The sequence below is a fragment of the Tamlana crocina genome (genome assembly GCF_012037625.1).
In genome coordinates this window covers 1-45,280 of the sequence record NZ_JAAVJS010000024.1, presented here as the reverse complement: position 1 = coordinate 45,280, position 45,280 = coordinate 1, and the positions used below count along the sequence as shown (strand labels likewise).

Below are 45,280 nucleotides of genomic sequence, written 5' to 3'. Positions count from 1 at the left end.
AAGGTGGAATGGGGTTATGGGCACTACTACAAGCTAAGATCCGAAGCTGAGTTATCAATCTTTACATGGACAGAAACTTGGTACAATAATAAAAGAAGACATTCCTTTTTAGGATGCAAAACTTTAATAGAATTTGAATTAGATATGTATAACCAGAAACTAGCAGCTTAGTCATTCATCTTAAAGTCCATTTTTTTGTTGCAAGTCCATTTTGGGCTTCCCTTTTTTGTTGATCAAGTGGTTGAGCACCCAAACGATTCGGCTACCGGTCAGTGAAAAGTCAACTTCTATATGAAGCGCCTCCCTGTTAAAATCATCGATGACATTAAACGTCCTAAATCGTCTTTTGTTTTCCAATACATCCGTCACAAAATCCATGCTCCATGGTATGGTTAAGTTCATTTGGCACGTCCAAAGGTTCTTTGACCCGCGCCGGCAAGCGTTTCTTTGCTTTTCTTCTCAGGGGGAAGCCCTAGTGACACATAAACCCTGTACACGCGTTTGTGGTTCCATGGCTTGCACTCTTCCCGCAAGTGGTCGTAAGCCTTCCAAAAAACCTTCTTCAGAATGCTCTTTGGCTTTCTTTTCCAAAGCTTGTTCTATCTCGGTATCATCTTTGGGTACCGGGGTGTAATAATAAACGCTCTTGCTCATTCCCAGAACACGGCACGCCCTACTGATACCGTAATGAATGAGCGCTTTGCTGACACTTCGTTTACGGCAGGGCTTTAAAGCTTTTTTTCGATGATTTCCTTGGCCATCTGGTGGTCAAGGGCCAACGTGGCATACATTTGCTTGAGCTTGCGGTTTTCCTCTTCAAACTCCCTTAAGCCTTTTCAGCTCTTTGGGGTTCATACCTGCGTACCTGGAACGCCATTTATAAAAAGTAGCGGGGCTTACGCCGTGCTCCCAGCTTATTTGGTCGACACTTTTACCGTTGTCGAACTCCTTTAAAATCTTTGTAATCTGTTGCGGGGAAAATTTACTTCGCCTCATAATACTGTTCAAATTTAAAATTATTATTCTACTTTTAAACAGTTGGGTTTTAGGGGAAGCTTACACAACTATCTGTCATTCATCGTATTGGCCCTAAATAAAAACAAAAAAGTTTAAATGAGTTCATATTATTCAAAAAAAATTTAAAACATTTGTCTGTTTTATAAATTTTAACTAATATTAACACTATTCTTCTTGGTCTTTTTTATTAATAGCGCTAAATAAAAAAGCACAATATGTTAACAGCACATTATAAGTTTAGCATTCACTTTTCAGCCCACATCGCGTTGTTTAGCAATTTTCCGTTTTATTTTTTTGCACCTCATCTTACCCACCTTAGTATTCCGTCCCTCATTTACATTAATTCGACGTACTTCCCTTTTTACCCCTACCTGCAAGATACTTCACAAAACACAATTCAATCACTAACCTTTTAATTCCAAAAACATGAAAACAGTAAAGCTATTATCCCTCTTAACGCTCATGAGCACATCAATTGTTTTTTCTCAAAAAAAAACCAACGGCACGGTTTATATTGAACATCCGGCCATTGATGTTGTAGAGGAAATGACCCAAGCCTTTGTAAACGGTGATTCTGCCAAAGTAGCCAGCTATCTGGCCGATGATTTTAAGTCCTACAACGGCGTAGGCACCAAAACAAACGATAAAGGCCAAGACAAAGCCTCGTTTACCAGCGGGGTAAGCCGATGGAACGATGCCCTAGATTATTTCAGTATTACCCGTACCAAAGGTGCTTACCCAGATGCCATTCATTACAAAAAAGACAACAAAGACGATATTGTTTGGGTACAAACCTGGGAAGACCTTAAAGGCGTACACAAAAAAACAGGGGTAAAAGTAAATATGCCTATCCACCGGCTTTATGTTGTAAACAAAGACAACAAGATACAAACTGTGATTAGTTACACAAACGAAAGCGTTTTTGACGAAATCGGGAAAAGTTTTGTTAACCGTACCAACGGAAAAATTTACAACCATCACGACAACATCAACACTGTTAGAAAACTAACCTATGCTTACGAAAATGGAGATTTGGAAAAGTGCCTGAGCTATTACGCTGATGATGCCAAATTTTACGACATCAATACCGAATTTGGAAAATCGTACAGCAAAGCTGAAGTAAAAGAATCGTGGAAAAAGTTTTTGGATGAATATGAAATTGTGAGCATAGATATGATTGGCTATCCAGATTATCTGGAATACGAAATGGGTGAAGGCCGCGAAGTGCTGTCATGGTGGAACTTTCATTTGATACGGAAATCAGACAAAAAGAAACTATCGGTACCCTTCCACTTTAGTGATAGTTTTGATGCCGATGGAAAAATAACTTCGGAAGTGGCTTACTACAGCCAAGCCCTTTTTCAAGCAAAATAAAACTTTTAAACTAAGACCAGCCAACAAACAGGCTGGTCTTTTCAATTTGTAAACAACACATCCTAACACCAATTCAAGATGAAAAAACCATTCTTTTTATTGCTAATAGCTACTGCTTGTTTAGCGGTTTCATGTAGCGATGGCCGGACCCAAAAAGACATAAAAATGTACACCCAAGTTTGGGACGAAGTAATCAATAGCGGAAAAACCGATTTAATAAACAGCAGTCATTTTGATGACAACGTTACATTAATTTCCCAACCCGAAAATATTGTGGGCATTGCTGCCCTAAAATCCTATTGGGACACTTTTCTCGCAGGATTTACCGATGTTGAATTCACCGTAAAAGACGTGTTTGGGCAGAGCCCTAATTTGGTAAAGCACTGGCATTTTAAAGGCAAGCATACTGGTAATTTTTTCGGCATCCCTGCCTCTGGCAATACCATCGAGATGGAAGGCACTACCTTAATAAAAATGAAAGATGGCAAAATCGCTCAAGAACAAGATTTCTTTGATGTTACCAGCTTTATGCAACAAATGGGATTTAGTCCCTACCAAGGCAATATTGCCTTAATCGACCAACTATATGCCCATTTTGGAAAAGGCGAAATACCTGCTGTTTTGGAAATGATGGACAGCAATATTGAATGGAACGAATCGAGCTGTAGTTCGTATTCCGACCGCAACCCATACACAAATCCCGATGCGGTTTTGAATGGAGTTTTAGGAAGAATTGGAGAGGATAACGAATATTTCAAATTGGAAAACATAAAACTCTCCCATTTGGGTGACAACAAAGTATTGGCCACTCTTAACTACGACGGAAAGTTAAAGAAAACCGGAAAAACCTATAAAACAAAAGTAGTTCACGAATGGACTTTAGAAAATGAGAAAATAACAGCATTCCAGCAATATATCGGCCAAGGAAAACAGTAAAAAATCAATTATTAAAATGAGTTTCAGACGTATTTCTGTTTTTGAAGCACTTCTTTTGACTTCATTATTTATTTAGGATTAAAAAACGGGATTGACTAATTTAAACATCCCTAAAAACCCTTTCATTTGCAAACAAAAACCCACCGTATTGAATCCATAGACATCCTAAGAGGCGTGGTTATGGTAATCATGGCCCTTGATCATGTTCGCGATTATTTTTATTACGGTTCGTTTTTTAATGACCCTACTAATCTCGCAACCACTACTCCAATTCTGTTTGCCACCCGATTTATTACCCATTATTGTGCGCCGGTTTTTATTTTTTTGGCGGGTACTTCGGCCTTTTTATACGGGCGAAAAAAGAGCAAATCGCAGCTATTTAAATTTTTATTTACTCGTGGATTTTGGCTCATCCTTTTGGCCATTCTCGTCAATAATTTTGTTTGGTGGTTCGACATCACTTACAGCAACATCGCCTTACAGGTTATTTGGGCCATTGGTTTGAGTATGATTGCCCTATCTCTGTTAATTTTTCTGCCCGTAAACCTTTTAATTTTTATTGGAATCACCATCGTTTCAGGGCATAATTTACTTGATGGCATTACCTATACCGGGCAAAGTTTTGAGGCTATTTTATGGTACATTCTCCACCAAGGCGGCATGTTAAGTTTGAATGCCAACACGGCAGTTGTTTTTTACTATCCGGTGCTGCCTTGGATTGGCGTTATGGTTGTGGGCTATTGCTTCGGAACGTTTTACGACAAAGACTTCAACCCTAATACCAGAAAAAAATGGCTACTCATTTTAGGCGTTGGTGCCACTATTCTTTTCTTCATTATCCGCGTAATAAATGTATACGGCGATTTAGTACCATGGGCCATGCAAGAAACTACTGTAAAAACGGTGATGTCTTTTTTCAAATTGACAAAATATCCGCCGTCCTTGGTGTATTTATTGATTACTATAGGCCCTTCACTATTATTCCTGTATGCTATTGAGCGTGTAAAAAATAAGGTAACCGACTTCTTTTTAGTGTTTGGCCGTGTGCCTTTATTTTACTATTTCCTTCATGTTTTTGTTATACACCTTTTAGCTATTGTGGGTATTTTAATTTTAGGCGGAAATTGGCAGGATATGGTTTTAAATGCCGATGTTTTCAGAAATACCAAATTGATTAACTACGGATATTCTTTAGTGGTAGTGTACTTGGTTTGGATGTTTGTTGTGGCGCTGCTCTATTTTCCCAGTAAAAAATACATGCTTTATAAAGCGAATAACCGACATAAATGGTGGTTAAGTTATTTATAACTATTTTATTTTTCCTGAAAACAAGCTCACTTTTGAAGTAAACGGATTGCCCGAAGCACGACGCAACATCACTACTTGACCGCAATGCCAAATAGCATCTGATATGGGACCATTTATAAGGTTCCAAAACGGAAAACGGTCGTTATCAAATTTTGAAAGGTCTTCGGTAGTTTTTAAAATATCTGATGCCGCTTTTAGGTTCTTTAAAGTTAATTCCCGCTTTTCCTCAAACGATAAATCGTCACTAAGGGCTTCTCTTTTTCCTTCGGATAAACTATTCAAAACAAAAGCTGATAGCTCTAAAATATGGTCAATCGTTTCCCCGCAGGTTCGCCCCGATTCACTCGGCTTATAATTTAAGTCGGTTTCCCTCACCCCTTCTGTTGCCCAATAATAACGAAAGCCCAAACCATCAACCATTCTGGCCGCTACGGTTCCAGACGAATAACTTTCAGGAGCATTCGGTATTTCGTAATAAGGCAATGAATTTTCGTTTTGTGCCATACCAATTGTAGAAATTATAAAAAATAGAATGTAAGCGAAGTTTTTCATATTATCTGATTAAAAAGCCAAAGATACCTTTTCTGAAAAACCAAAAAATCGTTCCACTTATAAAGTTATGTTAATTACTGTACCACTAAATTCGCGTTCCGCCGATAAAAACCAGTTCTGCTTGATGCTCACCAAACGAATACGGTATAAAATAATAAGAATTGATTGGCTTTGTTAAAATTAAATTGGCTCTTTTGCCAACAGTGATGCTCCCCACTTCGTTTTGTAAACCCATGGCATAAGCCCCGTTAATGGTGGCAGCGTTAATGGCTTCTTCGGGGGTGATTTTCATTTTGATACAGGCCGCCGAAACCACAAAATTCATATTCCCCGATGGCGATGACCCGGGATTATAATCAGTGGCCAGTGCCAAGGGCAATCCGGCATCAATCATTTTTCGTCCTGGCGTGTACGGAATATCCAAAAAGAACGAGCACCCCGGTAGCGCTACGGGCATGGTTTTGGTGTTTTTTAAGACTGCGATATCATCGGGGTTCATTTCCTCCAAATGATCCACGGAAAGCGCATTGTGCTCCACTCCAACTTTTACCCCACCCAACGAGGTAAACTGGTTTACGTGAATTTTTGCTCTTAATCCAAATGGATTTGCTGCCTGTAAAATACGTTGGGTATCTTCTACCGAAAAATAGCCTGCCTCACAAAATACATCTACAAAATCGGCCAAATGTTCTTTGGCAACCTTCGGAAGCATCTCTTCAATAATGAGCTTTAAATAGCCTTCTTTGTTATTTTTATATTCAGCAGGAACGGCATGCGCTCCCAAAAAAGTAGCTTTTATGGGAATGTTATGATTTTCCTTTAACCGTTTGATAACGCGAAGCATTTTCAACTCAGCTTCCACCGTTAAACCGTAACCCGATTTTATTTCGATGGCACCCGTCCCCAAGGCCATGACCTCTTCCAAACGTGCTTTCGATTGATGGTACAAATCATCTTCCGAAGTATTTTGAAGCATTTTGGCCGAGTTTAAAATACCGCCACCTTTTTCAGCAATTTCCTGATACGACAGCCCTCTTATTTTATCAACTAATTCGCTTTCGCGATTTCCGGCATACACCAAATGGGTGTGCGAATCGCACCAAGCGGGCAACACCATTTTGCCTGTGGCATCAATCGCCTCGTCAACTTCCATTTCGGGGCAATTTTCCATCGTTCCAAAATCGGCAATCACCCCATTTTCTATCAATAAATAAGCGTTTTTAATAGTGGGCAAGTGCGCCATGGCTTTTCCTGCAACAAAATCGATAGGCTCGTCCCGAACTTGCAGAAGTTCTTTTATGTTTTTAAATAGTGTTTGCATTAAAATAGGTTTTCCAATAATTCATCCTCAACCAAATTGGGCAAGGTTACTTTTAAATTTAGTGTGCGTTGCATTTCTCGTTTTATGGCGAAAAGAGCTTCGTCGTTCCGTGCCCAACTTCTTCGGGCTATGCCGTTATTCACATCAAAAAAGAGCATATTTTTCAATCGCTCTTCGGCTTCTTTAGTACCATCCAATAACATTCCGAATCCACCATTAATCACTTCGCCCCAGCCAACGCCGCCTCCGTTGTGTATGGACACCCAAGTGGCGCCCCGAAAGCTATCGCCAATAACGTTGTGCATGGCCATATCGGCGGTAAATTTACTACCATCATAAATGTTCGAGGTTTCCCGATATGGCGAATCGGTACCGCCCACATCGTGGTGATCTCGACCCAAAACTACGGGGCCGATGTCGCCTTTTGAAACCGCATCATTAAACGCTTTAGCTATTTTGGCGCGCCCCTCGGCATCGGCGTATAAAATGCGAGCCTGCGAACCAACCACCAAATTATTTTCCTTGGCGTTTTTTATCCAAGTGACATTGTCCTGCATTTGAAGCTGAATCTCTTCTGGCGAACCTTTCATAATATCCTGCAAAACTTCGGCGGCTATTTTATCCGTTTTCTCCAAGTCTTCAGGTTTTCCCGAAGTGCATACCCACCGAAACGGCCCAAAACCATAGTCGAAACACATGGGACCTAAAATATCTTGCACATAAGAAGGATAAGCCCATCTCCCAGCCTCTTCTCCAAGGGAAGAGGAGCTTACTTTCTCATTTTTATTATTGAGAAACACTTTGGCATCGGCACGGGAGGCTTCCAGTAAAAATGCATTTCCGTAATCGAAAAAATACGTGCCACGTTCAGCATGTTTGTTTATGGCTTCCGCATGTCGGCACAACGATTCTTGAACTTTTTCTTTGAATTGTTCCGGAGCTTCACGAATCATTCGGTTTGATTCTTTATACGACATACCTACCGGATAATAGCCCCCCGTCCATGGAATATGCAACGAGGTTTGATCGGATCCCACATCGATAAAAATATTTTTTTCATAAAAACCTTCCCAAACCTCAACCACATTACCTATGTAGGCAATCGAAACCACTTCTCCATCCTTTTGGGCTTTTTTAACACGGCCAACTAAATCTTCTAAATTATCAATCAGCACATCCACCCAACCTTGTTCATGCCGTTTAGTGGCCGCATTGGGGTTTACCTCTGCACAAACGGTAATGCAACCCGCAATGTTTCCTGCTTTTGGTTGCGCTCCGCTCATGCCGCCCAAACCTGAAGTTACAAAAAGCCTCCCCTTAGTCCCCTCCGAAGGAGGGGAAACAGCGTTCTTTTTATTTTTTGAATTTTGGAGAGAGCTCTCTATTTTCCTAAACGCATTCATCACCGTTATTGTAGTGCCGTGAACAATACCTTGCGGGCCAATGTACATAAACGAACCGGCCGTCATTTGTCCATATTGGGTAACCCCGAGCGCACTGAATTTTTCCCAATCATCGGGTTTGGAATAGTTGGGAATCATCATGCCATTGGTCACCACTACTCTTGGCGCCTCCTTTGACGAGGGAAACAACCCCATGGGATGCCCCGAATACATGTGAAGGGTTTGCTCGTCGGTCATATTCGCCAAATACTGCATGGTCAACAAATATTGCGCCCAGTTTTGAAACACCGCACCGTTGCCCCCGTAAGTAATCAGCTCTTCGGGGTGCTGTGCCACGGCCGGATTCAAGTTATTTTGAATCATCAACATAATGGCAGCTGCTTGTGAAGATTTAGCTGAATATTCTGATATGGAGCGGGCAAACATTTCATATTTTGGTTTGAAACGGTACATGTAAATCCGTCCGAAATCCTTCAATTCCTGGGCAAATTCTACTGCCAATTCACCATGCCACTTTTTAGGGAAATACCTCAGTGCATTTTTTACCGCCAATTGTTTCTCGGCTTTAGAAAGTACATCTTTGCGTTTTGGTGCTCTGTTTACTTCTATTGAGTAATTGTATTTTGGAGGCAACTCATTCGGAATACCCTGTAAAATCTGTTCTTTGAATGTCATTCGCTCATTTATTTTACTACAAATTTTCGGTTTTCAACCAACTCGACCAATGCGTTTATATCGTCTTTCAATATCCTATCGTCCTCCAACTTGGCCACTTTACTTCTTATGATTTTAAAGTTCTGCTCCAATATCCACGAAAAGGTATTCGGCCGCCTAAATTCCATGGCCTGGGCGGCGTACATCAATTCTATCGCCAATATTTTTTCAATATTTCCTAAAACTTGATTGAATTTTCTAGAGGAAATACTCCCCATAGACACGTGGTCTTCCTGCCCTAATGACGTTGGAATGCTATCAGCGGAAGCGGGAAAACACAAGGACTTATTTTCTGAAACCAAAGCGGCTGTGGTGTACTGCGGAATCATAAATCCTGAATTCAACCCGCCACTGGAAGTGAGTAATCGTGGCAATCCGTATTTGCCCTCGAGGAGCAAATAGCAACGTCTGTCTGAAATATTTCCCAATTCGGAAGCTGCCAGAGTTGTATAATCGAGCGCCATGGCCAACGGTTGCCCGTGGAAGTTGCCGCCCGAAATAGCTTCGGTGTCGCTCAACACAATGGGGTTATCGGTTACCGAATTCATTTCAACGGTTGTCAACTCCTTTAAATGATAATAAGCATTTCTGGATGCCCCATGTACTTGCGGTATGCAACGCATGGAATAAGGGTCTTGCACCCGTTCACAATTTTCGTGCGACTTTATATTTTTGGAGTCCTTGAACAACATGCGCATACGCTCGGCAACCTCTGAGCTACCCTTAAACGGACGGAGACTATGCAACAATTCCTTAAACGGCGACTCACTGCCTTGGTAGCCTTCCAAACTCATGGCCCCAGCAACATCGGCCAAATTGAGCAAATATTTCATTTTGTGCAATCCGGTTATGGCATGCGCCAAAATAAACTGGGTGCCATTTATAAGGGCCAATCCCTCTTTGGCGGCCAATTGAAGTGGCTCTAAATCAAAGGTTCTCAAAACCCGACGAGCAGGTACTATTTCACTACCCACCCAAAATTCGCCTTCGCCAATTAAAGGCAAAAATAAATGTGCTAATGGCGCTAAATCGCCCGATGCTCCCACCGAACCTTGCTCGGGCACAACGGGTAACAAATCGTTTTCTATAAAATAAATAATGCGCTCGACAACCTCCAGACGAATGCCTGAAAACCCACGACACAGCGCATGCACTTTGCAAATCATCATGATTTTGCTCAGTTCCTTTGAAATAGGTTTCCCAACCCCAACCGCATGCGTTAGTAATAAATTCTTTTGTAACAGCCCCGTTTCTTCGGGAGAAATCTTAACATCGCATAACGGCCCAAAGCCAGTATTTATGCCATAAATCGCCTTGGGCGAATTGGCCATTTTTTCAACCTTCGCGCGGCTATCGTTTATTTTTGAAATGGCATAATCGCTTAGCTTGGCCTGCATTTTTCCATTGGCTATAGCCATAACTTTACCAACCATCAACTGGTCAACGCCGTAAACAAACGCCTGATTTTTAATTCTTTCGCTCATATTACAAAATTATCAATAAATTTGATAACCAATAATACCATTTTGATTCAGAATTAATAACTATGGATTATCAATTAGAATTAAGGCATATTACCTATTTTTTGGCCGTTGCCAACGAATTGCATTTTAGAAAAGCGGCCGATAAACTATTCATCTCGCAGCCTGGGCTAAGCCGACAGATTAAAGACATGGAAAGCCACTTGGGCATTACGCTATTTAATCGGCACAATAGGCAGGTAAAATTGACACCCGCCGGCGCATACCTTAAAACCGAACTCACTAAAAATTTAAACAACCTAAATACCATTTTAAACCACGCCAAACTGCTCGACACCGGAAAAGACGGCAAGCTTAATTTTGGTTACGTCGGTTCTGCCATGCAACAAATCATTCCCGATTTATTGTTGAAGTTCACCCAAAACCATCCCAATATTTTGTTCAGTTTAAAGGAAATGGAAAACAACAAACAGGTTGAAGGTTTGCTTTCGCAGGATATCGACATTGGTTTTGTGCGTTTGGAACGCGTACCGAGAGGCCTCAAAACAAAAGCCGTTTTAAAAGAGCCTTTTTGTTTGGTGTTGCCAAAAAACCATCCTATTGACCATTCCAATTTTAAAAATATATCGCAATTTAAAACCGAACATTTCATCTTGTTTGATGCCGAATACAGCTCATCTTACTACGAAAAAGTCATGGAAATTTTTGACGATAGCGGTTTCACGCCGTTGATTAGCCACAATACCATTCATGCGGGTTCCATCTATAAATTGGTGGAAAATAATTTTGGGGTGTCCATCGTACCGAAATCGCTTCAAATAGAAAACCACCCAAACATAAAGTTTATTGAACTCCACAAAATCAGGCAACGTACCGTGCTTTCAGCCGTTTGGAACAAAGACAACCAAAACCCCATTTTAAACGAAGTACTTGCCTTGATTCACAAGAAAATCATAAAATAGTGCTATTGCCAAATAAAAGACTATCTTTGCCGACTGAAACTCAAAAAGTTGTGACCTCGAAATAAATTCGAGGTTAGTTCAACTAACAAATTTAATGGTGTATTAAATTTGAGTTTCACTAAATTCCTCAGGGTGAGGATGTGTTACTGGAAGTTTAGGTTTAAGTATGTCGATTCACTTCTTATGTAACACTGCATAACATAATCGAATACTTACTTAAAAATGAGCACATTTCAAGATTTAGGTCTTAGTGACAACCTATTGCAAGCCATAACCGATTTAGGCTTTGAAACCCCCAGCGAAGTACAAGAAAAAGCCATTCCGCTTTTATTGGATTCAGAAGAAGATTTAGTAGCCTTGGCACAAACTGGCACCGGAAAAACCGCAGCATTTGGTTTCCCGATGCTGCAAAAAATAGATGTAAATAGCCGCACTACACAAGGGCTAATTTTATCACCAACCCGCGAGCTATGTTTACAAATCGCCAACGAAATGAAACTTTACGGTAAATACTGTAAAGGATTGAACGTTGTGGCCGTTTACGGTGGTGCCAGCATTACCGAACAAGCCAGAGAAGTAAAACGCGGTGCACAAATAATCGTGGCAACTCCAGGCCGAATGAAAGATATGATCAATCGTCGTTTGGTCGATATTTCCAAAATTGAATACTCAGTTTTAGATGAAGCCGACGAAATGCTGAACATGGGCTTTAAGGAAGATATTACCGATATTTTATCGCACACTCCAGAAGATAAAAACACTTGGCTGTTTTCGGCCACCATGCCAAAAGAAGTGGCGGCCATTGCCAAAAACTTTATGCACCAGCCCAACGAAATTACCGTTGGAAGAAAAAACGAAAGTACCACAAACGTATCGCACGAATATTATTTGGTGAATGCGCGCGACCGCTACCAAGCCTTAAAACGATTGGCCGATGCCAACCCCGATATTTTTTCGGTAGTGTTCTGTAGAACAAAACGCGACACCCAAAAAGTAGCCGAAAAACTAATTGAAGACGGTTACAACGCCGGAGCTTTACACGGTGATTTAAGCCAAAACCAACGCGATTTGGTTATGAACGCCTTCCGTAAAAACCAAATACAAATGTTGGTAGCTACCGATGTAGCCGCCCGTGGTATTGATGTGGACGACGTTACCCACGTAATAAACTACCAATTACCAGACGAGATTGAAACCTACACCCACCGTTCTGGGCGTACCGGTCGTGCCGGAAAAACAGGTGTTTCGATGGTGATTGTATCAAAAAGTGAGGTGCGCAAAATAAAGAGTATCGAGCGCATCATTAAACGTCAGTTCGAGAAAAAGGACATCCCGAATGGTATGGAAATTTGCGAAGTGCAATTGATGTCGCTTGCCAATAAAATCCACAACACCGAAATCAACCACGAAATAGATAAGTATTTGTCGAGCATCAACCAATTGTTTGAAGACACTTCAAAAGATGAATTGATTAAAAAACTGTTTTCGGTTGAATTTACACGCTTCTTCAACTATTATAACAAAGCCCAGGATTTAAATGTTTCGGGCGGTACCAACGATGGTGAACGCCAAGGAAGCTCAAACGGTTCTACCCGTTATTTCATTAACGTGGGCGGAAAAGACGGCTACGATTGGATGAGCTTAAAAGATTTCTTAAGGGAGCAATTGGATTTGGGTCGCGACGATGTCTTTAAAGTAGAAACCAAAGACAGCTTTTCATTTTTTAACACCGAAAACGAATTGCGCGAAAAAGTGTTGGCGCATTTCACCGACTTTAAGCACGATGGACGATTTGTAAACGTTGAAGTTTCTGAAAACCGTGGCGGCGGTGGCGGCAGGAGACGCGATGGCAAAAAGGGCGGCAAACGCCGAAATGGAGAAAAATCATTCGGTAGCAAAAATGGAAAGCGCCGTTCAGAAGGCAAAGCCAAACCAAGACGCTCCGGCAACAGTGAATTCGCGAGCTCAAGGCCAAGACGTTCCAGACGCTAATTTTAAACCCATTTGTTAATTTTTAGTCAAAATAAAAGCATAAAAGTACGGCTAAAATTTTCTTTAGTACTTTTATGCTTAAATTAGCATTTTATCAAATCATGAAGAACTACCTAATACTTTTTGCATTTTTAATGGTTTGCTCGGTGGGTATGGCCCAAGAGCAAGCAGAAAAAGTATTGGGTGTTGTTATCAATGCTTCGGACGACAAACCTTTGGAAAACGTTCATATTGTTAACCTCAATCAAGTTATCGGAACCACAACCAACAGCAAGGGTGAGTTTCAAATTTCCGCGAAAGCGAACGATACGCTACACTTTTCCTTTTTAGGTTTTAAATCGATAAAAGTGCGTGTTACCAACGACTGGCTGAAGTTTGGAAGCTCAAAAATTGAATTGACCGAACTCGCTTTGGCTTTGGAAGAAGTGGTTGTTAACCAATTGAAACTTACGGGCTATTTGGAAGTGGACATCAAACAAGTGCCAGACATCAACAACAATTACCGTTACAGTATTTCTGGTTTGGAAGGTACGGGTTACGAAGCCAGCAAAAAGTCAGGGTTGACCAAAGTGATCGGTTCTATTTTCAACCCGGCCGATTTTCTGCACCGCATGTTCGGAAAAAAACCCAACGAACTGCGTAAGCTGAAAAAAATGAAGGAAGACGACGAAATCCGGAATTTATTGGCGTCGCGTTTTGACAGGGAAATGCTTATGGTATTGCTGAATGTTGACCGTGTTGATTTGGATGAAATTGTGAGCCAGTGCAACTACTCGAAAGGCTTTATACAAACCGCCAACGATTTGCAAATACTTGATGCCATTAGTGGTTGCTACGAAGAATACAAGTTATTGAGCCGTAGCCGTAGATTATAGGTAAATTAAACGGTATTTAATATTGAAAAGGAATCCTATTGAGGATTGCTTTTTTATTTTTTAGAATGCAATGCCACCCTATTCCCTTCGGTATCTATAAACACGGCCATAAAACCGTACTCGGGTGAAATTTCTGTTTTTGGTTGATAAATTTTTCCGCCAGCAGCTTCAATACGGTCCAATTCAATTTGCACATCGTCACTCATAAAATACACCAAAGTTCCCTCTTGGCTTGGAATGTAAGTTTCCTGTTTTATCAAAGTTCCGGCGGCACCTTCCTTGCCTTCACTAAACGGAAACCACCCCATAAGCATACCAGCAAAATCGTGAATTTCTATTTTCACCTTAAAAACCGCTTCGTAAAATGCTTTGGCCCGATCCATATCACTAACCGGAATTTCGAACCAACCTACCATGTTTTTTTTCATTTTTAAATATTTTTTAAAACACCTTTTAAATACGAAATTAACGCCAGCTTCTCCTAAACTTTTTTAAATGAAACGTTAAACTATTATAAAACAAAATTACGGTGTACAAGAAAACCATAAATTAAAGTCGGAATAACGGGTTTACAATTTTGACAAATGCCTAAATCGATACTTTTTCTACTTTTCAGTTTACCGCTTGTAGCCTTTTCGCAAAATGTAAAGGGGAAAATATATGATGCCGAAACCACGGTTAAAGGCGCTAAAGTTTTCAACAAAAACAAAAATGAGACCTCGTACAGCAACGGGTTTGGAGATTTTTCAATAAAAACTAGCGTAAACGATTCGTTAGTATTTTCATCACTTTTTCATGAAGAAAAGCTCGTTGTAGTTACCCAAAACCATTTTAACCACATTGTAGTTTTTGAATTAAAAAAAATAGTAACTAACCTTGACGAGGTACTTCTTTCGGAAAGAATCAAGGAAAAAGCATTCCAATCGGGTCAATATTCGGCCGATCTTGGTTTGCAAATTGCCAACGACATTAAAAACAATCCGCATTTATACAGCCCACAGAGCGGCAACTTAGATTTTATTAAAATAGCTGGCCTGATAAAAAACTTACTGTTTAAAGGTAAAAAGAATAAAGCTCACGAAACAAAACCAATCAATTACAAATCGTTGGATTCGTTATTTTCAAACAGTGATTTCTTTACCGAAAACCTTTTGGTAAACGATTTAAAAGTACCCAAACAATACAGGTTCTTATTTTTTAATTATTGCGACAACAAACAGATTGACAATACGCTTCTTTTGGAAACGAACAGTGTGATTTTACTCGATACGCTTATAAAATGCAGCCATGAATTTGGGAAAATCATTTCGGAATACGAAAAAGAAAAAGATTAACTTTTAAGATACCGCTCCATAATTTCATCATAACTTTTAATTGTTTTTTTACACCAATCCAATCGTTTTTCAAGCAATTCATTTTCCGAAAGCTGCCAATTGATATCGGTTTGTTTTAGTTTTGTGGTAACATGTTGCAAAATAATAGCGGCCGAAACCGAGATATTCAAACTTTCGGTAAATCCTGCCATGGGTATTTTTAAATAACAATCGGCCGCATCCAGAACTTCCTGCGAAAGCCCTTCGGTTTCCCTTCCAAAGAAAAAACAAGATTTTTGGGTTACGTCGAATTCATGCAACACACAATCGTTGGTGTGTGGTGTGGTGGCTACTATCTGGTAACCTTTATTTTTTAAATCGGCGATACAGCTTTTCACAGAATGGTAGCGATTTAAATCTACCCATTTTTGTGCGCCCATGGCTATTTCGCGATCAATCCGTTTGGTGTTTTGTTCTTCTACAATATTCACTTCCTGAATACCAAATACATCGCAACTACGGATAACAGCACTGGTGTTGTGCAGTTGGTAAACATCTTCGGCAGCCACTGTAAAATGCTTGGTACGTTGCGACAGCACTTTCTTAAAACGTTCGCGCCTGTTTTCGGTTAAATAGGATTCTAAATGCTCAATAAGGTTTATGTCTATCATGGCTCAAATATAAAAGAAAACGGTGACTGCTTGCTGGTTCTAATAAAAATGCGATTCGCAATGGTGAAAAGTTTTATATTTGATGAGATTACCACCAAAGTTTATCTTGAGCGATAGCCGAAAGGTGAGAATGATGAAAACAAAATAATGAAACACATAGTTGTACTTACCGGAGCCGGCATGAGTGCCGAAAGCGGTATAAAAACCTTTAGAGATGCGGATGGATTATGGGAAGGCCATGACGTTATGGAAGTAGCCACGCCCGAAGGTTTTGCCGCCAACCCCGAATTGGTTTTAGATTTTTACAACCAACGCCGAAGACAGCTTTTTGAAGTAGAACCAAATCAAGCCCATTTCGATTTGGTAGAACTTGAAAAGCGTTTTAAAGTGAGTATTATCACCCAAAATGTGGACGACTTGCACGAACGCGCCGGAAGCACAAACGTGACGCACTTGCACGGCGAACTTTTAAAAGCACGCAGTACGTTTAACACCGAAAACATTCTAGAATGGAAAACCGACATCCTTTTAGGAGACCTATGCGAAAATGGCCATCAGTTACGTCCGCACATTGTTTGGTTTGGGGAAGAAGTTCCCATGATTGAAAAAGCCATGCAGATTTGTGAAACCGCCGATATTTTGATCATTATTGGCACCTCGATGCAAGTGTACCCTGCTGCTGGATTGATGCACTACGCCCCCCAAGACACTCCAACCTACTTTATCGACCCCAAACCGAATATTGCTAGCCATAAACATTTAACCGTTATTGCTGATACCGCTACGGCAGGAGTGAAAAAGGCGATGGAATTATTATAGATTTCTTAGGATTTTTTATTTTTCTCTTCAATCCATTTACCCATAAACTTAGTGCTTTGCTGGGTATGGTGCTGCAACATCTGCCCTACGAAATTATTTTGGCGTCTTTCTGTGAGTGAATTTAATGTTTTAACAATGACTTCTGAAAGCTGTTTTTGATGCTCGGTTTTATCAAAACGGGCATTTAGAACCTCAAACCCATTTTGCTGTTTGGCCTTCCAAAGCGACTCATTTTTATACAGTTGCACAGCCTTTTCTGCAAATGCTTCAGGTTCATCTTCAATGAAACCATTTTCTGGAAGCCCCCCGAACATACCTTCAGAAGCTATCGTACTCATTATACAAGGCGTTCCATTTTGCATGGCATCAATCAATTTTCCTTTTAACCCGGCACCAAACCTTAGCGGAGCTAAACATACTTTTGCGTTTTGCATCACTTTATTCACTTCTTCAGCAAAACCTTTTATCAAAAAACCTTCTTTTTCATTATGCAATTGGTTGATTTTTTGTGAAGCATAAGCACCGTAAATATGCAATTCGGATTTTGGAAGTTTCTTTCTAATCATTGGCCAAATCGTCTGCTTTAAATATAAAACCGCATTATAATTGGGTTCGTGCAGGAAATTACCAATAGTTATGAAATGTTGGCGTTCTTCAAATTTTGGCAAGGTTTTAATTTTTTCTCCTGAAATGCCTTCCAACATAAAAGGCAAATACACCAACAATTCACTATCAACTTTAAAATCGGCTTTCAGAATTTCCATTTCAGCCTCTGAAATAATCAAACTTAAATCGCACCTGTAAATACTGGCTATTTCACGTTTGGCAAAATCATTAAACAAATAGGTTTTATTGAAATTTCGCCCTTCTTTAAAAGCCTGCTGTCTACCTTTCCGTAGGAAGTGTAAATCTTCGGTATCCAGAATTTTAATGGCATTGGGGCATTGCTCGGTAATGCGCCAACCGTACTGTTCCTCGACCATGAAACGGTCAAAAAGCACTATATCCGGATTTAATGTTTTTATAAAATCATCAAAAGTAGAACTGTTCAATTCTACCGCAACGGCATCGACACCTATAGTTTCCAAAGGAAAAGCCCGCTCGGTTTTGGCACAGGCAGAAGCAAAAGTGATTTGATAATTTTCAGATTTAAAAAAATGAATAAGCTGCATCATCCGGCTACCAGCCGCAGAACTTTTGGGTTCTGGCCAAACAAAGCCGATAATAAGAAGTTTTTTAACCACCAATACAGAAGTTTATCTTATATCTCAATTGAACACATTTGTCAATGGTTGACTATTGTGGCTCTTCAACCATTCTGTATTTAAAGCGAACCATTTTTGCCCAATTAACCACCGATTCGATTTGTGCATCGGTTAAGTTGGCTTCACCATGCGTCCAAGTGTATGATTTTAGCGGCATCTCTTTATCTTCAACCATTTCAATCAGTTCTTCAAATTTATGGTCTTTTCGTTTTAACGAAGTCCCTTCCCAATTGGACACATTAAAATGTTTTTTACCATCTTCAACATGGTGGTTTAACCAATAATTTACGGGGGTGATATTGTTGTACCAAGGGTATCTGGTATAATCGCTATGGCAATCATAACAGGTTTCCTTTAAAATTAATTTAACATCTTCGGGCGGATTGGTTTCGGCCAAAAAAGGCTCGATGGAACTTAAATCGCCTTGGTTTTTATCTGGTCCGAAAAACTGTGCCACCACAAATAAAATCAGTAACGCTAATACTATTTTTTTTATCATTTTCATTTTAATATTTTTAAGAACTGGATAAAAATAATAAATCGCTTTGACTACCGCACAACTTTACGACGAATTAAATTATGTGAACCATTCTCGTGAAAAACGTCTGCATTACGCCAACTTAATGCTTGCCAACCCCGATTTGCTACCAAAACTTTTGGACATTCTTTTTAAGGTAAATGATAAAATTTCTGTACGTGCCGCTTGGGTGTTCGAGTTTATGTGCCAACAAAACATTGAATTAATTATCCCGTATTTGGACACCTTTACCAATAATATAGGTAAAGTTCATTTAGATCCTGCCGTGCGCCCCATTGCCAAAATCTGCGAATTACTCGCCATGGCTTACACATCAAAAGAAAATAATGGCATAAAACACGCCTTGACCGAAAAACATAAGGAACGCATTATCGAAACTTGTTTTGATTTTATGATTAACGACGAAAAAATTGCTCCAAAGGCATACTCTATGAACACCTTATTTCTATTAGGAAAAGATTACGACTGGGTACACCCCGAACTGGCGCTAATTTTAGAGCGCGATTTCCAGATGCAAAGCTCCGGATTTAAAGCTAGAGCCCGCCATATTTTAAGGAAAATCAAGAAAGCGAAAGACAAATGACTACCAACTGTTAATATAAGCTTTCGATTGAAAATTTAGACCTCAAACTTGGCACTTATAGCTTCATACTTCCCACTTTCTTTCCTATCTTTGCAATCTTAAAATTCAAACCAAATATGTCATTATCACCACTCAACGCCATCTCTCCTATCGATGGCCGATATAGAAGCAAAGTGAGCGAACTTGCTCCTTATTTTTCAGAAGAAGCTTTAATAAAATACCGTGTTTTAGTTGAAATTGAATATTTTATCGCACTCTGCGAAGAGCCTTTACCACAACTGGAGCATGTTGACCATACTATTTTTGATAGCTTAAGGGCTATCTACCAAAATTTCTCTGAAGAGGATGCTTTAGCCATCAAAAAAATAGAAAGCGTTACCAACCACGATGTTAAAGCTGTTGAGTACTTTATAAAAGAAAAATTCGACCAATTAAACCTCTCTGAGTTCAAAGAGTTTATCCATTTCGGATTGACCTCGCAGGACATCAACAACACCGCCATTCCGCTTAGTATCAAGGAAGCCATAAACAACGTTTACATTCCTGAATACCAAGAGGTGCTGAAAAAACTAGAAGAACTTACTAGAGAATGGAGTGCCGTTTCCATGTTGGCAAGAACGCACGGGCAACCGGCATCGCCAACCCGATTAGGCAAAGAAATTGAGGTTTTTGTAGTACGACTTAAAGAACAATTCAATTTATTGAACGATATACCTAGCGCAGCTAAATTTGGTGGCGCTACAGGAAATTATAATGCACACCACGTGGCCTACCCTGATATCGACTGGAAAGCCTTCGGTACAAAATTCGTTCAGGAGAAATTAGGGTTGCAGCATTCGTTCCCTACTACGCAAATTGAGCATTACGATCACATGGCCGCATTGTTCGATACGCTAAAGCGCATTAACACCATAATTATTGATTTAGACCGCGATATTTGGACCTACGTGTCGATGGACTATTTTAAACAAAAAATTAAAAAGGGCGAGGTAGGCAGCTCGGCCATGCCGCACAAAGTAAACCCTATTGATTTTGAAAATTCTGAAGGAAACTTAGGTATTGCCAACGCCGTTTTTGAACACCTTTCTGCCAAACTACCTATTTCTCGATTACAGCGCGATTTAACCGACAGCACCGTTTTAAGAAACGTAGGCGTACCGTTTGGGCACACTATTATTGGTTTTAAAGCTACTTTAAAAGGATTGAATAAATTACTGCTTAACGAGGCTAAATTTGCTGAAGATTTAGAAAATAATTGGGCCGTAGTAGCTGAAGCGATTCAAACCATTTTAAGAAGGGAAGGGTATCCTAACCCTTATGAAGCCTTGAAAGGATTAACCAGAACCAATTCTAAAATCAATCAGGAATCAATTTCCAATTTTATTGATACTTTAGAAGTATCTAACACAATAAAAGAAGAATTAAAACGTATTACTCCTAGTAACTACACTGGAATTTAAAACTTTATGTTAAGCGACAAACAATCAATTATTTTAACAGGAATAATGGGCGTAGGCATTTTTGTTTTCGGCATATTAGATCTTTTGGATAATTTTGTCGTTCTTACCGTAATGACTATTTCATTTTTTGCCATTGTTATTAACCTACTATATACCAAGGCAAGAGGAGAGGATATTACACCGCAAGAGCAAGAAGAATTAGGCGAATGATGCTTAAAAGCATATTTTATAAAGCTTCTCTATTTTGGAGAAGCTTTTTTTATGAAAAAAAATCCAGCCCTGCGGCTGGATTTAAACATTAGATTATTTTAGGATTATGCATTTTGTTTTTTAATCAAATTCAAAGCAGAACCTTCTTTGTACCATGCTATTTGCGCAGCATTATAAGTATGGTTCAGCTTAATAGTGTCCTTAGTTCCATCGCTATGCACTACTTCCACAGTCAACTGCTTATCTGGTGCAAACTGATCTAGATCCAAAAAGTTGAACGTATCGTCTTCCTCGATTAGGTCGTAATCATTCTCATTGTCGAAAGTCAATCCTAACATACCTTGTTTTTTAAGATTGGTTTCGTGAATACGGGCAAACGACTTCACGATTACGGCTGCAACGCCCAAGTGTCTCGGCTGCATAGCGGCATGCTCACGAGACGACCCTTCACCATAGTTATGGTCACCCACAACTACCGATTTAATTCCGGCCTCTTTGTATTCGCGTTGTACATCTGGTACACCGCCATACTCACCCGTTAACTGATTTTTCACAAAGTTAGTTTTTTGATTGAAGGCATTTACCGCTCCAATTAAGGTATTATTGGCAATATTATCTAAGTGTCCTCTAAAACGTAACCAAGGTCCAGCCATTGAAATATGGTCTGTTGTACATTTTCCGAAGGCTTTAATCAACAATTTCGCTCCTGTAATGGAATCTCCTAGAGGCTCAAATGGTGTTAGCAATTGTAAGCGTTCCGAATCTGGTTTCACTTCCACTTGAACATGACTTCCATCTTCTTCGGGTGCTAAATAACCGTTATCTTTAACTTCAAAACCTTTTGGAGGTAATTCCCATCCTGTTGGCTCATCCAACATCACTTCTTCGCCATCTTCATTTATTAATTTATCGGTAAGTGGATTAAAATCCAAACGCCCAGCAATGGCTATAGCGGCCGTCAATTCTGGTGAAGCCACGAAGGCGTGGGTATTTGGGTTACCATCGGCGCGTTTAGCAAAGTTCCTGTTAAACGAGTGAACTATACTATTCTTTGGTGCGTTCTTCGGATCCTTATATCTAGCCCACTGCCCTATACATGGTCCACAAGCATTAGTAAATATTTTGGCATCCAGTTTTTCAAAAACCTCTAAAATACCATCACGCTCGGCAGTGTAACGCACTTGCTCTGAACCTGGATTAATACCGAATTCCGCCTTTGTTTTTAGTTTTTTATCTAGTGCCTGTTGTGCAATTGACGATGCCCTTGACAAATCTTCGTAGGACGAATTGGTACACGAACCTATCAATCCCCATTCCACTTTGATCGGCCAATCGTTTTCTTGGGCTTTTTTGGTCATGTCCTTCCCTACTTCAGTAGATAAATCGGGAGTAAACGGCCCATTTAATAACGGCCCTAATTCAGAAAGGTTAATTTCTATGACTTGATCGAAATATTGCTCTGGGTTGGCATATACTTCGGGATCGGCTGTTAAATATTCTTTTACTTTATTTGCGGCATCGGCCACATCGGCACGGTCTGTAGAACGCAAATAACGTTCCATAGATTCATCATATCCAAACGTTGATGTTGTGGCTCCAATTTCGGCTCCCATATTACAAATGGTACCTTTTCCTGTACACGACATTGACGTTGCTCCAGGACCAAAGTATTCAACAATAGCTCCTGTTCCTCCTTTTACGGTAAGAATTTCGGCCACTTTTAATATCACGTCTTTTGGTGCTGTCCACCCTGAAAGTTTCCCAGTTAATTTTACTCCAATCAATTTCGGGAATTTAAGCTCCCAAGCCATTCCGGCCATTACGTCAACCGCGTCTGCACCACCAACTCCAACTGCTACCATGCCTAATCCGCCAGCATTTACGGTATGCGAATCGGTACCAATCATCATTCCGCCTGGAAAAGCATAGTTTTCTAAAACCACTTGATGGATAATACCCGCTCCTGGTTTCCAAAAACCAATACCATATTTATTGGATACTGACTCCAAGAAGTTGAAAACCTCACTACTCACATCATTGGCATGTCGCAAATCGGTCGCAGCGCCTTCTTTGGCTTGAATTAGGTGGTCGCAATGTACCGTTGTTGGCACCGCCACTTTATCTTTTCCAGCTTGCATAAACTGCAATAACGCCATTTGTGCCGTAGCATCCTGGCAGGCAATCCTATCTGGGGCAAAATCCACATAATCTTTTCCTCTAACATAGGCCTTGGTCGGGTTTCCATCCCAAAGGTGGGAGTATAAAATCTTTTCGGATAAGGTTAGTGGCTTACCTACTATTTCGCGTGCTTTGTCTACACGCTCTTCAATATTAGAGTAAACCCCTTTTATCATATCAATATCAAATGCCATATGTGTTTTTGTTATTTTTTAAAATTAAACTTAACTTTTCATTCCTCACTAAAATACTAAAAATCTTAGTTATAATAAACAGAAAAGCCCAAATCATCAGATTTGGGCTTTCAATTTATAATTGGTCAATATAATTATGCGTTGATCAACTGTTTTTGAGATGGCTTAAACTTGGTTAAAACAATACCCTCAACAGCGGCTTCGTACTCTGCCATGGTTGGTGTCCTTCCCAATATAGTTGAAAGAACTACCACTGGAGTTGAAGATAGTAACGACTCTCCTTTTTTCTCTCCTGAATCCTTAACCACACGGCCTTGGAACAAGCGGGTAGAGGTTGCCATTACCGTATCTCCTGGTTCAGCCTTTTCTTGGTTACCCATACAAAGGTTACAACCTGGACGCTCTAAGTAAAGCATATTTTCATACTTGGTACGTGCAGCAGCTTTTGGTGCATTATCATCAAACTCGAAACCTGAGTATTTTTGAAGCACTTCCCAATCGCCTTCTGCTTTCAATTCGTCAACAATATTGTATGTTGGAGGAGCAACAACCAATGGTGCTTTAAACTCCACTTTACCTTGTTGAGATTCAATATTTTTCAGCATTTGAGCTAAAATTTTCATATCGCCTTTATGAACCATACAAGACCCTACGAAACCTAAATCGACTTGTTTAGTACCGCCGTAGTAAGACAACGGACGAATCGTGTCGTGAGTATAACGTTTAGAAACATCTTCGTTATTTACATCTGGATCGGCAATCATTGGCTCAGCGATTTCATCTAAATCGATAACCACTTCAGCATAATACTTTGCATTGGCATCAGGACGCAACGATGGTTTAATTCCGGTTTTCAATTCCTGAATTCTGTTGTTGGCCTTGTCAACCAAACCTTGAAGCACTTGCTTATCGTTATCCATTCCTTTATCAATCATGATTTGGATACGACCTTTGGCGATTTCCAAAGACTCGATTAAAGTTTCATCTTCTGAAATACAAATAGATGCTTTAGCCTTCATTTCTGCTGTCCAGTCAGTAAACGTAAAGGCTTGATCGGAAGTTAAAGTACCGATATGCACCTCGATGATTCTTCCTTGAAATACGTTTTCACCACCAAATTGCTTTAACATTTGTTGTTGCGTAGCGTGAACCACATCACGGAAATCCATGAAGCTTCTCATTTGTCCTTTGAAGGTTACCTTAACCGACTCTGGAATAGGCATGGTAGCCTCACCAGTTGCTAAAGCCAAGGCCACGGTTCCTGAATCGGCACCAAAAGCTACTCCTTTTGACATACGTGTGTGCGAATCACCACCAATGATGATGTCCCAATCGCTTACCGTAATATCGTTAAGTACTTTGTGGATTACGTCGGTCATGGCGTGGTATTCACCTTTTGGATCACGACCGGTAATTAAACCGAAATCGTTCATAAATTTCATCAACTTCGGAATGTTAGCCTTCGATTTATCATCCCAAACTGAAGCGGTATGACATCCCGATTGGTAACCTGCATCAACAATTGGAGAGATAACCGTTGCTGCCATCGCTTCCAATTCCTGCGATGTCATCAATCCCGTAGTATCTTGCGACCCTACGATGTTTACTTCAACACGCACATCCGATCCAGCGTGCAGGGTTTTGCCCGGCGTAGTTCCTACGGCATTTTTATTGAATATTTTTTCAACGGCAGTTAAACCTTGCCCTTCAATAGAAATTTCTTTTGAAGGCGCGTAAACTACAGGTGCCTCAATACCTAAAACACCAGCAGCAAAGGTTTGTAATTTTTTACCGAAAACTACTGCGTAAGATCCACCAGCTTTAATAAACTCCATTTTTTGAGGAGTTAACGCTGCTGAAATATCTTTTAATTCTTTAACGCCGTTGTATAATTTCTTTGTTTTGGTGTTAATAGTTAGAACCGTTCCTGTCTCAACAGAATATACTTGCTCTAAAACAGGATCGCCGTTTTCGTCAACCACTGTATTTCCTTCTGCATCGGTTTTCTTTACCCAGTTTTTAAGGTCGATACCAATACCTCCTGTTACACCTACGGTAGTTAAGAAAATTGGAGAAATACCATTTGTACCCGCAATAATTGGTGCAATGTTGATGAATGGCACATACGGACTGGCTTGAATACCCGTCCACAACGCTACGTTGTTTACACCAGACATTCTAGAAGACCCCACTCCCATGGTTCCTTTTTCAGCAATAAGCATCACACGCTTGTCTGGGTGCTGCTCTTTCAAAGCAGTTAATTCCTGCTGCATTTCTTTGTTATGCTCGAAAATACACTGTCCGTGTAACTCTCTATCAGAACGCGAATGCGCATCGGCACCTGGCGACAATAAATCGGTAGAAATATCACCTGTACCCGCAATGAATGTTACTATTTTTATCTCTTCCTCCACTTCTGGAAGCTTTGTAAAGAACTCTGCGTTAGCATAACTTTCCAACAATTCTTTTGCTATGGCATTACCTGATTTAAAGGCTTCTTCAATACGAGCCATATCAGCCTCATACAAGAACACTTGCGTTTTTAAAACCTCTGCCGCTTGTTTGGCGATAGCCTCATCATTTCCTAAAGCCAAATCTAAAAGTACCTCAACAGAAGGCCCACCTTTCATGTGCGACAATAATTCAAAGGCAAAGGTTGTCGTGATTTCTTCTACCGCAACTTCCCCAAGAATAACCTCCTTTAAAAACTTTGCTTTTACACCAGCAGCACCTGTAGTTCCGGGCACTGTATTATAAATGAAAAATTTAAGTGAATCTGCTCTGTTGGCATTTCCAGCATCTTTAATCTGCTCAATAATCTCAGCGAGCAAGTCTGCACTTTCAATCGGCTTAGGGTGAAGCCCCTGTGCCTTTCTTTCTTCAATTTCTTTGATGTAATCGTCGTAAATGTTCATGTTAAGTCTTTTTCAAATTTTAGGCCCCAAACAATAAAAGCTTTGCATCACCTGAAGCGTTTTTTAAAGTCGCTCAGGCCGACCATAGCCTTAAAAGCCTATTTATATTTTCTTTGTTTTTAGTTTTATAAAAAGCGACGCAAAATACTAAAATTAACGCTAAAATTTAAATATTACGCCCCCAATACAGCCGCTTTAACATCCAAATTATTATTGTGACATTTAAAGCTGAATTGTTTTGGTTATTATGAAATTTTAATGAAATAAAATTGACAAATTATCAATTCAAACGTTTAAGCAAACCGAATTTCTTAGAGTGTTAACATTATAAAAGGAAGTTTTCCTCCTAAACTTAGTTAAAATAAACTTTCAATAACTTGTTCTTCGGTAATCCCTTCAGCCTCTGCTTTGTAGTTTTTTATAATTCTATGCCTTAGAATACTTTTAGCCACGGCTTGAACATCTTCAAAATCTGGAGAAAACTTGCCGTTAATAGCTGCATGTGTTTTGGCCGCTAATACTAGGTTTTGCGACGCTCTTGGCCCAGCTCCCCAGTCTATGTAGGTTTTTACAATTTCAGGTGCAGCATCAGAATTCGGACGTGTTTTGCCCACCATCGCCACAGCGTATTCAATCACATTATCGGCCACCGGAATGCGACGGATTAAATGCTGAAAATCGATAATTTGCTGAGCCGTAAAAAGCGCTTTTACTTCTACTTTAGCATCGCTGGTTGTCGATTTTACCACCTCAACTTCTTCCTTAAACGAAGGATACTCCAAATTAATAGCAAACATGAAACGGTCTAACTGCGCTTCGGGCAACGGATAAGTACCTTCCTGTTCTATTGGGTTTTGGGTTGCCAACACAAAATAAGGCAATTCCAGTTTGTAATGATGCCCCGCTACGGTTACCGCGCGTTCCTGCATGGCCTCTAACAGAGCGGCCTGGGTTTTTGGTGGCGTACGGTTAATCTCGTCGGCCAAAATAATATTGGAGAAAATAGGCCCTTTTATGAATTTAAAATGGCGATCTTCATCTAAAATTTCACTTCCCAGAATATCGCTGGGCATTAAATCTGGTGTAAACTGGATGCGCTTAAAATCTAACCCCAAAGCTTGCGAAATGGTATTCACCATTAAGGTTTTTGCCAAGCCCGGCACCCCAATTAACAAGGAGTGGCCACCAGAAAAAATAGAAATGAGTATTTGGTTAACGACCTCGTCTTGCCCGATAATAACTTTGGCTATTTCGTTTTTAAGGTTTTTGTACTGTTTTACAAATTGCTCGATGGCAGCGACATCACCCATAAATTTATTGTTTTAACCAGTTATTGGAAAACTCACAATCTCTATACTTTCCGCTTATTTTTATGTAAGTATCCATAATTTTTTCTTTTTGCCACTTTTCAATTTCCTTGATTTTCTTTTCTTCAAGGGCCAATTCTTTAATCTTTAAAAAGTCGCGGGCGTAATCGGCTTCGTGCTCATCAATCCTATCGGTAACCATCAAAATTTTAAAACTCACCTTTCCGGTACGATCTTCCTCCCTTTGCACCAAACTTACTTCGCCATCTTTTACATTTTGTATTTGCGCGTACAGTTCGGGATCCATACGGGTCAATTCGAAATTATAATCTTGTGTGGTTGGGTTAATTAGCTGTCCGCCATCGGCACGGGTTTCTTTTTCGTCACTGGCCTCACGTGCGGCATCGGCAAACGAAATATCGCCATCAACAATGCGCTGGCGTATTTTTTCCAATCGCTCTTTAGCTTCTTTGATGGCCTCATCAGACACTTTTGGCGTTAATAAAATGTGTGCGACATCGTACTCCTGCCCTCTAATTTTTTCGAGCATAATAATGTGGTAGCCATAATCGGTTTTAAAGGGATCGGACACCTCGCCCTCACGCAATGCAAAGGCTACTTGCCTAAACTCCCTCACCATTTTTGGCTGCTTACGGTTTAGGGTGTATTTACCCCCGCGGCTTGCAGATCCTGGGTCTTCAGAATACAAAATTGCTTTAGACCGAAAACTCGCCCCGTTTTCAACTACATCGGTTTTAAACTGCTTTAAACGATCAATAATTCTTTGTTCTTCCTCTTCCGAAACTTTAGGCTCGGCCACAATTTGTGCCACTTTCAACTCAGTACCGAACGTTGGTCTTTCATCTTTAGGAATATTATTGAAAAACGTTCGCACCTCTTCTGGAGTAATTTCAACTCCCTCAACAATTTTGGCCTGCATTTTCGCTGCCAATTGGTTGGCTTTATTAATCTCGAACATTTCGTTACGAAACGTTTTTTCGTCTTCCATGTTATAGAACTCCAAAAGGCGGTCCATTGAACCGTTGGTTTGCTGCAAAAACTGTTGAATTTGGTACTCAACACTTTGGCGAATTTCAGCATCGGAAACCGGAATACTATCCTGAATGGCATGGTGCGCATACAGCTTTTTTTCAAGCATGAGACCGAACAATTGGCAATCTTCCACACCTTCAACCGATCCACCGGCGGCTTTTATTTGCTCGCGCTCTTTTTCAACATCCGAATCCAATACAATATAATCGCCTACCACAGCGGCAACGCCATCTACTTTTTTACCCGTTTGCACATTGGAAACCGACGCTTTTGTTTCGGCCACAGCCACTTCCTCTTCGTCTTCAATAATTTCCTGGGCAGTCAAAATATTCACTGTAAACAGGGTTATTGCGACAAAAGCAATATGTTTTATGTTATTTATAAATTTCAAATTCTTTGTTTTTAACAGCATCTTTCGTAATATCTTTTTCTAATTCCCTAATGAGGTCCAACTTTCTTTTATTGATAACAATCTGGTTTATGGTTGGCCTAACATACTCCAACGGCGCAGTTTCGTTTCGCAACAGCACGTCGTTAATTTGCATCAAATATACTCCTAATGAATCTTTGAGCTGTATAAAATTAGATTTTTTTAACAATTGCTCTTTATTTTCAGGCGTTACCGCTGGAATCTTCCGTATGGCTTGACTGAGCCTTATCCAAACCGAATCTTTAAAGGAATAGGATTTAAACTGAATGGAAATGGAATCTAAAATACGCTTGTCCCTATCGTTATAGCGTTCGAAACGTTTTTTTACATCCTCATAATTAATCATGTTTTCATCAAGGTTGACGTATCTGAACTTGATGAGTTCTTCGTTAAGTTTAAAAACGGCTTTGTTGTTTTCGTAATAACGCTCTGCCTCTTCATCTGCAATAACCGTATCGATATTCTTTTTCACCAAGGCTTCCATATAAGCTTTGGTGTACAAATCGATTTTATACTGTTCTACCAGTTTATTGAAATTACTCTGTTTTTCTTCACTCAGGTTGAGTTTAGCGCCATCCATGAGCAATTGTTGGGTAGCCCATCGGTTGATGAAGTTTTCCACCAAAAGGGTGCTGTCTTCTTTCGACGCCCCTTGAGGCACAAGGTTTTTTATATCTTCTTCAAACAAATAGCTTTCGTTTACGCGTGCCACCGGTTTGCGCTCGTCTGTTTTCTTTAAATATTCGCAAGAAAACAGCAAAGCCAACATGGCCATTATGGATAAACTGTACCGCACCTATTTGTTGTTAAGTTGTTTTTTTACCTTCGAAAGTACGTCCTCGTCAACCTTTACAGGGTACTTTTCAGCCAATTCGCTTAACCACTTTTCTTCTTTATGGTTTTGGTAATCGGCAATGACCAAGCCTTTGGCGTCCTCGAATGTTTTTTGAGTTTCGGGCAATACATCGTTAATTTTTACGATAACATATGCTCCATTGTGCTTGTGGATTTTTGAAATACCCTTCTTAAATTCCAAACCTTCGGGAAGCGCCTGGTGGTTGACTTCCATGACTTCTGAAGTGAATATCACCTCGATGGCATCGTTGCTGTTTACCAAGGATTTGATACGCTCAACAGCCATATCCTGCTTCAATAATTTGGCTACTTTTTTTAAGGTTTTTTGTTTGGACGACGATGCTATCACGGCATCAATACGCTCGGGCGATACGTATTTGCTTTTGTTCGCCTCGTAGTATTCTTTTATCGCAATGGTGTCGGTGGTACCGGCATTCCAAATGGTATTTTCCATCAGTTCGAAAAGTAGCAAGCCGTCTCTGTATTCGGTAACGATATCGGCATATTCTTCATTTTCGTTTTCCAAATTTTCTTCTTGATAGTTAAGTAATTGTTGCTTTAAAAACGCTTCGTATTTACTGGCCACCAAAGTTTCAAAAGATTGTTTTGGCGTGGTATTGCGCTGTTGATTTTCCAAGTAATTGGCAAAATCTTGGTAGGTAAGCTGTTTGTTTCCTATTTTCAAAAATGGTTTTTCTCCATCTAGGTTTTCGGGCAACTTCCAGTTTCTACTGAAATAATCGTCGTTTAAAATGGAGGCAAAATACTCCAAATCGGATGGCGGATTGCCAATGTTATATTTAGCTTTCAATTTATCGATTAAGGCCTCGTCAATTAATTGCGAACGGCTATCACGCTTCACTTTGTTTACCAGTTCTGGTTTTAAAGTTTCAAATTCGGGCACGGGCTTTTTATTGATTAGCTTTACGATGTGCCAACCAAAATCGGTTTTAAAAGGTTCGGAAACGTCACCTTCATTTTTCAGACCGAATGCCACGTCTTCAAATTCTTTGGCACGCAATTGTCCGCTAGAAAAAGGCGCCAATTCACCACCTTTTACAGCAGAATTCTTATCGTCTGAAAATTGTTTTGCCAACGACGCAAAGTCCTCGCCCTGCTGTAACTTTTTATAAATATCGTTAATTCTTGTTTCTGGTTTTTCGGCCAGCGAATCGTTTGGTTTTTCAACTACCATAATATGGGCAACGGTGACTTCGCCTTTCGATGGGCGCTTATCCAACACATTGACAATATGGTAACCAAAACGGGTGCGGAACGGCTGCGAAATCTCCCCAACTGGCGTATTGAATGCGGCGTTTTCAAATTTGTAAACCATTCTAAACCCTGAAAAATACCCTAGCTGCTCTCCAAAAACCGTTTGGCCGTTGTGCACTTCGGCGCGTACTTTCTCAAAACCTTCCTTTAAGGCCCTTTCGCGCAGTTTCACAATTTCATTATAAGCCGCCAAAGTATCGTTTGGGCTGGCATTTTCATCAACCTTTACCAAAATATGGTTGGCATTTACTTCCTGCGACACACGCTGGTAAGCCTCTTCCACCAAAGCATCGGTAACTTTACTATCGGTCATATAACTTTTGGCCAATTGCTTTTTGTAGTTGTTCAGTTCGCGCAAATAATTGGCATCCTCGTTAAGCCCCAAGGCTTTGGCTTCCTTCAACTTTAATTTATAGTTGGTAAACAGCTTTAAATATTCGTCAACATCCTTTTGCGATTCGTCTTGTACCAAGTCGAGGTTTTTCTTGTAAACCTTAACAAATTCCGATACGTACACCGGGCTTCCATCCACCGTAAAAAGGGTTTCGTTGCTGCTGGTTTGCCCATTTACACCAAAAGCCAAAAACGCAAAAAATAAAGTAACGATATGTTTTAATTTCATGGAATATTTTTTTTCGATGGATACAAAAATACTAATATATACCTATAATACAAGTTGTTTTGTAAACGCCCAAAAATAGCTGTTATTGTTTATTTTAACCTATATTTAGCCCGTAATTTTTACGATGGAAAACATGCGAAAACTGAAACTGATTTGGGACTTCCGTGGGCCCAACGCCCAGAAAACGGCACAGCACCACGAAATCCATTTAAAGGAATACATTGCCATTGAAAACCTAAACCTGAACATTACCGGTGTAGAAACCCTCTCTGAACACCACAGCACCGCCTTTTTGGTGGTTGATGAAGACCAAATGAAACCCATTCGTGACGCCCTAAAACCGCACCGCGGACAGGTTTATACCGAAAGTTGAGTTTTGAATTTTATTTTGTAGAGTTTTTCGGCTATTTTAGTGAACTAATTTATAATAAACACAATTGGTTTATCCGGATGTTGTGTGCAATACGAGAAAATGAGTAAAAATTTAACAGCAACATTAAAATTAAATCCATCTGATTTACTGATAACACTAAACAGTAAGTTATCTGAATGCACAAATTCTGTGTTTTTTGGAATGAACGCACTTGAAACGACAACGGAATTACCTGATTCTCTAAGTTTAGAAGATGATTCCATTTTTATGCAGACACCAATTGGAAAGCTCACTTTAGACCAAAGCAAACAGAATTTTAAGCATTGGATTTTAAAAAAAGGATTTGAAGATTTAATCTCTGCTTTAACGGAGTTGTTAATTAGCTTTTCCCATATAATCGATTTGAAAGAAAAAATTCAAAAAAACAACAAATTGACTTTGGAAAAAATCAAAGAATTAATCTTTGAAACAAACGACAGTAATTCGACTAAAAACTTCCCTTCTTTGATTAAAAAAGTAGAGGGATCATTAAAGCAACCACTAACATATAAATCGGAAGTCGAAACTATAAATAGAGTAAGAAGATGTTTAGTTCACAGAAATGGAATTGTGAGACCGACAGATTTTAATGTGCAAAATGGGCTTGAACTAAAATGGTGGTTTTTGAAATTCAAACTAACCAATAACGGACAGACGAAAAACTTAGAACGATTCGACATAATAACGTCAGAAACTAAAATGGAAATGGACGACACACCAAAATCAAAACTTTTTACAGAAAACCAAAGAGTAGAATTCAATTACCAAGAATTCAATGAACTTGCACTTTTCTGTCAAAGGTTTGGAATTGACACATTGGATAAATTTAAGTTGAGCTAAAAAGTACTACACACAAAACCGGTAACCGTTCCACAACCCCATAATTTTCTAAAAACACTATATGAAAACGCCCATTTTAAGGGCGTTTGCTATTTTTCAAAACCATTATAATTTCGTTGCCTTCAACGTGAAAATTAAAGGATACAGTTGGTCTTGTGTTACAAACATACCGTTTTCGGTTTCGGTTAAATTGGGCAGTACGTTATATGGGCTTTCGTTGTATTCGTTTAAACAGTCTATGTGCAACCCTGCTTCGGTCAATGCATTGACAACTTCGCTTAGGCCGTGGTTCCAGCCGTATTCCTTGCTGGTTATTTTAGCGTGTTCGTCGGCATAAGTACCTTGGTATTCTCCATAAATCACTTCGTTTTGCATATAGCCGTATTGCATTTTTGGTGTGTCGTCCAAATAATCAAACATCCAAACTATGGGGTGGAATTCAGTCATAAAAAATGTGCCGCCTGTTTTTAATCGTTCGGCAATCATTTTGCCCCATGGTTTTAAATCGGGCAACCAACCGATAACGCCATAACTGGTAAAAACGATATCGAATTGTTCGGTCACAAATTTTGAGGTATCCAGCACATTGCAACACACAAACTGGACGTTTTGCTGTAGCTCGTCATTGAGCTGTTTCGCCAACTGGATGCCCTCATCGCTAATATCAACGCCCGTGCAGGTTGCGCCCATTCGGCTCCAACTCAAAGTATCTTGACCAAAATGGCACTGCAAATGCAATAGCGATTTTCCGTTAACATCACCCAAGGCTTCCAATTCATAAGGCATCAATGACGATTTTCCCTGTTTAAAGGCTTCAAGGTTGTACATATCGCTTTGGGCATGCACCTTTACTTTTTGGTTCCAGGTTTGCCTGTTGGTTTCAAAATATTGCTTGTTATTGCCCATTTTATCAGAATTCCCCAAAAAACATTATCTATTTTTCAATGAACTCCGCCTCAAAAAGTTCAGAAAAGTGTTTGAGCAGTTTATCTTTCACTTCTGCTTCGTCAACTTTCTTTTTACCGAGTTCCACGTTTAGTGAAGTCACCGATTTTCCACGAATGCCACAGGGAATAATATTATCGAAATAGCCTAAATCGGCATTTATATTAAGCGCAAAACCGTGCATGGTTACCCACCGGCTGGCACGAACGCCCATGGCACATATTTTTCGGGCAAAGGGTGTGCCCACATCCAGCCATACTCCTGTTTCGCCATCGCTTCGTTCGGCTTTTAAACCGTATTCGCCCAAGGTTAAAATAATCATTTCCTCAAGCAAACGCAGGTATTTGTGTATATCGGTAAAAAAATTGTCGAGGTCTAAAATAGGATAGCCTACAATTTGCCCCGGCCCGTGGTAAGTAATATCGCCACCGCGGTTTATTTTATAAAAGGTTGCTCCTTTTTCGGTGAGCTGTGATTCATTCAAAAGTAAATTCGACAAATCGCCACTCTTTCCTAAGGTATAAACGTGCGGATGCTCAACAAACAAAAAGTAATTGTTGGTTTCAAAGTCGGTTTCTTCACGCCTATTTTTAATTTTGGCGTCAACAATGCCCTTAAAGAGTTGCTCTTGGTAATCCCAAGTTTGTTTGTAATCCTTAAATCCTAAATCCTGCAGTTGAACCTTTTTATTCATAGTTTGCAAAATTACGACAAATTTAGAATCTATCGCTTGGGATTGTTAAGGATAACCAAAGCAGCAATCACTCCGGGCACCCAGCCGCAAAGCCACAGTAAAAAAACGATAAAGATGGAACCACAACCTTTATCTAAAACGGCCAATGGCGGACATATAATTGAAAGCAGAACTCTCCAAAAACTCATATTCTATTTTATTTTGATGATTGATGATATGACCTATTCGACGGGAAAACCATTCTTTTGTTACAATTTAAGCTGCATAAAGTTTGGCAATGTTGTATGGCGCCCAAAATCTCCTAGTAAGTTATGTGCTATTTTTTTGAAAATAACGTAATTTTGCACTCGCTCGAAAAGGGCCAAACTCAAAATTAAAAATTAGCATGCAGCTTTCAGAACAAGAATTAGTAAGAAGAGACAAGTTAAAAAAACTTCGTGAGTTGGATATTAATCCTTACCCAGCCGACTTATACCCTGTAACCGATACTTCCAAACAAATTAAAGAACAATTTGAGGAAGGCAAAAAGGTTGTAGCTGCAGGCCGATTAATGATGATAAGGGTTCAAGGCAAAGCGAGTTTTGCCCAATTGCAGGATGCAGAAGGAAAAATACAAGTCTATTTTAACCGCGACGAAATTTGCCCCGGAGAAGATAAAACCAAATACAACGACGTATTTAAAAAGCTATTGGATTTCGGTGATTTTATTGGCGTTGAAGGTGAATTGTTCACTACCAAGGTGGGCGAAAAAACCATTAATGTTAAAGACTTTACCTTATTGAGTAAAGCTTTAAAACCACTACCCGTTCCTAAAGAAAAAGACGGCAAGGTTTACGATGCCTTTACCGACCCCGAGCAACGCTACAGACAACGTTATGCCGATTTAGTGGTGAATCCACAGGTAAAAAACGTATTTGTTAAGCGTACCAAATTATTTAATGCCATGCGTCAGTTTTTTAACGATGCGGGCTATTTTGAGGTAGAAACACCTGTTTTGCAACCTATTCCTGGTGGTGCAGCGGCGCGCCCGTTCGTAACACACCACAATGCCTTAGATGTGCCCTTGTACATGCGTATTGCCAACGAATTGTATTTAAAAAGATTGATTGTTGGTGGTTTTGAAGGGGTTTACGAATTTTCTAAAAACTTTAGAAATGAAGGAATGGATCGCACCCACAACCCAGAGTTTACTGCCATGGAAATTTATGTAGCCTACAAAGACTACAACTGGATGATGGACTTCTGCGAGCGTTTATTGGAACACTGCGCCACAGCCGTTAACGGCACCACAAAAGTGAAATTTGGTGAACACGACATAGACTTTAAAGCGCCTTATGCCCGAGTAACCATGGCCGATTCCATAAAAGAATTTACTGGATTCGATATTACAGGCAAAAGTGAAGATGAAATACGCCAAGCCGCTATAGATTTGGGTGTTGAAGTTGACAACACCATGGGTAAAGGAAAATTAATCGATGAAATTTTTGGTGAAAAATGTGAGGGCAACTACATCCAGCCTACTTTCATTACCGACTACCCAAAAGAAATGAGCCCGTTATGCAAAGAGCACCGAGACAATCCTGAATTGACCGAACGTTTTGAGCTGATGGTTTGCGGTAAGGAAATTGCCAATGCCTATTCTGAACTGAACGACCCTATCGACCAGCGCGAGCGTTTTGAGCACCAATTGAAACTAGCCGCCAAAGGGGACGACGAAGCTACTGAATTTATAGATCACGATTTCTTACGTGCTTTGGAATACGGCATGCCGCCAACGTCTGGTATGGGTATTGGTATGGACCGATTGATTATGTTTTTAACCAACAACCAATCCATTCAGGAAGTGTTATTCTTCCCACAAATGCGTCCAGAGAAAAAAGCCGTGGCCATTAGCGAAGATGCCAAAGCGGTTTTCGAAATTTTGAAAAAAGCCGAAAAACTAGAACTTGTCGATTTAAAAACGCAATCGGGACTTTCAAATAAAAAATGGGACAAAACCATTAAAGAACTCACTAAAAACAATTTAGCCAAGGTTGAAAAGACCGATGATGGATTGTTTGTTGGTGTGATTTAATGTGTTTTAAAATCTACAACCGCATCCAAAAAATGAAAATTTTATTAATTCTAAAAATATTAATAACTTCGATGCAAAACTAACCCTTTAAACGTGGCTTAAATCAAAATGATATTGCACCTCTCTCTAATAATAGCCCTAACTAAATGCAATGTTAAGCAAACTTAAAAAAAAAGTTGTTCTATTTCCAATAGCATCTTTCACCATTACGGTGCTCATTGTAATTCTAGTTTGGAACAAAGCTCTAATCAACAGTAACCGGTTAATTGAAGAAAACGTCATTCAAACTGGAAAACTTGTTTTTAAAGAGTTTACTAACATTGTCAAGGCAGATTTTGCTCAAATTCACAATTTAAAAACAAGGATAGAGTTTACCGATGGCATGTATCTGAATCATTGGGAACAAGATGCCAGTATGCTCCTTAAACAAAATCCATCGTTTAGGTTTCTGGAATGGATTGACAGCACCATGGTAATCCGAAAAATTATGCCCCTAAAAGGAAACGAAGGGGCTTTAAATTTAGATATATCCAAAATTGAATACCGCAGAGACGAATGGTTAAGGCACCGCTATACCGATTCACCAAATATTACCCCATGGTCCAAGCTTACCCAAAGTGGAGAAGCTTTTTTAATTGATTTCCCCATTACTTTTCAAAACACGTTTCAAGGCACTATTACAGGCGGGGTCGACTTTTCTGAAAAGTTCAACAAACTGGCCACCAGTTTGGAAGACCAATATGCCATTGAACTTTGGGATCACAAATCGAACCTATTTTACGCTTTAAACACAGAAAACAAACTTTTAACCGAAAAAAAGCTAGTTTACCAAGACAGTATTTTAATCGACCCTTTAGACAACCAAAGTTGGCATTTAAAAGTAACGCCCAGCAACAAACTCTATCTTTCAGAAAACAGGCTCATAACAAATATAGCCTTGGGGGTTGGAGTTCTTTTTTGTATTCTTACTAGTTTACTAATCAACTTTTACTTGAGAGCCCGCGAAGGCACGAAACTGGCCTTAAGGTCTAACGCCATGCTCTTAAACACCAACGAAAAACTCAACAATGAGCGGAATCGGGCCGAGAAAGCTTCGAAGGCCAAATCTGAATTCTTGGCCAATATGAGCCACGAAATAAGAACGCCTTTGCACGCCGTACTTGGCTTTATCGAATTATTAAAAGACAGCAAACTCAACAAAACTGATAAAGAATATTTAGACTTAATGGAAAAATCTTCCAACAACCTGCTAAATATTATCAACGATATTCTAGACATTGAAAAAATTGAATCGGGGAAAACCGAGCTGGTCGAAACCAATTTCAATCCGCTTGAAAAAATAAAAGAGCTTATTGAAGTTAATCAATTTATTTTTGTCAAGAAGAACCTTTACCTCAAATCAAATTTTAAAAATGTTCGCGGACTAAATGTTATTGGAGATGAAAGCAAGTTCATCCAAGTAATAAACAACATTGTTAAAAACGGCTTAAAGTTTACAAACACTGGTGGTGTAACCGTAAACTATAGCGAAGACCTAGTAGGTGAAAACGAATTACGTGTACATGTTACCATAAAAGATACTGGTATTGGCATACCAAAAGACCGCTTAAAAACTATTTTCGACAGATTTACCCAAGTGGAAAACGGCGTGAAAAAACAGTATGAAGGCAGCGGCTTAGGCTTGGCTATCTGTAAGGTTTTAATCAATATGATGGGCGGCAAAATTAAAGTAAAAAGTACTCCAAATAAAGGCACGAAGTTTAAATTCAATATGTTGTTCAAGCTTGCCGACAAGCAGCACGTTGAAAAACAAATACCCGTAAACCAAAAAGTAGATTACTCTAACTTAAGCGTATTGATTGTTGACGACAACAACCTGAATATTATCGTTCTCAAAAAATTCCTTGAGGATTTGGGCATTACACCAGATGCTGCAAAAAACGGTCAACTAGCCTTAGAGAAATTTCAAGAAAAACCTTATCATCTTATTTTTATGGATATCCATATGCCTGTTATGGACGGCTGGGAGGCCACCCGCGAAATAAGAAAACAAGACGAGGACGTAATTATTTTCGGGCTATCAGCCAATGTCACCACCGAAGCTATAGATCAGGCTCTTGAAAGTGGAATGAACAATTACCTATCGAAACCCTTTAAAAAAGAACACCTATACAAACTACTGCATTTCCATTTTTCAAACGATTAAAGGACATTATTCTAAAGCACACATAAAACCAAAAAAAGCCAGTTATTTTCATAACTGACTTTTGTAACAAACTAAACTTTAACTTTTTGCATTTAAAAATGCACTAACTAAACTAAACTAACAGTACAAAGAGACATAATAATTTTGATTTGGAAAAGTAATTTTGAAATATTTAACATTCACATTTACAGTTTTATAAGTTTGTTAAGAGCGCATCATATGTGTGTTAATTTTTTTAAGAAGTTTTACAAGACTTCCTATATTTAATTATTTTTGCCCGATGCTAAAACTCCTACTACTCTTCTTTTTATTTACTTTTTCAGTAACCGTAAAAGCACAAAAAAAAGATAGTCTTTTCTACAAAAATGGCATCGATAAACCCAGTTTGCTCTCTACCCATCATTTTGGCATTTTCAGCTCCAGGCTTAACACCAACTTTAAAATTGCCCCCTCAACAAAACCTACATTTACCATAGACCATATTAGCGGTAATAATTTCCATCCGTATGTTGAAGCTTACTTCCCCAAAGACCCCGAAGTTAGGGAACGGTTAAGCAACATAAAATGGCACGATCGCCCATTTACATATATCGATCAGGAAACGACTCCGGCCGATTACATGAACATAGTTGTTGATGCTGTTATAAAAGAATTCAGGTTGAATTTTGCCATCCCCATCAACCGACAGCACGAAATAAACCTCAATTTCAGGCATAATTGGATTACCAAAGGAAAATATCCTTTTTCCATTTTTACTGGCGACGAAAGCATCGAGTGGTTTCACAGCAACATTGCGGGAGGCGAAGACCCTTACGGAAGGCGCTATTACGGTATGAACCAAGTCAATTTCAAGTATTTGGATCGCAACGGAAACACCATGGAATTGCGGCAAAACCATTTCTTTCTGGGCGGTATTGAATTGAGCCATTATTATTACCCAAAGTTTTCATTCAGTAAAACCCGTAATATTTTTGTGAATTTTGGTAGCCATTTAGGATTAAACACATCTCGTTTCAATTCATCAATGGATGCCGGTATTTCTGCCAATGCCGTTAAAAAAATCAACCTTAAAAACAATTACCAAATCCATTTTGCATTAGGAGCCAACATACTCCGAAAAAACTTCGTCAATTTTAAGGAAGTCATCGATCTGGGTAACAATAAATATTTAGGCACTTTAGAGTCGCATTTTGAAATTACCAAGTACACCAAAAAGGGCAATTACAATGCCTTCGGGGTAAATTTTCAGGCGCAAACCCGATATAATCAAAGGGAAGAATACGGATATTTTAAGCTTTCGGGCAAGTGGAAAGAAATAAACGGCGGCTGGCACAACGGGGTGTACACACTTTACACCCCCCTTCAAAACTGGAATTTCGTTTATACCTATGGAAAACCGAATTTTAAACTTTCCATTTATATCAAAGAAGATTTTGAGGTAAATAATGCACCCGATTTCCAAACAGGTATCGGGCTGTCTTTCCCATTTATCAAATAACAGCTGTTTCGATAAGTTGTTAACTTCAAGTTAAAAAATTTATCGCCTTAAACCTTTTTCATTTTCCACGGTCTTATTAGCAGAAAGAACCTTTAAAACAATAAAAATGAAAAAGTTAATGATTATCGCCGTGGCTTTTGTAGCCTTACAAGGTGTTGCTTACGCCCAAGGCCCACAAAAATTGGATAGAAAAGACAAAATGCACTTGATGCACGATCTTTCTCCGGAGGAAGCTGCCACATTGTACACCAAAAAAATGACCCTGCATTTAGATTTGAACAAATCGCAACAGGACGACATTTATAATATAAGCCTTGAAAACGCCAAAAAGCGCAAGGAAATGATGGAAGCCTATAAAGCGAAAAAGGAAAGCGGCAATATGGAAAAACCATCGAAAGAAGAACGCTTGAAAATGATGAATGCCAAGTTAGACCACCAAATTGCCATGAAAGCGAAAATGAAAAAGATTTTAAATGAAGAGCAATATGCAAAATGGGAGAAACCACTAGCCAGAAAGAAAATGAAAAGCGGCGATAAAAAAAGAGACTTCAGAAAAAAGGAGCACCGAAAATAAAATTTGATTGATTTTAGTTTAGTTTGTTGATGAAAAACGCATTTCCGAGTATTAGGAAATGCGTTTTCTTTTTACACTACAATGTTTTTGCCACTTCATTTACGGCATTGATGGTAAAATCTAAATCTTCATAAGTTAGGGCATCTGTAATAAACCAGGTTTCGAAAGCGCTGGGCGCGATATAAACCCCTTGATTCAGCATACCGTGAAAAAACGTTTTAAAAGTATCGTTATTTCCGTTGGCTGCGGTATCAAAATCAACCACCTCTCTATCATCAAAATGCACCGAAATCATTGACCCCGTTCGGTTTATGGTATGCACCACCTTATTTTCGTTCAAAACTTTTGCTATGCCTTGGTGTAAATATTCCGTTTTTTCAGCCAAACGATTAAATATTTGGGCATCACTATTCAACTCAGTGAGCATGGCCAAACCGGCCGCCATTGCCAATGGGTTTCCACTTAATGTCCCCGCCTGGTAAACTGGTCCTAATGGTGCCAAATAGTTCATAATTTCGTTGCGCGCAGCAAATGCCCCAACGGGCAAACCGCCACCAATTACTTTTCCGAAGCAAACTAAATCGGCCTTTACCCCAAATAATTCTTGGGCTCCACCTTTTGCCAATCTAAAACCGGTCATCACTTCATCAAAAATGAGCAAAATATTATGGGTGTCGCAGAGCGCTCTCAAGCCTTCCAAGAAGCCTTCCTTTGGCGGCACACAGCCCATATTTCCGGCCACGGGCTCAATAATGATGCAGGCAATTTCATTTTTATTCGCCTCAATAATTTCCTTTACATTTTCAATATCGTTGTATCTGGCCAACAAAGTATCTTTTGCCGTGCCTTGGGTTACGCCGGGGCTATTTGGTGTTCCAAAAGTACTGGCACCACTACCGGCCTGGATTAAAAACGAATCGGAATGCCCATGGTAGCAGCCCGCAAATTTTATTATTTTATCTTTCCCAGTAAACCCACGCGCCAAACGCACGGCACTCATACAGGCCTCGGTACCGGAATTTACAAATCGTATTTTATCGATATTGGGCACCATCGAAACGGCCAATTCGGCTATTTTGGTTTCAATTTCGGTAGGCGTTCCAAACGAGGTGCCTTTTTTGGCTTTTTCAATTACGGCATCCACCACGGGTTTGTGGGCGTGGCCCAAAATCATCGGCCCCCAAGAATTGATGTAATCTACCAATCGGTTACCATCTTCGTCGTACAAATAAGCCCCTTTGGCTTCCTTAATAAAAATCGGTGTTCCGCCAACGCCTTTAAACGCCCTAACGGGTGAGTTTACGCCTCCTGGAATTACTTTTTCTGCTTCTGCGAATAATGCACTGCTTCGTTTATAAATCATATAAAATTTTAATTTTTTGATGTCGGTTTAACCAAAAGTACCTGCCCGATACTGAGCGTTGTGTCTGTTAAACCATTTAAATTTTGAAGTTCCTCAACTGTGGTATCGTATCTTTTTGAAATGGAATACAAAGTATCGCCTTTTGATACCGTGTAGGTGGTCTGTTGGTTTTCGGCTACTTCGGGTTGGTATGGCGTATAGGAATTCCCTAAAACCGCCTTATCGTACTCATGCAAATTATAACGTTCAATTAAACTAATAAGTTTATCGGGGTATTTTCTATCGGTAGCATATCCAGCGGCTTTTAACCCTTTAGCCCAACCTTTATAATCTTCCTTTTTTAAGCTGAAAAGTGGCGAATACCGTCGGCGCTCGGTTAAAAACAATGAGTGATCCCGGAATGAATATTTGGCATCTTTGTATTTACGGAAGCATTCTTGGCTTTTATCATCGTCATGATAAATTCGTGCTCCCGTCCATTCGTGGCATTTAATACCGAAGTGGTTATTGGCTTCAACCGATAGCCTTCCCCTACCCGAGCCCGATTCCAAAATGCCCTGTGCCAATGTGATACTCGCCGGAATGCCATACAACCGCATTTCATTTTGCGCCACATCTTTGTACTCATCGATGTAACGTTCGGTATTATTAGCATAAACCTTTGTGGTTGTTGGGGTTTCAATGGTTTGCGTTTCGGCGGGCGTTTCAACTGTTCTTTCAACACGCTCGGTGCGGTCAGTTCTTTTTTTAGTGACAATAGCTTTTTTCGATTTACAGCTAAAGAAGAAAGCTGCGACACAAAAAACGATGATTATTCTCTTCATTTATTTATCAATTATCGGTAAATTTTTCTTTTTCAATAGTTGGTTCATCCCGTCAATGCCCTGCACACCTCCAGTATGGATGGCCAATATTTTTGCTCCTTTCGGAAAATAGTTTTTTTCAATCAAATCGAAAATCCCAAACAGCATTTTTCCCGTATAAACCGGGTCTAACGGCACTTGGTTTTGCTTTTTAAACTGATTGATAAACGCCACCAATTCGGCATTTATTTTGGCATATCCCCCAAAATGATAATCGGCAATAAGCTTCCATTGACTGTTGGTTGCAAATTTACTAATATCTTGTTGTAAAAAGTCGCCTTTTAGTGCTGGAAAACCCAAAACTTGTTGACCGGGTTTTAAACAATTGATGACCCCAGAAATAGTGCCACCCGTGCCCACCGCACAACATATATAATCGAATTGTTTATCGGTTTCGGTTAAAATGTCTTCACAGCCCTTTACGGCCAAAGCATTGGTACCTCCTTCCGGAATGGTATAAAAACGGCCGAATTCCTTTTTCAATTCATTCATAAATGTTTCGGAATGCTTGTTTCTATACACATCGCGCGGCACAAACTTAAATTGCATGCCGTTTTGTTCGGCGAATTTTAGTGTTGGGTTGTCGTTAATTTTATCGCCAAGTTCGCCCCCACGAATAATTCCAATGGTATTAAATCCCATTCCGTTACCCGCCGAAGCTACTGCAGCAATGTGGTTTGAAAATGCCCCGCCAAAAGTCAGTAACGTTTTAAAACCTTGATCTTTGGCTTCAATTAGATTGTACTTTAATTTTCGATACTTATTACCCGAAACAAAGGGATGAATGCGGTCTTCTCGCTTTATAAACAGTTCAATTTCTTTCTCCTTCGGAAGAAAAATTTGCTGGTTTACACTGTTTTGAAGGCTGAATTCCATGGCTGCGAAGATACTTCAAAAAAGCCCAAAATGGTCGGTTTTTAAGATAATATAAACGATTTTCGTTTGCAAAAGCTTCTCTTTCGAAAGAAATATTTCGATACGCTTTTTGCCAGTTTTTAAACTGAAGTAATCTCACCAAAAACTCCAAAATATAGCATATATAAAACGGAATCACCAAAAGTTCCAACTGCTGTCGTAAATGGATGCTTTCATGATTTAAAAGCTGCTTATCGCCCTTTAAACCTTTCGATTTTAAAAACACAAAAGGAAAAATGGCCATGCCCGTATAACCTCTCGGCACTAAATATTTTGAAATTAAAATCATGTTTTACTGCAATCAAAAATCAATCCAATTTACACTATCTTTGTATGAGATGAAAAAGATTGTCCCCATTGAAGAAGGCGATTATTACTTAACGCCCGAAGGTTACCGCTGTTTTACCGAGCAATACCACTTAAAACGAGGGTACTGCTGCAAAAGCGGATGCAGACATTGCCCCTACGGCTATGATAGAAAAACGAACACGCAAAAACCATAACCCTTGGTATGATTCTTGATGTTATTGTATAATATAATGTATTCAATTTGAGAACCTTTAACTTTATTTTGCTATGAAAAATTTACTAAAAACCTTACCTATTTTGGTCTTGCTTATGGTGATAACTTCGTGCAGCTCCATTAGAACAGCTGCCGATTACGACAAAAACGCCACATTTAACGACTACAAAACCTTTGCTTTTTTTAAAACAGGTATTGATAAGGCTGAAATAAGCGATTTAGATAAACGCCGAATTTTACGCGCCATTGAGGCCGAACTTTTGTCCAAAGGATTTACGAAATCTGAAAACCCCGATTTATTGGTAAGTTTGTTTACCAAATCGCAACAACGTGTTGATGTTTACAACAATGCCTGGGGCTACGGCGCCTGGGGATGGGGCGGTTGGGGCCCTTGGGGCGGCTTCGGACCCGGTTGGGGATGGGGCTGGAACCAGCCAACTACATCAGTAAGCACTGAAGGCACACTTTATATCGACCTGATTGATGCTGATAAAAAAGAATTGATTTGGCAAGGAATGGGTACCGGTTACTTAAGCAGAAACATGGAGAAAAAAGAAGAGCGCATTAAGGAATTTGTTTCTGAAATTATGCAAAAGTACCCTCCCCAAATGCAGAAATAGACTTAAAAGAGGTCGTCTAAAAAGTAATATTTAGGCGATTTTCTTTTTTATAAAAACATTGGTTTTATAAGAGGTTGGATATTTTGATTTAAATGTAGCCCGTAAAAAGTTTTCAGTCTTTCTTACAGGG

40 protein-coding genes and 2 pseudogenes are annotated in these 45,280 nt (G+C 39.6%); 20 read left to right on the top strand and 22 right to left on the bottom strand.

All coding sequences use genetic code 11. The annotated features are described in order from the left end of the window. A pseudogene (locus HC176_RS14150) lies at window positions 1-171 on the top strand (IS3-like element ISLbl1 family transposase); the annotation flags it as partial. A gap of 15 nt (window positions 172-186) precedes the next feature. Here the strand turns inward: HC176_RS14150 and HC176_RS14145 are convergent. Continuing rightward, window positions 187-996 (bottom strand): annotated as a pseudogene (locus HC176_RS14145) (transposase); the annotation flags it as partial. Window positions 997-1,443: 447 nt separating this feature from the next. Between HC176_RS14145 and HC176_RS14140 the strand changes: the two are divergent. The 3 genes from HC176_RS14140 (at window position 1,444) to HC176_RS14130 (ending at window position 4,635) form a co-directional block, all read left to right on the top strand. Next, on the top strand, window positions 1,444-2,391 hold the full coding sequence (locus tag HC176_RS14140; protein WP_167919389.1) for a nuclear transport factor 2 family protein: 948 nt from the start codon (window positions 1,444-1,446) through the stop codon (window positions 2,389-2,391). Between the two features lie 78 nt (window positions 2,392-2,469). Beyond that, window positions 2,470-3,327, top strand: coding sequence for an ester cyclase (locus HC176_RS14135; protein WP_167919387.1), 858 nt, complete (start codon window positions 2,470-2,472; stop codon window positions 3,325-3,327). 126 nt (window positions 3,328-3,453) lie between these two features. Then, window positions 3,454-4,635: an acetyltransferase domain-containing protein gene (locus HC176_RS14130; RefSeq protein WP_167919385.1), complete on the top strand. Its 1,182-nt coding sequence runs from the start codon at window positions 3,454-3,456 to the stop codon at window positions 4,633-4,635. On the opposite strand, the gene HC176_RS14125 is transcribed toward HC176_RS14130, so the two are convergent. The 4 genes from HC176_RS14125 to hutH all read right to left on the bottom strand — a co-directional run bounded on the left by HC176_RS14125 (window position 4,636) and on the right by hutH (window position 10,109). Beyond that, window positions 4,636-5,187, bottom strand: a complete 552-nt coding sequence (locus HC176_RS14125; protein ID WP_167919383.1) for a hypothetical protein — start codon at window positions 5,185-5,187, stop codon at window positions 4,636-4,638. An 85-nt stretch (window positions 5,188-5,272) separates the two neighbouring features. Then, the gene (hutI, locus tag HC176_RS14120; RefSeq protein ID WP_167919381.1) at window positions 5,273-6,508 is read right to left on the bottom strand and encodes an imidazolonepropionase; all 1,236 of its coding nucleotides are present in this window, start codon (window positions 6,506-6,508) and stop codon (window positions 5,273-5,275) included. After that, the gene (locus tag HC176_RS14115) at window positions 6,508-8,586 is read right to left on the bottom strand and encodes a urocanate hydratase (protein ID WP_167919379.1); all 2,079 of its coding nucleotides are present in this window, start codon (window positions 8,584-8,586) and stop codon (window positions 6,508-6,510) included. Before HC176_RS14115 ends, hutI begins: the two co-directional genes overlap by 1 nt. Window positions 8,587-8,594: 8 nt before the next feature. Further along, on the bottom strand, window positions 8,595-10,109 hold the full coding sequence (hutH, locus tag HC176_RS14110) for a histidine ammonia-lyase (RefSeq protein ID WP_167919377.1): 1,515 nt from the start codon (window positions 10,107-10,109) through the stop codon (window positions 8,595-8,597). Between the two features lie 62 nt (window positions 10,110-10,171). On the opposite strand from hutH, the gene HC176_RS14105 reads away from it, so the two are divergent. The 3 genes from HC176_RS14105 to HC176_RS14095 all read left to right on the top strand — a co-directional run bounded on the left by HC176_RS14105 (window position 10,172) and on the right by HC176_RS14095 (window position 13,935). Then, the gene (locus tag HC176_RS14105) at window positions 10,172-11,068 is read left to right on the top strand and encodes a LysR family transcriptional regulator (RefSeq protein WP_167919375.1); all 897 of its coding nucleotides are present in this window, start codon (window positions 10,172-10,174) and stop codon (window positions 11,066-11,068) included. Window positions 11,069-11,290: 222 nt separating this feature from the next. Next, complete coding sequence (locus tag HC176_RS14100) at window positions 11,291-13,060, top strand: DEAD/DEAH box helicase (RefSeq protein ID WP_167919373.1); 1,770 nt, start codon at window positions 11,291-11,293, stop codon at window positions 13,058-13,060. A 101-nt stretch (window positions 13,061-13,161) separates the two neighbouring features. Next, complete coding sequence (locus HC176_RS14095; protein ID WP_167919371.1) at window positions 13,162-13,935, top strand: carboxypeptidase-like regulatory domain-containing protein; 774 nt, start codon at window positions 13,162-13,164, stop codon at window positions 13,933-13,935. Window positions 13,936-13,988: 53 nt separating this feature from the next. Here the strand turns inward: HC176_RS14095 and HC176_RS14090 are convergent, their stop codons facing one another. Then, a complete protein-coding gene (locus HC176_RS14090) occupies window positions 13,989-14,363 on the bottom strand; it encodes a VOC family protein (RefSeq protein WP_167919369.1) in 375 nt (124 codons plus the stop codon). A gap of 156 nt (window positions 14,364-14,519) precedes the next feature. Here HC176_RS14090 and HC176_RS14085 point away from each other — a divergent pair, with 156 nt between their 5' ends. Next, window positions 14,520-15,269, top strand: a complete 750-nt coding sequence (locus tag HC176_RS14085) for a carboxypeptidase-like regulatory domain-containing protein (protein WP_167919367.1) — start codon at window positions 14,520-14,522, stop codon at window positions 15,267-15,269. Here the strand turns inward: HC176_RS14085 and HC176_RS14080 are convergent. After that, the gene (locus HC176_RS14080) at window positions 15,266-15,919 is read right to left on the bottom strand and encodes a TrmH family RNA methyltransferase (RefSeq protein WP_167919365.1); all 654 of its coding nucleotides are present in this window, start codon (window positions 15,917-15,919) and stop codon (window positions 15,266-15,268) included. The two genes, HC176_RS14085 and HC176_RS14080, sit on opposite strands and share 4 nt — an antisense overlap. A 147-nt stretch (window positions 15,920-16,066) precedes the next feature. Between HC176_RS14080 and HC176_RS14075 the strand changes: the two genes are divergently transcribed. After that, window positions 16,067-16,738, top strand: coding sequence for an SIR2 family NAD-dependent protein deacylase (locus HC176_RS14075; RefSeq protein ID WP_167919363.1), 672 nt, complete (start codon window positions 16,067-16,069; stop codon window positions 16,736-16,738). A 5-nt stretch (window positions 16,739-16,743) separates the two neighbouring features. Here the strand turns inward: HC176_RS14075 and HC176_RS14070 are convergent, their stop codons facing one another. Together HC176_RS14070 and HC176_RS14065 are read right to left on the bottom strand one after the other, a co-directional pair. Further along, window positions 16,744-17,982 (bottom strand): glycosyltransferase family 4 protein, encoded by a 1,239-nt coding sequence (locus HC176_RS14070; RefSeq protein ID WP_342448703.1) that lies wholly within the window; start codon window positions 17,980-17,982, stop codon window positions 16,744-16,746. Between the two features lie 52 nt (window positions 17,983-18,034). Next, complete coding sequence (locus HC176_RS14065) at window positions 18,035-18,508, bottom strand: heme-binding domain-containing protein (RefSeq protein ID WP_167919361.1); 474 nt, start codon at window positions 18,506-18,508, stop codon at window positions 18,035-18,037. 40 nt (window positions 18,509-18,548) lie between these two features. Between HC176_RS14065 and HC176_RS14060 the strand changes: the two genes are divergently transcribed. The 3 genes from HC176_RS14060 to HC176_RS14050 all read left to right on the top strand — a co-directional run bounded on the left by HC176_RS14060 (window position 18,549) and on the right by HC176_RS14050 (window position 20,794). After that, window positions 18,549-19,124 (top strand): adenylosuccinate lyase, encoded by a 576-nt coding sequence (locus HC176_RS14060; protein WP_167919359.1) that lies wholly within the window; start codon window positions 18,549-18,551, stop codon window positions 19,122-19,124. 116 nt (window positions 19,125-19,240) lie between these two features. Then, the gene (purB, locus tag HC176_RS14055; RefSeq protein WP_167919358.1) at window positions 19,241-20,584 is read left to right on the top strand and encodes an adenylosuccinate lyase; all 1,344 of its coding nucleotides are present in this window, start codon (window positions 19,241-19,243) and stop codon (window positions 20,582-20,584) included. A gap of 6 nt (window positions 20,585-20,590) precedes the next feature. Next, on the top strand, window positions 20,591-20,794 hold the full coding sequence (locus HC176_RS14050; RefSeq protein WP_167919356.1) for a hypothetical protein: 204 nt from the start codon (window positions 20,591-20,593) through the stop codon (window positions 20,792-20,794). A gap of 104 nt (window positions 20,795-20,898) precedes the next feature. Here the strand turns inward: HC176_RS14050 and HC176_RS14045 are convergent, their stop codons facing one another. The 6 genes from HC176_RS14045 to HC176_RS14020 all read right to left on the bottom strand — a co-directional run bounded on the left by HC176_RS14045 (window position 20,899) and on the right by HC176_RS14020 (window position 31,623). Beyond that, window positions 20,899-23,166: an aconitate hydratase gene (locus HC176_RS14045; protein WP_167919354.1), complete on the bottom strand. Its 2,268-nt coding sequence runs from the start codon at window positions 23,164-23,166 to the stop codon at window positions 20,899-20,901. Window positions 23,167-23,300: 134 nt separating this feature from the next. Then, a complete protein-coding gene (locus HC176_RS14040; protein WP_167919352.1) occupies window positions 23,301-26,081 on the bottom strand; it encodes a bifunctional aconitate hydratase 2/2-methylisocitrate dehydratase in 2,781 nt (926 codons plus the stop codon). Window positions 26,082-26,437: 356 nt separating this feature from the next. After that, window positions 26,438-27,391: an AAA family ATPase gene (locus HC176_RS14035; RefSeq protein WP_167919350.1), complete on the bottom strand. Its 954-nt coding sequence runs from the start codon at window positions 27,389-27,391 to the stop codon at window positions 26,438-26,440. 4 nt (window positions 27,392-27,395) lie between these two features. Further along, the gene (locus tag HC176_RS14030; protein WP_167919348.1) at window positions 27,396-28,853 is read right to left on the bottom strand and encodes a peptidylprolyl isomerase; all 1,458 of its coding nucleotides are present in this window, start codon (window positions 28,851-28,853) and stop codon (window positions 27,396-27,398) included. Beyond that, a complete protein-coding gene (locus HC176_RS14025) occupies window positions 28,816-29,646 on the bottom strand; it encodes a peptidyl-prolyl cis-trans isomerase (protein WP_425338205.1) in 831 nt (276 codons plus the stop codon). Before HC176_RS14025 ends, HC176_RS14030 begins: the two co-directional genes overlap by 38 nt. Window positions 29,647-29,667: 21 nt before the next feature. Continuing rightward, window positions 29,668-31,623 (bottom strand): peptidylprolyl isomerase, encoded by a 1,956-nt coding sequence (locus HC176_RS14020; RefSeq protein WP_167919346.1) that lies wholly within the window; start codon window positions 31,621-31,623, stop codon window positions 29,668-29,670. A 133-nt stretch (window positions 31,624-31,756) separates the two neighbouring features. On the opposite strand from HC176_RS14020, the gene HC176_RS14015 reads away from it, so the two are divergent. Both HC176_RS14015 and HC176_RS14010 read left to right on the top strand, forming a co-directional pair. Next, complete coding sequence (locus HC176_RS14015; RefSeq protein WP_167919344.1) at window positions 31,757-31,996, top strand: hypothetical protein; 240 nt, start codon at window positions 31,757-31,759, stop codon at window positions 31,994-31,996. A 99-nt stretch (window positions 31,997-32,095) separates the two neighbouring features. Further along, the gene (locus HC176_RS14010; RefSeq protein WP_167919342.1) at window positions 32,096-32,875 is read left to right on the top strand and encodes a hypothetical protein; all 780 of its coding nucleotides are present in this window, start codon (window positions 32,096-32,098) and stop codon (window positions 32,873-32,875) included. Between the two features lie 105 nt (window positions 32,876-32,980). Here the strand turns inward: HC176_RS14010 and HC176_RS14005 are convergent, their stop codons facing one another. Genes HC176_RS14005 through HC176_RS13995 form a run of 3 tightly spaced genes read right to left on the bottom strand, consistent with a single transcriptional unit; the run spans window position 32,981 to window position 34,702 of the window. Further along, window positions 32,981-33,781 (bottom strand): class I SAM-dependent methyltransferase, encoded by an 801-nt coding sequence (locus HC176_RS14005; protein ID WP_167919391.1) that lies wholly within the window; start codon window positions 33,779-33,781, stop codon window positions 32,981-32,983. Between the two features lie 28 nt (window positions 33,782-33,809). Next, entirely contained in the window at window positions 33,810-34,514 is a 705-nt protein-coding gene (gene lipB / locus HC176_RS14000; protein ID WP_167919340.1) for a lipoyl(octanoyl) transferase LipB, read from the bottom strand. Window positions 34,515-34,543: 29 nt separating this feature from the next. Beyond that, window positions 34,544-34,702 (bottom strand): YqaE/Pmp3 family membrane protein, encoded by a 159-nt coding sequence (locus tag HC176_RS13995; protein WP_167919338.1) that lies wholly within the window; start codon window positions 34,700-34,702, stop codon window positions 34,544-34,546. 197 nt (window positions 34,703-34,899) lie between these two features. Here HC176_RS13995 and lysS point away from each other — a divergent pair, with 197 nt between their 5' ends. From lysS to HC176_RS13975, 4 genes are all read left to right on the top strand, one after another. After that, window positions 34,900-36,588, top strand: a complete 1,689-nt coding sequence (gene lysS / locus HC176_RS13990; protein ID WP_167919336.1) for a lysine--tRNA ligase — start codon at window positions 34,900-34,902, stop codon at window positions 36,586-36,588. A 151-nt stretch (window positions 36,589-36,739) separates the two neighbouring features. Next, entirely contained in the window at window positions 36,740-38,794 is a 2,055-nt protein-coding gene (locus tag HC176_RS13985; RefSeq protein ID WP_167919334.1) for a response regulator, read from the top strand. A gap of 280 nt (window positions 38,795-39,074) precedes the next feature. Continuing rightward, on the top strand, window positions 39,075-40,292 hold the full coding sequence (locus HC176_RS13980) for a hypothetical protein (RefSeq protein WP_167919332.1): 1,218 nt from the start codon (window positions 39,075-39,077) through the stop codon (window positions 40,290-40,292). A 106-nt stretch (window positions 40,293-40,398) separates the two neighbouring features. Then, a complete protein-coding gene (locus HC176_RS13975; RefSeq protein ID WP_167919330.1) occupies window positions 40,399-40,866 on the top strand; it encodes a Spy/CpxP family protein refolding chaperone in 468 nt (155 codons plus the stop codon). 76 nt (window positions 40,867-40,942) lie between these two features. Here the strand turns inward: HC176_RS13975 and hemL are convergent, their stop codons facing one another. From hemL to HC176_RS13955, 4 genes are read right to left on the bottom strand one after another with little or no spacing between them, the layout of a single operon-like run. Then, the gene (gene hemL, locus HC176_RS13970; RefSeq protein ID WP_167919328.1) at window positions 40,943-42,229 is read right to left on the bottom strand and encodes a glutamate-1-semialdehyde 2,1-aminomutase; all 1,287 of its coding nucleotides are present in this window, start codon (window positions 42,227-42,229) and stop codon (window positions 40,943-40,945) included. Between the two features lie 8 nt (window positions 42,230-42,237). After that, window positions 42,238-43,053: a glucosaminidase domain-containing protein gene (locus HC176_RS13965; protein ID WP_167919326.1), complete on the bottom strand. Its 816-nt coding sequence runs from the start codon at window positions 43,051-43,053 to the stop codon at window positions 42,238-42,240. Next, complete coding sequence (locus HC176_RS13960) at window positions 43,054-43,968, bottom strand: 1-aminocyclopropane-1-carboxylate deaminase/D-cysteine desulfhydrase (RefSeq protein WP_167919324.1); 915 nt, start codon at window positions 43,966-43,968, stop codon at window positions 43,054-43,056. Next, window positions 43,904-44,296 (bottom strand): hypothetical protein, encoded by a 393-nt coding sequence (locus HC176_RS13955; RefSeq protein WP_245234904.1) that lies wholly within the window; start codon window positions 44,294-44,296, stop codon window positions 43,904-43,906. The genes HC176_RS13960 and HC176_RS13955 overlap by 65 nt, the downstream gene beginning before the upstream one ends. Before the next feature lie 49 nt (window positions 44,297-44,345). On the opposite strand from HC176_RS13955, the gene HC176_RS13950 reads away from it, so the two are divergent. Together HC176_RS13950 and HC176_RS13945 are read left to right on the top strand one after the other, a co-directional pair. After that, on the top strand, window positions 44,346-44,510 hold the full coding sequence (locus HC176_RS13950; protein ID WP_167919322.1) for a C1orf53 family protein: 165 nt from the start codon (window positions 44,346-44,348) through the stop codon (window positions 44,508-44,510). A 73-nt stretch (window positions 44,511-44,583) separates the two neighbouring features. Beyond that, a complete protein-coding gene (locus HC176_RS13945) occupies window positions 44,584-45,150 on the top strand; it encodes a DUF4136 domain-containing protein (RefSeq protein ID WP_167919320.1) in 567 nt (188 codons plus the stop codon). Window positions 45,151-45,280 lie beyond the last annotated feature (130 nt).

What these genes read in the sequence shown, in the direction of transcription:
- HC176_RS14140 (WP_167919389.1), top strand. Translation starts at nt 1,444, where the DNA reads ATGAAAACAGTAAAGCTATTATCCCTCTTAACGCTCATGAGCACATCA.
- HC176_RS14010 (WP_167919342.1), top strand. Translation starts at nt 32,096, where the DNA reads ATGAGTAAAAATTTAACAGCAACATTAAAATTAAATCCATCTGATTTA.
- purB (WP_167919358.1), top strand. Translation starts at nt 19,241, where the DNA reads ATGTCATTATCACCACTCAACGCCATCTCTCCTATCGATGGCCGATAT.
- HC176_RS13995 (WP_167919338.1), bottom strand. Translation starts at nt 34,702, where the DNA reads ATGAGTTTTTGGAGAGTTCTGCTTTCAATTATATGTCCGCCATTGGCC.
- HC176_RS14100 (WP_167919373.1), top strand. Translation starts at nt 11,291, where the DNA reads ATGAGCACATTTCAAGATTTAGGTCTTAGTGACAACCTATTGCAAGCC.
- HC176_RS13985 (WP_167919334.1), top strand. Translation starts at nt 36,740, where the DNA reads ATGTTAAGCAAACTTAAAAAAAAAGTTGTTCTATTTCCAATAGCATCT.
- HC176_RS14020 (WP_167919346.1), bottom strand. Translation starts at nt 31,623, where the DNA reads ATGAAATTAAAACATATCGTTACTTTATTTTTTGCGTTTTTGGCTTTT.
- lysS (WP_167919336.1), top strand. Translation starts at nt 34,900, where the DNA reads ATGCAGCTTTCAGAACAAGAATTAGTAAGAAGAGACAAGTTAAAAAAA.
- HC176_RS13960 (WP_167919324.1), bottom strand. Translation starts at nt 43,968, where the DNA reads ATGGAATTCAGCCTTCAAAACAGTGTAAACCAGCAAATTTTTCTTCCG.
- HC176_RS14040 (WP_167919352.1), bottom strand. Translation starts at nt 26,081, where the DNA reads ATGAACATTTACGACGATTACATCAAAGAAATTGAAGAAAGAAAGGCA.
- HC176_RS14115 (WP_167919379.1), bottom strand. Translation starts at nt 8,586, where the DNA reads ATGACATTCAAAGAACAGATTTTACAGGGTATTCCGAATGAGTTGCCT.
- HC176_RS13950 (WP_167919322.1), top strand. Translation starts at nt 44,346, where the DNA reads ATGAAAAAGATTGTCCCCATTGAAGAAGGCGATTATTACTTAACGCCC.
- HC176_RS14005 (WP_167919391.1), bottom strand. Translation starts at nt 33,781, where the DNA reads ATGGGCAATAACAAGCAATATTTTGAAACCAACAGGCAAACCTGGAAC.
- HC176_RS14015 (WP_167919344.1), top strand. Translation starts at nt 31,757, where the DNA reads ATGCGAAAACTGAAACTGATTTGGGACTTCCGTGGGCCCAACGCCCAG.
- HC176_RS14065 (WP_167919361.1), bottom strand. Translation starts at nt 18,508, where the DNA reads ATGAAAATGATAAAAAAAATAGTATTAGCGTTACTGATTTTATTTGTG.
- HC176_RS14090 (WP_167919369.1), bottom strand. Translation starts at nt 14,363, where the DNA reads ATGAAAAAAAACATGGTAGGTTGGTTCGAAATTCCGGTTAGTGATATG.
- hutH (WP_167919377.1), bottom strand. Translation starts at nt 10,109, where the DNA reads ATGAGCGAAAGAATTAAAAATCAGGCGTTTGTTTACGGCGTTGACCAG.
- HC176_RS13945 (WP_167919320.1), top strand. Translation starts at nt 44,584, where the DNA reads ATGAAAAATTTACTAAAAACCTTACCTATTTTGGTCTTGCTTATGGTG.
- HC176_RS14025 (WP_425338205.1), bottom strand. Translation starts at nt 29,646, where the DNA reads ATGGCCATGTTGGCTTTGCTGTTTTCTTGCGAATATTTAAAGAAAACA.
- HC176_RS14050 (WP_167919356.1), top strand. Translation starts at nt 20,591, where the DNA reads ATGTTAAGCGACAAACAATCAATTATTTTAACAGGAATAATGGGCGTA.
- HC176_RS14105 (WP_167919375.1), top strand. Translation starts at nt 10,172, where the DNA reads ATGGATTATCAATTAGAATTAAGGCATATTACCTATTTTTTGGCCGTT.
- HC176_RS14095 (WP_167919371.1), top strand. Translation starts at nt 13,162, where the DNA reads ATGAAGAACTACCTAATACTTTTTGCATTTTTAATGGTTTGCTCGGTG.
- HC176_RS14125 (WP_167919383.1), bottom strand. Translation starts at nt 5,187, where the DNA reads ATGAAAAACTTCGCTTACATTCTATTTTTTATAATTTCTACAATTGGT.
- HC176_RS14045 (WP_167919354.1), bottom strand. Translation starts at nt 23,166, where the DNA reads ATGGCATTTGATATTGATATGATAAAAGGGGTTTACTCTAATATTGAA.
- lipB (WP_167919340.1), bottom strand. Translation starts at nt 34,514, where the DNA reads ATGAATAAAAAGGTTCAACTGCAGGATTTAGGATTTAAGGATTACAAA.
- HC176_RS13955 (WP_245234904.1), bottom strand. Translation starts at nt 44,296, where the DNA reads ATGATTTTAATTTCAAAATATTTAGTGCCGAGAGGTTATACGGGCATG.
- HC176_RS13965 (WP_167919326.1), bottom strand. Translation starts at nt 43,053, where the DNA reads ATGAAGAGAATAATCATCGTTTTTTGTGTCGCAGCTTTCTTCTTTAGC.
- HC176_RS14135 (WP_167919387.1), top strand. Translation starts at nt 2,470, where the DNA reads ATGAAAAAACCATTCTTTTTATTGCTAATAGCTACTGCTTGTTTAGCG.
- hutI (WP_167919381.1), bottom strand. Translation starts at nt 6,508, where the DNA reads ATGCAAACACTATTTAAAAACATAAAAGAACTTCTGCAAGTTCGGGAC.
- HC176_RS13975 (WP_167919330.1), top strand. Translation starts at nt 40,399, where the DNA reads ATGAAAAAGTTAATGATTATCGCCGTGGCTTTTGTAGCCTTACAAGGT.
- HC176_RS14080 (WP_167919365.1), bottom strand. Translation starts at nt 15,919, where the DNA reads ATGATAGACATAAACCTTATTGAGCATTTAGAATCCTATTTAACCGAA.
- hemL (WP_167919328.1), bottom strand. Translation starts at nt 42,229, where the DNA reads ATGATTTATAAACGAAGCAGTGCATTATTCGCAGAAGCAGAAAAAGTA.
- HC176_RS14085 (WP_167919367.1), top strand. Translation starts at nt 14,520, where the DNA reads ATGCCTAAATCGATACTTTTTCTACTTTTCAGTTTACCGCTTGTAGCC.
- HC176_RS14035 (WP_167919350.1), bottom strand. Translation starts at nt 27,391, where the DNA reads ATGGGTGATGTCGCTGCCATCGAGCAATTTGTAAAACAGTACAAAAAC.
- HC176_RS14075 (WP_167919363.1), top strand. Translation starts at nt 16,067, where the DNA reads ATGAAACACATAGTTGTACTTACCGGAGCCGGCATGAGTGCCGAAAGC.
- HC176_RS14030 (WP_167919348.1), bottom strand. Translation starts at nt 28,853, where the DNA reads ATGCTGTTAAAAACAAAGAATTTGAAATTTATAAATAACATAAAACAT.
- HC176_RS13980 (WP_167919332.1), top strand. Translation starts at nt 39,075, where the DNA reads ATGCTAAAACTCCTACTACTCTTCTTTTTATTTACTTTTTCAGTAACC.